The sequence below is a fragment of the Shewanella sp. SM69 genome, assembly GCF_025653985.1.
Lineage (GTDB): Bacteria > Pseudomonadota > Gammaproteobacteria > Enterobacterales > Shewanellaceae > Shewanella > Shewanella oncorhynchi.
Genome location: NZ_JAKKRV010000020.1, coordinates 1 through 57,671, shown reverse-complemented (window position 1 = coordinate 57,671; position 57,671 = coordinate 1). Strand labels below are relative to the sequence as shown.

Below are 57,671 nucleotides of genomic sequence, written 5' to 3'. Positions count from 1 at the left end.
TGGGCCGATTAAAGCTAGTGAATCCTGACTTTGCCTTAATGCAAAAGGGGCAAGATGGGTTGCTCTATCGTCGTGATGGCCAAGCAGTGCCACAAGATGAAGGTGTGTTAGTGGATAGTGGCTTCCTTGAGTCGAGTAACGTGCAGGCCGTGTCAGAGCTTATTGCATCTATGGATTTGAGTCGTCAATTTGAGATTCAAGTTAAGTTAATGAAAAGTGCAGAAAAGCTGGCCGAGGCTGGTAATCGTCTGCTGGGCAATATTTAAGGATTATTGGTATGCAATCAGCGTTATGGGTAAGTAAAACCGGCCTAACAGCACAAGATACGAAAATGACTGCGATTGCCAACAACTTGGCAAACGTGAATACCACTGGTTTTAAGCGTGACCGTGTTGCGTTTAATGATCTGTTTTATCAGGTTCAACGTCAGCCAGGTGGACAGGTTGATGCACTGAATAATCTGCCATCGGGTCTGCAATTAGGTGCAGGAACGAGAGTCGTTGGTACTCAAAAAATATTCACTACTGGGGATATGCAAAATACCAGTCAGCAGTTGGATTTAGCGATCGAAGGTCATGGTTTTTTCCAAGTAGAAGAGCCAAATGGCGATCTTGCTTATACCCGTGACGGTCAGTTTTATCGCAGCAGCGAAGGCATGATGGTCACGTCACAAGGTTTACCTTTAGTGCCCAATATCGTGATCCCTGAAGATGCGCTAACCGTTACCATTGCTAACGATGGTGTAGTCACAGCGAAAATGGCGGGTGAAGCTGAACCTCAAGATTTAGGTCAAATCACGCTTGTTAACTTTACTAATCCAGCAGGGTTAGAAGCTCGAGGTGACAACCTTTACCGTGAAACTGCTGCATCGGGTGTGGCGGTTGAAGGTGTGGCGGGTGATCAAGCTTTAGGTGCTTTAAGACAGGGGGCGCTAGAGGGCGCAAACGTCAACGTGGTGGAGGAAATGGTCGAAATGATTTCCACGCAGAGAGCATATGAGATGAATGCCAAAGTTGTGTCAGCCTCAGACGATATGCTCAAGTTCCTCAATCAATCGGTTTAGAGAGGCAATCATGCGTTGGTTATGGTTTTTATGGTTTGCACTGTTATCGGGTTGTATGTCGCATATTCCAGATAAGGAGACTAAACCTGGCACTAAAGAGTGGGCACCGCCTGAGATTGACTACAGCCTGCCAGATGCAAAGGATGGCAGTCTTTATCGTCCCGGTTTCATGTTGACACTTTTTAAGGATAAACGTGCTTTCCGTGAGGGCGATATTTTAACCGTCGCGTTAGATGAAAAAACCTATTCGAGTAAGAAAGCGGATACCAAGACCAACAAAGAACAAGATATGGGTATGGGACTTGCGGGCAATATTGGTGATAAAACGGCCAATGCTGACGGTAAGGCCTCTTTTTCGAGAGGGTTTAATGGTGCAGGCTCAAGTACACAGCAAAACCAGTTATCAGGTTCAATCACTGTGACTGTTTCTAAGGTTTTACCTAATGGTACCTTGTTGATCCGTGGTGAAAAATGACTGCGATTGAATCAGGGCGATGAGTATTTACGCTTACTTGGCATTATACGTGCTGATGATATAGGTAATGACAATACGATATCGTCGCAACGTATTGCCGATGCCCGAATTATCTATGGTGGTCAAGGCGCTATTGCTGACAGTAATGCTATGGGATGGGCTTCTCGCTATTTCAATAGTCCATGGTTCCCGCTCTAGCAAAGGATATTTTGATGCTACGTTGTTTATTATTGTTACTTTTGGCTACTGGTACACTGCAAGCGGAAGAGCAAAGCCGCTACTTGATGGATATTGTCGATGTGCAAGGTCTGCGTGATAACCAACTCGTGGGTTATGGCTTAGTCGTCGGGTTAAATGGGACGGGTGACCGCTCTCAAGTTAAATTTACCAGTCAATCTGTCGTCAATATGCTTAAGCAGTTTGGTGTACAGATTGATGATAAAACCGATCCTAAGTTAAAGAACGTCGCCGCCGTTGCTGTGCATGCGACTATTACTTCTCTGGCGAGCCCAGGACAATCCTTAGATGTGACGGTTTCATCCCTTGGTGATGCAAAAAGTCTTCAGGGCGGAACCTTATTAATGACGCCTCTTAGGGCTGTCGATGGTGAGGTTTACGCGGTAGCGCAGGGCAACTTAGTTGTTGGCGGTATTTCTGCCGCTGGTCGTAATGGATCATCTGTGACTGTGAATGTGCCAACTGTTGGCACTATCCCCAATGGTGCCTTACTTGAGGCGCCAATCAAAAGTAACTTTAGTGATAATGAAGACATTATATTAAACCTTAAGGATCCCAACTTTAAAACTGCCCGAAATATCGAACGGGCTGTTAACGAACTATTTGGACCCGATGTTGCACGTGCGCAAGATCATGCCAAGGTTCTGATACACGCGCCTAAGTCGAATCGAGAGCGTGTGACTTTTATGTCAATGCTTGAAGAACTCAAGATTGACCAAGGCAGACGTTCACCTCGAATCGTGTTTAATAGTCGTACTGGCACAGTGGTATTAGGGGGAGATGTTGTGGTTCGTAAAGCCGCTGTGAGCCATGGCAATCTGACAGTGACTATTGTTGAACGGGAAAACGTGAGCCAGCCTAATGGCGCTTATCTTGGTAATGCCGCAGGGGAAACCGTGGTGACGAATGATAGCCAAGTATTAGTCGAGCAAGGTAACAAACGTATGTTTGTTTGGCCCGAGGGCACGGCAATTGAAGAAATCGTGCGTGCCGTAAATAGCTTAGGTGCGACACCAATGGACTTGATGGCAATTCTAGAAGCTTTGGCGGAAGCGGGCTCTTTAGAAGCTGATTTGGTGGTGATTTAATGAAAGTTGAAAATACGGGCGGTTACTTAAATAAGCTGAATGCCGATGATTTGATTAAGGCGAATGGCGAGCAAGGTGCACTTAAATTAGTCAGTCAACAATTTGAGGCGCAGTTCCTGCAAACGGTACTTAAGCAAATGCGCTCAGCCACCGATGCTATGGCCGATGAAGATAATCCTTTAACCTCCAAAAGCAATAATGGCCTTTATCAAGATTTACATGATGCGGAATTGGCCAGTCGTTTAAGCCAAGTCAATGGTATGGGCTTGGCTGACGTGATGACTAAGCAGCTATCACGTTCATTTCAGTCTGAGAAAGATCCGGTCGCCTTTGATCCTCAACAGATGACAACAACAGCGATGCAGCCTGCACTTATTATGCGGCCCGTTGTGAAGGATTTTAAATGAGCATGTTGAACATTGGTAAGTCTGGCTTATTGGCAAGCATGGCCGCATTGAATGCAACCTCAAATAACGTTGCTAATGCTATGGTTGCAGGCTATTCACGTCAGCAGGTGATGTTAAGTTCGGTTGGTGGCGGTGCTTATGGCTCCGGCGCGGGCGTGTTTGTTGATGGTGTTAGACGGATCTCTGATCAATACGAAGTCGCGCAGTTATGGCAAACCACGAGTGCTGTTGGTTTTTCTAAAGTGCAAAGTAGTTATTTGCGTCAGGCTGAACAAGTATTTGGTGCCGAAGGGAATAATATCTCCAAAGGCCTAGATCAATTATTCGCAGCCCTCAATTCATCTATGGAACAACCTAATCTCATTGCCTACCGACAAGGTGTACTTAATGAGGCTAAAGCCGTTGCCCAAAGAGTGAATGCAATCAACGACAATATTGATTCGCAACGTAATCAGATCAATGGACAGCTTGGTTCATCCGTAAAAGAGATCAACTCACAACTAAATATTATTGCCAGTTTCAACCGCGACATTCAGGCGGCGAGTGTGACAGGAACTATTCCCCCTGCACTGCAAGATAGTCGAGATGCTGCAATTGATGACTTAGCTGCGATTTTAGATATTCGGGTTGTTGAAGATAGCCAAGGCATGGTCAATATCTCGCTGGCCCGAGGTGAGCCGCTATTGACGGGAAATACTGCTGCTAAGTTAACGAGTAATCCCGATCCTACCAATCCTAAGAACGATTTGGTGACTATCCAATTTGGTGCTAGCCAGTTTAATGTTGATGAAACCGCTGGTGGCAGTTTAGGTGCCTTGCTTACGTACCGTGATGTGCAGCTTGCGGATTCGCAACAGTACATAGATGAATTAGCGGTCATGTTAGCGACTGAGTTTAATTCTATTCTTGCTTCAGGCACTGACTTAAATGGTGCGACACCGTCACAGGATTTATTTACTTATCAAGCTAATAACCCAGGAGGAAGCTTATCTCTAACGGCAGGTTTTACGCCTGATAAACTTGCCTTTGGTAAAGATGGCACCCAAGGCGATAACGCAAATTTAAAAGCTTTAGTACAGCTTGCGAATAAAGAACTGAGTTTTACTAGCCTTGGCAGTAATACAAGCTTAGCTGAATCCTTCTCCAGCAAGGTTGGCCAGTTAGGTTCTGCTTCTCGCCAAGCGATTTCATTTGCTAAAACCAGTGTAGATTTGCAAAAAGATGCGCAGTCCCAATGGGCGAGTACCAGTGGTGTAAATCCCGATGAAGAAGGGATTAATTTGATCATCTATCAGCAGTCATATATGGCGAATGCGAAGGTGATTTCCACCGCAGATCAACTGTTTCAAACTATGCTTAGTAGCTTTTAAGGACTTTATTCATGCGTGTAACAATGCAAAATTTATACACTAACAATTTAAACAGTTTGCAGAACACGACCTATGATGTGGCACGTTTGAATCAAATGCTCTCTAAAGGTGTTTCAATACTATCGCCTTCGGATGATCCTATTGGTGTTGTTCGGGTGATGGATAATCAGCGCGATTTAGCACTAGTACAGCAATATGTTAAAAATATCGATTCCTTAAGTACCAATATGAGCCGTGCTGAAACCTATTTATCCAGCATGGTTGAGACGCTGCAGCGGATGAAAGAAATCAGTATTGCGACTAATAGCTCGAATCTCTCGAAAGAGGACAGAGCATCCTATGCTTCTGAAATGGAAGAACTCTTAAAGGGGTTAGTGGACAATATTAACGCTACCGATGAGTCGGGTAATTATCTCTTTTCCGGTAATGCGATTGAGAAAGCTGCGGTAGTTAAGGATGCGGCTGGGCGATACGTCTACCAAGGTGATGCTAGCGAGAGAACGGTACAAACGTCTAGCTCTTCATGGACTACGGCTAATGTCACCGCCGAAAAAGTCTTGTTCTCCAATGCTGGTCAAGATATTTTGAATCAAGCAATGGACTACATTAACGTATTAAATGATCCAAGCTTATCACCAAGCGATCCTGCTTTTAGTGCGGCCGCGAGTGGAATACAAACAGCGTTAAGTGAAACCTTAGATAGCATAGGTGCAGCTATTACCGATTTCGGTGGCAAGCAAAATAATCTCGCGTTAGTTAAAAGCTCCCATGAAGAAATGGTGTTGTTTAGTAAACAAGTGATAGGTGAAACGCAGGAGCTCGATTATGCCGCTGCCACTGCCGAGTTCAATGTCAAATTAACCGCATTAAAAATTACCCAGCAAACTTTTGTACAGATAAGCCAGCTGTCCCTTTTCAATCATATGTAGGTAATGAGTTAAATGATCAAAGGGATAGGTGAGTCACTTAGTCAGTTACGTCAAAGTCAGACGGTAACGTCTCATTATGTTGCTCCGATATCAGGTGTGCCCCGCAGTGCACCGAAAGCGAGGCCCATACCTAAGCATAGATTGGAAGCCTATGGACGTTGGGCCAAGGTGACTCAAGAGCAACATAATATTAGTGCATCGCAAGTGGTGTTACAGAGCTTGATTTCTGCCAAGAGTATCCTAGGTCAACTGAACAAACAGCTACAAACCTGCTTGTTCAGTAAAAACACCGTTGTTGAAGATGCATTACATAAAGCGGAGGAGTGTCGAAGACAATTAATCGAGATTAGGCCTTATTACCAAGGAAAGCGTTTACTCGATCATCACTTGAATTTGATTTCAGCATCCCAGCCTGCGGCATTACATTTTTTTAGGTTCCGACGAGTTGATCTCACATCACCTAAGAACCGTGATGAGCGGATTACGCTTTTTACTGAGAAGCAAACATTACATTTGCTTTTACCTGCCAATAAAAATCGCTTAGAGCTACAAGATATCATAGAGCCTGTTTTAGCTTCGATTGGGATAAGTATCGACCGCTTATCGACCAATGACACAGTGTTTACAGCACCGCATGAGACTTGGATGAAGCTCAATGGGGGGATTTTAATGGTCGGCGAAGGGCAAAGGTTGCCTGCGGGTGAGCCGAGGAATATACCATTAGAAGAGAAATTTAGTTGGCAGGATCCCCGTGAATGGAATTTTACGGATACTGAAAAGTTAAAAGTGACATTGGCTAAAGTGTCAAAGGTAGATAAAAAAGTCACAGTGCAAATTGATGATATTAAAGCATCCCACCGTTTACTACTGGTGAAGGTTAAGCAATTGACCGCATCTAGTCAGCCCAAATTTGAACTCCAGCATTTGCATAAATTTATGCAACCCTATCCTTTTGCCTATCAAGTAACATCTTTGATGGCGCAGGGAAATACGAACCGCGAACAGGTTAGCGCTCTGCTGCTCTAATTTTTGAAGCGAATCCTAAGTGTGATTATTTAATTTTTGAAAATAAGCTATTTGGCTTCAGTGAAGAGCTTTTCATGTCGCCTTAATTAGTTATGCCTGGATTCAGGCCTAACCAAAACAATCGTTATTTTCTGGAGAACTACTATGTTAGGTGTTCATACTAATTACGCTTCAATCGTTGCGCAGGGTGCTGTAAATAAAAGCAATAACCTTTTAACTAATGCTATGGAGCGTTTGTCGACTGGTTTACGTATTAATAGTGCATCTGATGATGCTGCTGGTCTGCAAATTGCTAACCGCATGAGTGCTAACGTAAAAGGTATGGAAACGGCTTCACGCAATATTTCTGATGCGACCTCTATGCTGCAAACCGCTGATGGTGCGTTAGAAGAATTAACGACCATTGCTAATCGCCAGAAAGAATTGGCTACTCAAGCCTCTAACGGCGTTAACTCTGCGGCTGATTTAACGGCATTAAATGATGAGTTCACGCAATTGAACGCCGAAATAACGCGTATTGTAGAAAATACCACTTATGCTGGTAATAAATTATTCGATACTGGTGTATTGACCTCTGGTACGGGCGTGAAATTTCAAATTGGCGCCGGAACAACGGAGACAATGGATGTTAAATTAGGCGCAATTCCTAAAACTGTCGCAGGTACTTTAACAGGTGGTACCGCCAATGCTGCGATTGCCCTTGTGGATACCTTCTTAGCCGCTGTGGGTACTGAGCGTTCTACCTTAGGTGCCAACATTAACCGTCTTGGCCATACTGCCGCTAACTTAGCGAGCGTTACCGAAAACACTAAAGCCGCTGCAGGGCGTATTATGGATGCCGACTTTGCGGTTGAATCTGCCAATATGACCCGCAATCAATTATTAGTTCAAGCAGGTACAACGGTACTGTCTTCAGCTAACCAAAATACGGGTTTAGTGATGGGGTTACTGCGCTAATGTTATTCAATTAGTCAGTGTTAGTTTTAATGCCAGTAAGCTTAGCTTGCTGGCATTTTTTTATGGTGTGCATGCCATTTCAGTCTAGTTTTTACAGTGCTATACACTCTATTTTTTAAATATCGATTTTAGTTGTGGGCTTGTGTAGTCGCTTTAGTTAGTTATGCCTGAACTCAGGTCTAACCCAAATGCTCGTTATTTAATGGAGAACTACATATGTTAGGTGTTCACACTAATTACGCTTCAATTGTTGCTCAAGGTGCTGTTAACAAAAGCAATAACCTATTGACTAATGCAATGGAGCGTTTATCGACAGGTTTACGTATCAATAGCGCATCTGATGATGCTGCTGGTTTGCAAATTGCTAACCGCATGAGCGCTAACGTTAAAGGTATGGAAACCGCTTCACGTAATATTTCTGATGCGACCTCTATGCTACAAACCGCTGATGGTGCGTTAGAAGAATTAACTACCATTGCTAATCGCCAGAAAGAACTCGCCACTCAAGCGGCAAACGGTGTGAACTCTGCTGATGATTTAACGGCTCTGAATGATGAGTTTACTCAATTAAACACCGAAATTACCCGTATTCTCGATAATACAACTTATGCCGGTAATAACTTATTCACCAAGTTGGAGGCTGGTGTTACCTTCCAAATTGGTGCCGGAACGGGTGAAAAATTGGTTGTTACAACAACATCCATAGATGATGCAGCGCTGGCTGCTGGTGATTTAACTACTGGCGCGAATGCGGCAATTGCCCTTGTTGATACTTTTATCGCAGCAGTCGGTACAGAACGTTCTACACTAGGCGCCAACATTAACCGTCTTGGACATACTGCAGCTAACCTTGCCAGTGTGACTGAAAATACCAAAGCTGCCGCTGGACGTATTATGGATGCCGATTTCGCGGTTGAATCTGCCAATATGACCCGCAATCAATTATTAGTTCAAGCGGGTACAACGGTACTGTCTTCTGCTAACCAAAATACAGGTTTAGTGATGGGGCTACTGCGTTAATTACGCCGAATTGAGTTAGTTTTAAGTGCCAGTAAGCTTAGCTTGCTGGCATTTTTTATGGCGTTTTGTGGATGCCATTTAAGTCTGTTTTTATAGAGGTGATCCCATCTATTTTTAAATAAGTTTTAGTTTTGCGCTGTTGCTGTCGCCTTACTTAGTTATGGAGCTATACCGAGATTCAGGCATAGCCAAGATAACTGTTTTTTCTAGGAGAGCTGATATGTTAGGTGTTCACACTAATTACGCGTCAATTGTTGCACAAGGTGCTGTTAATAAAAGTAATAATCTATTAACTAATGCTATGGAGCGTTTGTCGACGGGTTTACGTATCAATAGCGCATCTGATGATGCAGCGGGTTTGCAAATTGCTAACCGCATGAGCGCTAACGTAAAGGGCATGGAAACGGCTTCACGCAATATTTCTGATGCGACCTCTATGCTGCAAACTGCTGATGGTGCGTTAGAAGAATTAACGACCATTGCTAACCGCCAGAAAGAATTGGCGACTCAAGCATCAAACGGCGTTAACTCTACAGCAGATTTAAAAGCGTTGGATGATGAGTTTAAGCAATTAAATGCAGAAATTACCCGTATTGTAGAAAATACAACCTATGCGGGTAATAACTTATTTAAAGATGCTACTGATGGTGTACTCGTCAAAGGTGTGACCTTTCAGATTGGCTCGGATGGAGCTGAGCAAATGTCTGTTACCTTAGGTGCTATTGATAAGACAGTTACTGGTGATTTGTTGACTTCTGCAGCCGCCAATACGGCTATCGGGGCTGTTGATACCTTCTTGGCTAAAGTGGGGACAGAACGTTCAACCTTAGGTGCCAACATTAACCGTCTTGGCCATACTGCGGCTAACCTTGCCAGCGTAACTGAAAATACTAAAGCCGCTGCCGGCCGTATTATGGATGCCGATTTCGCGGTTGAATCTGCCAATATGACACGTAATCAATTATTAGTTCAGGCGGGTACAACGGTACTGTCTTCAGCTAACCAGAACACGGGTTTAGTCATGGGTCTATTGCGTTAATGCTATTGGGCAAGTGATGTCATTGGTCACGGCTAAAATGCCAGTTAGTTGCGCTGACTGGCATTTTTATTTTAGCCACGGTTTATGTATTGGTCGGTAGTCGCTAAACCCGAGATTGAAACCTATAAGGTTCATGTTTTAGTGGGTAATTTTCGATAACACAAAGTGGAAGATGGTTTTCCTGTTTAAGTGTTCATGCGGAAGTATTTAGCTGTGTTTGGGCCAGTTAATTATTTAATTTTATTTAAAAACAGTAACTTGTTTTTTGGCATGCGTTTTGCTCTAGAACGAGTGGAGGTAGTCATGATTTCAGGTATGAATGCAGCACAATTTGCTCAGCAACTGATTGGCGCAGATCGCGCAGGTAAAGATACGCTTTACAAAGGCAAGCTAACTGCCAGCAAAACACAGTTAGATGCCTATACATTGCTCGAAAATAATATGAAGAAGATGGCCACTAAGCTGAGTGAAATGGGTGGCGATGCAGCTAAAGGCAAAATTGCTACGGTTACGGGCGAGAATGCGACCGCGACAGTTAAATCTGATGCGCCTAAGGGCAACTATGATTTGAGCGTGCATAAACTTGCGCAAGCGCATCAACTGACTAAAGCCTATTCCTCTGAAAGTGAATTGTTGCCAACGTCGGGCATTATCAGTATTCAAGTCGGTAGTGATCCGACTAAGCGCATGGAAATTGATTTGGCAACGGTTAATGGCGGTGCGGCTATTTCTGTGTCTCAGTTACGCGATGTGATCAATAAACAAGTGGGTAATCCTGGTGTACAAGCGTCATTAGTGCGCACAGGTAACCAAATCGAATTTATGCTGTCTTCAAAGGAATCGGGTGTCGCGAATCAAGTGAAGGTAGAGTTTAACGGTGCCGATTGGGGTATGACAGAACGTCGTGCAGCACAAGATGCGGAACTCACATTAAACGGTATCAGTATTACCAGCAGTAGTAACTATCTAGAAAATGTTGTTGATGGTGTCAGCCTCGAATTAGTCAAGGTGCATGCGGCTGGTGAAAGCAGCATGATTAAAGTCACAGACGATTTTGAAGCGAATAAGAAAGCGGTTAAGGATTTTGTCGATTCATTTAATTCTTTAATGACGCAAATTAATCAATTAACTCGTTCTATGGGCGTTAAAACCTCTGACTCTGGCTCTTCCGATAAAGATAAGGAAGACAAAAGCACTGCAGTGAGTGAAGCGCAAATTGGTGTGTTGAAGGGGGATACCTCTATTCGCCTTCTCCAGTCTAAATTACGTGATTCTGTATTTGCAACGGCTGCTAATGGCATGCGTTTGTCTGATATCGGGATTGAGATTGGACGAGACGGAAAACTAAAAATTGATGATGCTAAGCTGACCGATAGCTTTAAAAGTGATCCAGAAAAAGTACAAGCTATGTTTACTGGTCCTGACAGTTATATCAAAAGCATAGAAAAGACCCTAAAACCTTTTACACAGTTCAATGGCTATATCGATCAAAAGCAGGAAGCGCTAAATAAGCAGATTAAAAGTGTGAATGACAGTATGGCGCGCCATGATTATCAGATGAATCAAAAGTATCAGATTTATTTAACCCAGTTTACGGCAATGGAATCCACCATTAATCAGTTTAATTCCGCAAGTCAGTTGTTTTCATAGGAAGCAGTAAAAAATGTTAAATGAGTACGATCCATTTAATGCCTACAAGCAAACCGCTTTAGATGCACAAGTAGCGGCAGCAACAACCCATGACATGGTGCGTATGTTACTTGATGGTTTATTGGAAGAACTAGAGCGGACCGCTGGCCATATGGAATACCAAAGGTTTGAGGCGAAAGGAATGAGTATCCATAAGTGCCTTAATATCGTGCATGGCTTGGACTCTATGCTTGACCTTGAAAATGGTGGTGAGGTTGCCGTGAGTTTACATCGTCTCTATGACTTTTGTAGCCGTCAGCTTGTCAGCGCCAGTGTCGAAAACAGTGCTGAAGCGCTAGTTCCAGTGACTCAGGTGATTACGAATGTCAGAGAAGGATGGACAAATCTCAATTAAGCAGTGGGCGCGTTTTGCGAATGCTTTACGCCAATATGCAGATGCTCAGGATTGGGAAAGCGTCCGAAAAGTGAACATCGCTTTGATCAAAGCACTGCAACAGGCTGGTGAGGCTCATGATATTGAGCAGAAATTAGCACGTGCAGAATTAAAGCGGGTTCATTCCCAAGTGCTACAAGAGTTGATCTTGGCTCGTGATGAATTAGCTGCTGAAATGGGCCGCTTTAAGGCGCAACAACCAGGTTTAGCCGCCTATCAATTAACACAAGTAAGTGGAGCTTTGGATGATCTCTGATCTTCTTTCAACTCGTCCTGTTGGCACAAATACCAGCTTGACGACTAAAGTGGCAAGTGCAGTTGATCAAGATAAATCAGAGTCATTTACCTTGTTGGGGTTGCCAGTCGGATTGTCTGCAGCACCTCTCCCGTTAGAGGGAGCTCTGTGGACTCAGAATGCCGAACATACTTTAGAAAGAGATGTTGATACTCTTTCAAATCAATATTTTAATAGCAATTTATCTGACTCAGTATCTTTTGTTCCTGTTGTACCAGTATTGTCTCAGCCACTGTTAAATACTGAGATCAACTCAGCGCCTATTATTCAAGATGGCTTAGCCGCCACGCCTCAGGCTAGTCTCGTTTCACCGACTGCTGTCGCGCCGTTTGTTCCTGTGATTTTTCCTGCGGAAACTATTAAAGCGGATCCGATAGGTCGAACTCCTGCGTCTTTAATTGGGCTCTCAGCCACAGATCAAAGAGGAATCCTATTTAGCTCAGGGATGACCTCATCTATGGCTCTTGCAGGAAGTCGTACTCAGCCTGCGGGTATGAGTGGCGAATCCTTGAAAATGAGCGGCGTATTTACGCAGGATTCAACGCTGGCAACTTTCTCTGGGGATTTTGAGTATTTGAAATCTGACTCGTCAGTGTTTCAGCGTGTGTTGGCAGAACTGAGGGGGCATGAAGTTAAAGATATTAATGCGATAGGATCTCAGCAGGTTGCGGGTACGCAGGCTGCAAGTGCTACTCAATGGGGCCCTGTATCTCTCACTCCCATGGCTTCTTTAGCGCAGCACTCTCAGGAGATCCTTACTCCCTTAAGAGAGCATCTTCGTTTCCAAGTCGATCAACATATTAAGAAAGCCGAATTAAGGTTAGATCCGCCAGAACTCGGCAAGATTGAGCTCAATATTCGTTTAGAGGGCGATCGTTTACAGGTGCAAATGCATGCAGTAAATCCGGCAATTCGAGATGCATTGCTCAATGGTTTAGATCGTTTGAGGGTGGATTTAGCAATGGATCATGGCGGTCAAATTGATGTCGATATTGGCCAAGGAGAATCGCAACAGCATCAACAGGAAACTGCATTATTCTCCTCGTCGATAGCGGCTGAAACTACAACGGATAATGTAGTCGATGTGATGGCGAGAGAGAAATCCCAATTAGATTTATTGGCTTAAGTGCCGGAGTCGTTTAATGGCAATTTTAAAATCTCGTTTAGTAAAGATCATTTTAGCGTTACTTGTGCTCATTAGTTCGACCGCAGGTGCATTTTGGATTGGGACAAGTAGTGGAGATTGGAAGCTAGCAGAGCTTTTTGCATCGGAACCTGAAGTTGAACCTGTACCAGTTGCAAAGTTTTACCCGTTAGAAAAGTTTGTGATATCGATTCCCGGGGATAAGTATCCCCATTACATGCTGCTTGAAATGTCATTAAAAAGCCGTAATCCCAATATGAAAACGGTGTTGCTGGAGTCAGATCCACTTATACGAAACGCTATGATGAAGATGTTCTCACGTAAAACATTTGAGCAGTTGAACCACTTAGATCAGCTTGACAGTTTACAATCAGAGGCGTTGATATTGATGGTTAAAGTGCTGTCAGATAACCAATTACCTTCAGATATTGATGAAGTACTCTTTACTCGCATGGTGATCCAGTAAGAGGCCTTATCATGACAGCAGCGGGCCAACTCGCATATCAACAAACCTGTGATTATCCAGTCGAAGAGCGTCAATCTGAACAACAGATTATTCGACAATACTTGCCATTAATCAAACGTATAGTCTCGCAGATGCGCAGTCACTGCGGCGTGATGTTATCACTCGAGGATATGGAGCAAATTGGCATGATGGCCTTGCTTGAGTCATCACGTCGGTATCCTGGCGAGCTGGATAATGGATTTATTTCCTTCGCTGGGCAACGGATTCGCGGTGCCATACTCGACGAGTTGAGGCGGCAGGATTGGCGTCCTAGACCTGTTAGACAGCAGGCCCATGAGCTTAATGATGTTGTTAGACGTTTGAGTCGAGAGATGGGACGTGAACCAAGCGATCTTGAAGTGGCCAGTGCGCTTGGGCTGAGCGCGGAGGATTATCGGGAACGTTTATACTCGACGCAAGCTGAGTCGATGAAAAGCTTAGATGAGTTGCTATTGGGCGGTGATCATCCAGTAGACAGAAGTAATGATGTTGAGCGGTTAATACTGAAGCAAACTTTGATCAAAGTTATTTCAAAATTAAATGAAAGAGAACAGCTAATTCTGTCGCTTTACTATCATCATGAGCTGAATTTAAAAGAGATAGCTATGGCATTGGGATTGACTGAAACGCGTATTTGCCAGCTGCATAAATCAGCTATTTCACAGTTAAAAACAATATTGCAGCGCTAAAGTTTAAAAGTGAGAAGATCGTAATGAGTAAACTAGTTGGGCTGTTAATCATTTTAGCTTCTGTGTTTGGTGGATATGTTTGGGCGGGTGGAGCTTTGTCTGCATTGTGGCAGCCTGCTGAAATTTTAATCATTATGGGGGCCGGAGTTGGAGCGCTCATTATTGCTAACCCACAATCAGTATTAAAAGAAATGCTTGAGCAGTTAAAAGAATTATTTAATAAGGGAAAGGAAGATCCTGAATTATATCCGCAGCTATTTCCTTTGATGGGCACTTTAATGGCTCAGATCCAATCTCAAGGCTTAAAAGTGCTCGATGAACATTTAGAAAATCCTCATCAGAGCTCTATTTTTCTAATGTACCCAGCCGTGCTCAATCACCCAAATGTTTTACAGTTTTTAATTGATAACTTACGAGTGCAGTCTATTGGGAAAATATCTCCCCATGACTTAGAGCATATCCTAGAAGAAGAGATTCATCGAATAGAAGAGGACAGATTACGACCATCGGAAGCTTTTAGTAAGGTGGGGGAGGCTATGCCTGGCTTTGGTATTTTAGCTGCTGTTCTCGGTATTATCATTACTATGTCTAATATTGATGGCCCAATTACTATGATTGGTGTCAAAGTTGCCGCGGCATTAGTCGGTACATTTATCGGTATTTTCGCGTGTTATTGTTTCTTCGATCCAATGTCAAAGGCATTAGAACATCTGGTTGATCGCAAATCGGCACAGCTTCGGTGCATCGCCGCTATTTTAGTGACCTTTTCAAAAGGTAAACCACCAATGATGGCTATTGATGCGGGACGGAAACAAATACAAAGTGAAAATCGTCCTTCATTTATAGAGTTAGAACGTTGGATGGAAGGGCAGAGAAGCTAATGCTCCATAAAAATGAGCCGATTATTATCAAGCGGCGAAAGCGAGGAAAGCGTAATCATGGGCATGGTGGTGCGTGGAAAGTCGCTTTTGCCGATTTCACGCTTGCTATGATGGCGCTCTTTATGGTGCTGTGGATCATGCAAATCGCTGATCAAAAAGAGCGAACCATGATAGTGCAGTATTTACGTGGTGATATGAATCCCACTGGTCCAATGAATCCATTTGAGCTAAGTCAGTCATCTTCGATTATTGATTTAGAAGGAAATATGTCTATTGCTCCTCCAATCATACCTTCCAATTCTATGCCTAGAGGTTCGGAGTCAGAAGGATTAGAGGAAGGTGCGCTCATCCCTGGGCAATTTGATACTCAGGCGCAATTAACTGTGCTCGCCAGAGAATTGAATCGAGTCGTGCAAAGCTCGAGCATGGCTGAAAACATTGCCGTGACGATTGTGCCTCAAGGCATACGCATCTTAATTCACGATAATGTGAATCAATTTATGTTCACGCGGGGCAGTGCACAGATGCAGCCCTATTTTGAAGAATTACTTTTATCTTTAGGGCCTATTTTAAAAAATATAACTAATAGCATGGTTATTTCTGGTCATACGGATTCAACGCCTTATGCGGGCAGTTTATTTACTAATTGGGAATTATCGAGTGAAAGAGCACTATTAGCACGAAGAGTGCTTGAGCGTGGCGGTGTTAAACGCGATCAGGTTATTCAGGTGACGGGTATGGCTGATCAGGTTCCTTACATCACTTCGGATACTGCTGCGGCGGCTAATCGTCGGATTGAGGCGCTTATTTTAACCTCCTCTGCTGAACAGTTATTAAGAGGCATGATTGGCGCTCCGAACGATACAGTCCCAAGTGGCGTTACAATCAACGAAATTAAGCGCCAAGCAAACACTCGCTAGTGTTAATACCTGCTCTCATTTGTTAGGGATGACTATGAATCTGTATGAAGAGTTTGTACATTCTGAGGATGAAGTTGAAGCGACCCCTGAGTATCAGATTATTGAATTTGATAATCGTCGAACTCATCAAAGATTTAGCCTGAGACGAAATAAAAGAGCGCCACTCGCATTTGCATGCGATGGCCTGACAGTAAATTTATCAACAACTCGCTGGTTTGTTATTACGCCGATTGGAACTGCAAATATAAAAGATATTAGCATTGGCGGTGTTGGGATTTTGTGCAATGAACCACTATCAGTAGGGAGGAGATTCTATATTGAACTTGAGCAAACACGAGTCTTATGTGAGGTAACTCGAGAACACACGATTAAAGGTCGATTGAAGTTCTTAGGCGCTCGCTGGATTTATCGTGATAAAGCTGAAGTCCAGAACTTGATTGATGCAATTAGACTAAGGGCGAAAATATAGGATATGCAATGGCTGCATCTTTTCATCGAAACGGCTCGGATAAATTACAGAAGGTCTTTCTGTATCTTATTCTGCTGAATTGGCTATTGCTTATTATTGTTGCACTCAATATGAATACATTACGCTTTAGCCATGGTGTGATGATTTCAATTATGATTTTTATCTATAATTATTTTCTGGCTCATTTATGTTTTATTCGTGCTGCCAGAGCGCAAGATGCTTATCTTATTTACCCAGTGGTTATTGGCGCACTCAGCTCCTTTTTCCTCGTTGTTTATTTCTTCTTTTTACTCTAAATCCCCTGCCTATAAAAATGAGTTGCGACTCATTGTTATAGGCTTTTGTTGAGCATTTTTGCATCTAGCTCACATGCTTTTTGGGTCGCTCGCTTGGGAGCGATAACTTGGCCTTGTTTAGAATATTCATGCAGCTGGGTAGGTTTTGCCCGCGGTAATTGCGACAAGCCCAAAAGGGGCCGAATCGACCATCTTTTAATAGCATATCGCCACCACAGAGGCTACAAAGTGGTGCTATATGACCACAGTTCTCATTCAAACATACCTTAAAGCCAGCAAAGCGTGTGCGGGTCATTGGGCTAGCACAGAGTTCGCAGCCTTGCTCCTTGTGATCGCACAAGGGAAAGTGTGAGCAAGAATAAAACGATTTAAAATTTCCCGTTCTAGGCTTAAGCGTTCCCGTGCTGCAACGCACGCATTTTACTTCTTTAAATAACCTTTGTACTAAAGAGGTGCTGAACTCATCTTGTTCAATTGCGTAGCCTTTTGTAAGCAGTTCGGTGACGAATGGGCTCACGTCTGTCATATCGGCAATCACATAGGCGCGGTGTTTTGCCCGCGTTAACGCGACATAAAACAGTCGACGTTCTTCTGCAAATTCAAACGCTTCCGTTTTTGGTAAAAATGCATCTAGTATCGGAGGAGTGATTTTCATTGAAGGGAAGCCATGCATTCCCGTCTTCATCCCCATGATCACCACATAATCGGCTTCTTTCCCTTTCGAAGCATGAAAAGATTGGCACTCAATCTTCACGTTGGGGTACTTAGCCTTGAGTTGGTTTACCTGGGTTTTATCGGGTAACTGAAACCAAAAACGTGCCAGTAAATAGACGCTTGCCACGCTGTTAAGTTTGTCATTTCCAGCGTTTATCCTTGCACTAATGGCCGTTAATGCTTGTTCCAGTGCATTTGGGCTTGGTTCATCTTTACTGGGCGGTTCGTTTTCTTCGCGGCGTAATATTGAAACAGCGGGGTAGGCGACCTGCATGAGGGAGCGAATGTCCTTCCTCAATTGCGTGGGATTCTGGGTGACAAACTGAGTGGCGACTTGCCCAATACTGCTGTTAAACCTAAAAGTCAGATCTAAGTCGCTTTGGGCGGTTGGGCCAAAATATTGGCTAAATTGCGTGGTTAAACTCACATCTGCACCGCTAAAGCGATAAATTGCCTGCCAGTCATCTCCGACACAAAATAAAGACGCCTGTGTTTTAGAATGGGGCGCACAGGAATCCCTCAAGGCACGCACTAAGCGGGCACGTGGTTCTGAAATATCTTGGAACTCATCCACCATAATGAAACGCCACGGGCTAATAAATTGCCCGCGTTGTAGATACGTCAGCGCTTTGCCAATCATGTCCTCAAAATCAATGTCGCCATTTATTGCTAAATGTTGCTCATAGCGCGTGATTATGGGCTCAAGCAGTTCGAATGCCTTACGGGTCTGCAGAGCATCGGCGGCGCGGGCAAATACCCCCTCAAGGCCATGTTCATCAAGGCAAGCTGCTTTATACAGCCCAATCAGCTGACTAAACATTTTTGCCAATTCAGTCACGCGGCCTAGTTCATGCAGGGTGGCGAGTATGGCTTCATCGGGTAAGGGCGCGTATTGCACTTTAAAGACCTGTAAAGCTTGCTCAAGCTTACCGATTAACGACCCGTTTTTATGTTGGTAATAAAATAGCTCAATACACTTAGTACCATGTTGTTTATGTAGTTGGCGTTTCCATGCCATCGATTCCAAGTACTTTTGGTTGTCGATATAAGGGGCGGTATGCTGGTGTTCATCAATACCATAGTATTCAAGATAAACTTGGTATTCAGGCAGATAGAAATCGGGTTGATACTGACGAAAATCAATACTGCGCACATCATGCTCATACTTAGCTTCATAAACATATTCGATGCCATTGCTAAATAGCCAGTTGGCAATGTAGAGCTCACCAAAGCTTTTGACTCGCTCACCTTTAAGGCTGCGAATATCGTTGTCATTCAAGTATTGAAAATACTCGCCTTCCACATCGAACTCGAACGGGCTTTTTTCAACATAATAGAAACGGCTGAAGTACTCGAAAAGTTGCTTACGGTAAGCCGCATTTTCAATCAAAGTCTCAAGGGTATTGTGCACCCACAGCTCTTTGGCTTTGTCATCCTCTGCCCAAGGGGACAAACTGGGTTTAGCGCGCTCAACGTCAGCGATAATTTTTAAGCCTAAACTGTGGAAGGTGCTCGCCTTGATATCATCCGTGCCAAGCTTGTTTTTAATTCGCTCATCCATCTCGTCAGCCGCTTTACGACCATAGGCTAACAGCAGTATTTCATCGGCTTTTACTTGACCACTCTTAAGCAAATATCCGGCTCGCCCGACCATCACACTGGTCTTGCCCGTGCCTGCACCTGCCAATAACAAGTTATTGTTATCATCGATAATACAAGCTCGGCGCTGTTTTTCGGTTAAGGGATTAGATTCTACATGCTCAAAATAGTCTGCAAATTTAACGAGCTGTGACTGAATGTAATCTTCACGCAGCTGCTTTACATCGGCGCGGGTCCAGCGGTGGATTTGCTTAAGCCTCGCTAACACTGTGTGTAAATGTGCCGCTAATGGCAGGTTTTCACACCAAGGGAACCAACGCGGATATTCGCGCGCGACTCTGGCTTGTATCATTTCCACCCGTGATTCACGTAAATAATTGTGTGTCAGTGTCTTATCCACTTTCGCCATTAACTCAGCAACGCGCGGCCCATTGGCATTCGCCCAATACTGTGCGATTTGATTGCTAAATTGATGCTGTGCAAAATAGCTGAGAAACGGCAGTTGATAGGCTTTGCCTAATGCCGTGAAACCGAGTAGATAACCTAGTGGACTTAAGGTAAAAAATGGTGGGGAATCGAGCTGTTGCCAGGTAAAACATTCGTCAGCTTCTACTTTGTTAGCGCTGCGAGAGTGAGCAAAAAAGCCGCCTTTAGTGCGATTAATGCTAATACCACTCGTGGTGAGTTTTACCGCATCAGCTTTGCCAATAAAGAAACGGCCAAACCAACTGTGTTTGATATCTTGTTCAGAGTGATTCAATGACAATGTAAAACCTACGGCTAAAAAGTTTTAGAATTAACAGACTGATTTTTAAATGCATTATAACTTAAAAAACGATGGCTCGTGTCAAGGTTGTGCTATGGGCTGTATGGATTATTTATTAATTTTGGTCGCTAGAGCAGCTAAGTGCATTGTATTGGTGAATGATGTCTTAGTTGGCGTGAGAGGCGTGGCAAACCAAGCATGATGGTAACTGTGTAACTATGTGCATAAGAAGGGCGCGCATTAGAAAGGTTTACATTAGAAAATGGTGTATCAGAAAGCAAAAAAGCCTGAATCTCTTCAGGCCTTTTCTTTTTCAATACAATCACTTAATCCTTGCGGATTAATTCATGCCGTATTTTTTCAATTTTTTACGCAGAGTACCACGGTTGATACCTAGCATGTTTGCTGCGCGGGTTTGGTTGCCACGAGTGTGTTGCATGATGATGTCAAGCAGAGGCGCTTCAACTTCGCTTAGCACCATTTCATAAACTTCTTGTGCTTCCTGACCGTCCAACTGTGCGAAGAAGTTAGTTACGGCACGCTTGACGGCGTCACGTAATAACTGGGGCTTGATAGTGCCGTTTGCGGTTTCGATTTTGCCAACGGTAAGCTGGTGAACTTCTGTGTTAGTTGTCTGATCAAACATTCTATTCTGCTCTTTATTAATTCTGTACTAATTCATCAAAATAACATTCCACGAGGGAATACTGTTCTGCAGCGGTTTCCAGCCGATTAAAGTCAGCCCTAAATTGGCGCTGAGCTTCTTGGTCTAGGTACCATCCCATATGTTTTCTGGCGAAGCGGATACCCTTGTATTCACCATATAAGTCATACAGTTTGGTGAGGTGTTCCAGCATCACTTGACGCTGTTCGGCAACCTCAATGGGCGCTAGCTTATTACCCGTTTCCAAGTAGTGCTGGATTTCTCTGAAAATCCAAGGCCGTCCTTGAGCACCCCGTCCTATCATCAAGGCATCGGCACCGGTGTATTCCAGCACAAAGCGGGCTTTCTCCGGACTGTCGATGTCCCCATTGGCGACGACAGGAATCGAGACATTCTGTTTGATTGCTTTGATCGTGTCGTACTCGGCGTTGCCTCTGTACATACATTGTCTCGTGCGGCCGTGAACGGCGAGCGAGGCTATGCCACAATCCTCTGCAATCTGGGCGATTTGAACACCATTCTTGTGTTCTGGCTCCCAGCCGGTGCGAATCTTTAACGTGACAGGCACATTCACTGCGGCGACCACGGCTTGTAAAATCTCTTTTACCAGCGGTGGATTTTGCATCAGCGCCGAGCCAGCCAGCTTTTTATTCACTTTTTTCGCGGGGCAACCCATATTGATATCAATGATGTGAGCACCTTGTTCGACATTGAACAAGGCGGCTTGCGCCATTAAATCAGGATCAGCCCCTGCAATTTGCACTGAGCGGATGCCTTCCTCGCCAGAATGCGTCATGCGCTGGCGGCTTTTATCTGTATCCCAAACTTCAGGATTGGATGAAAGCATCTCGGAAACCGCTAAGGCTGCGCCATAACGAAGACAAAGATTGCGGAAGGCTTGATCGGTGACACCTGCCATTGGTGCCACGATCAGCTGATTGTTCAGTTGATAGGGTCCAATCTGCATTTTATGTTTCACCTTAGCTCTTCAAAGGGGCGCTATAGTAGCCCTTTTTGTTGGCCGTGAAAAGGTCAATAAATGACCTAGAGGTAATTTTTTTTCTTGACTTTTAATTGACGAGAAGTCAGAGGCCAAATTGTTGGAAGCCAGCGGTGGCGCATGTTGCGCCACCCTTTAGCGCTATTTACGCTTACCTGTCAAGCGACTCCAATCTTCTTTGTGAGCCGCTGCGTCCATATCGAACCATTGGCTATAAAAGTCAGAGATTTCTTGGGCTTGTTCTTTGAGGAGACCGGAAAGGGCAAGTTTGCCACCGGTTTTTACGCGTTCTGCGATCAAAGGCGCTAATTCTCGCAGAGGGCCTGCAAGAATGTTAGCGACCAGTACGTCGGCTTTGAGCTCGGCGGGTTGGTCTTCTGGTAAGTACAACGCCAGCTTGTCAGCGACATCATTGCGCTCGGCGTTGGCACGCGAGGCGTCGATGGCTTGATAGTCGATATCGATACCTGTGACTTTTTTCGCGCCCAGTTTCAGTGCTGCTACGGCTAAGATGCCTGAACCACAGCCAAAATCGATCACTTCTTCATCGCTTAAATCTAAGCTGTCTAGCCACTCTAAACACAGTGCTGTCGTGGGATGAGTGCCAGTACCGAAGGCAAGACCCGGATCTAAGATCACATTGACTGCGGTTGGATCAGGGATTTCGCGCCAGCTTGGGCAGATCCATAAACGTGTGCCAAATTGGATGGGGTGGAAGTTATCCATCCATTCGCGTACCCAGTCTTTATCTTCAATTTGTTCGACTTTATGGCTGAAGTTCTCACCGAGGAAAGGCAAGGTTTTCAGCATGGCGATGGTCGGTGTCAGATCGGTTTCTGCATCGAATAAGGCCACTACCACGGTATCGCGCCACAGTGGGGTTTCGCCTAATTTAGGTTCAAAAATAGGGGTATCTTTACCGTCTTCGAAGGTGATAGAGACTGAACCTTCTTCCATGAGCAAGTCGCTGATGGTTTCAGCGTCATCGCTATTGGTGTTTATACGGAGTTGGATCCAAGGCATGGGGGCATCCTGTGACTGAGTGTTCATAAACTAAGGGTTCAAAATATCGCAGTATTGTATACCCAAACTATCCCAAAATGCAGGATGTAGCGGGAATTTAAAGCGCTTTAGGTAAGGTCGTTTGGTTATCACTAGGGTTTAGGTTCGACGACTGGCTATCCTGGTACTGCGCTTTTGTCTATACAGACAAGGGGTTAGCTGGCGGGTATGGATTAGTGTTAAAAAACGAATTGTCAGTTTTATTATTTGATATAACACTATGAAATATATTGGTTAATTGGTTTTACCTTTGTTTGGTTTTGATACGTTTTTTGTGATCATCTTCTAAGAGTTTAACTCCGTCAGGTGAGTTGGCTCACGCTTTAAATCTGTGACACTGAAGCCTGATTTGAGTTGCTGCTATGGTGTAGTTTGCCAAGAGGTGCCAACGATAAACGACATAGGTTAATTCAAGATGACAAGCATAACTCGAGTTCACAATAGGGTGAGTACACCGCTAGGTCATCCTTGGTCGGCTAAGGCTGATAGGCTGCAGAGTGCGACAGGGATTATGCTTGGCAGCTTTTTACTATTACACATGCATTTTGAATCGAGTATTTTGCTGGGTAAAGAGGCTTTTTATCGGGTCGTTCAGTTGCTTGAAGGTGGAATGTTTAGCAGCACAGGACATGGTTTTCCTATAGTCACTAAAGTGTTTTCAGTGTTTATGTTATTGGTGGTGATAGTACATGCTGCGGTGGCGCTGCGGCGTTTTCCGGCGCAGCTAGGGCAATGGCGAGCCCTGCGTTCGCACATGGGGAATATCAAGCATAAGGATACCCATGCGTGGTTTTGGCAACTGATCACTGGCTTTATCTTATTTTTCCTCGTTCCAGTTCATCTCTTCACTATGATTTTGAATCCCGAAATTGGCCCGCATTTATCGGCTGAGCGGGTTTATCACGATAATGCTTGGTTGCTGTATGCGCTGTTACTTCCCGCTGTAGTGGTACACGCCATGATTGGTCTCTATCGCGTGGCGGTAAAGTGGGGCATAACCACTCAGCGTTCAGGTCTACGAAAAGTCGCTAAGGTGTTGATTATATATCTGCTATGCCTTGGGACTGCGAGCCTTGTTTCATATCTATTTATCGGTAGCGAGCTCGGTATTCCTGTGCAGCCCTTCGTACCTGAGTAGGTTTTAAGCCAGCAGCAGGATTTTGTTTCACTGCTATTATTAAGCATTAGGTTAATTATTCAGCACTCAATTGATCTGGCTCACGTTTTCGTGTGGATGTGTGAGCGATATTAGTTTGCGATAAGACTTAATGAGATTGGCTCGATAAGGTCAACGGCGTGAGGCGATAGGATGGCGATCAAATTAAATATTAAAAAATGGAGTGCTTGGCTGGATTTAAGCCAGAGTTTGTCAGGGGTAATACTCGCAGTCTTTTTGTGGACCCACTTAGTGTTAGTGTCATCGATTTTATTGGGTGCGGATGCCATGAGTTGGGTGGCACGCACCATGGAGCTGAGTTTTCTGTCCGCTGATGGACACGGTTATCCTTGGGTCGTGACTTGTATTGCCATTGGTATTGCCATTTTGGCGTTAGTGCACGTGTTAGTGGCATTGCAAAAATTACCCATGAGTCTGTGTCAGCAAAGGGCTCTGCGCCAACAAATGCAAGTGATCAACCACAGCGATACTCGCTTGTGGCGCTGGCAAGCCATTACTGGTGTAGTGATTTTACTGCTGTTGCCTGTGCATTTGTGGCTTATTGGCTCGGCTCCCGAAACCATTGGCCCTCAGGGAAGCGCCGATCGTATTTGGAATCAAGGTGTCTGGATGGTGTATCTGCCTTTACTGTTCACTGTGGAGTTACATGCAGCAATTGGCATTTACCGTGTGGCTTTGAAATGGGGCGTGGCGCGGGATCTCAACAACCGTAATCGATTACGTAAGATCAAGACCATAGTGAGCGTGCTATTTGTCACTGTTGGCGTCGCCTCACTCCTGGCATTTTTACCCTACGCGAGTTAATTCCGCTTTTAATCAATGATTAAGCTAATCAGTGAATAGAATGTCGAACATAAAAAAACAGCACAAAACAATAGACCTCATTAAGGAGCAGGCGTGAAACTGATTTATACCGATTCATTGGTGGTAGGAGCTGGGCTCGCGGGCTTAAGGGTCGCTATCGCTTCGAAAGAGCGTGGGCTTGATACTTTAGTTCTGTCACTCATTCCTGCAAAACGTTCCCACTCTGCTGCCGCTCAAGGGGGGATGCAGGCGAGTTTAGGCAATGCCGTTAAGGGAATGGGCGATGATGAGGATGTGCATTTTCAAGATACGGTAAAAGGTTCCGACTGGGGCTGTGATCAAGATGTCGCACGGATGTTTGCCCATTGTGCACCTAAGGCAGTACGTGAGCTGGCCAATTGGGGTGTGCCTTGGTCTCGGGTGACTGCTGGCCCGAGGGAAGTGATAGTCAATGCGCAAAAAGTCACGCTACATGAGGCGCAGGAAGCTCATGGATTGATTAATGCGCGGGACTTTGGCGGGACTAAAAAATGGCGCACTTGTTATACCGCCGATGGTACAGGTCATTCGCTGTTATACGCTATGGATAACAAAGCGATTTCCATGGATATTCCCGTCCATGAACGTATCGAAGCCTTGGCACTTATTCACGATGGTAAGCGTTGCCATGGCGTGATTGCTCGTTGTTTGATTACGGGTGAACTTAGAGCCTATGTGGCTAAGTCCACCACCATCGCCACTGGTGGTTATGGCCGAATTTATGAAGTGTCGACCAATGCGATCATCTGCGAAGGTATTGGCCAAGCGTTGGCATTGGAAACGGGCGTGGCAAGGCTTGGCAATATGGAGGCGGTACAATTCCATCCCACTGCCATTGTTCCCGTGGGTATTTTAACAACGGAAGGGTGCCGTGGTGATGGCGGCTTATTGCGCGATAAAGACGGTTATCGCTTTATGCCTGACTATGAGCCCGATAAAAAGGAGTTGGCATCGCGGGATGTCGTATCGCGTCGCATGACTGAACATATACGTAAAGGTAAGGGCGTCGATAGCCCTTATGGCCCCCACCTGTGGCTAGATATTACCCTTTTAGGTCGCAAGCATATTGAAACGAATCTTAGGGAAGTGCAGGAAATTTGTGAGAATTTCCTTGGCATCGATCCCGCTAAGGATTGGATCCCTGTTCGCCCAACTCAGCATTATTCTATGGGCGGTATTCGGACTAATGCCACAGGTGAAAGTCCGCAGCTTAAAGGCTTATTTAGCGTAGGAGAGGCGGCCTGTTGGGACATGCACGGCTTTAACCGTTTAGGCGGTAATTCGTTGGCCGAAACCGTGGTTGGCGGCATGATTATTGGTAAATATGTCGCCGATTTTTGTGAGAACAATAGCCTTGAGATCGACACTCAGCTTGCTGAACGGTTTATGCAGCAGGTGCAGAGTGAAATCGATGTGCTGGTCGAGGGTGATGGTCACGAGAGCGCCTTTGAGCTCAAGCGCGAAATGCAGCGCATAATGATGGATTATGTGGGGATTTTCCGTAATGGCCCCGAGCTTGAAAAAGCGGTTGCCGAGCTAAAAGTGTTGCTCGAGCGTTCGCGTAAACTCGGACTTAAGTGTAAAAAGCGTCACGCCAATCCTGAGTTAGTTGAAGCCCTACGGGTCAAGCGTATGCTAAAAGTGGCGCTAACCGTAGCCTGCGGCGGCGCCGCGCGAACAGAGAGTCGTGGTGCCCATGCTCGTGAGGATTATCCGCAGCGAAATGATCGAGACTGGCTGAATCGCACCTTGGCCAGCTGGCCCGATCCCGATGCACTCGAACCTGTGCTTAACTACGAAGCACTCGATGTGATGAAGATGGAACTCCCGCCGGGTTATCGTGGTTATGGCATCAACAACGCCATAGTGCATCCTGATACCGAAAAGCGTGAACAGCAAATTGCCGAGATTTTAGCTGAGCTAGGTGATAATGCTGACCGTTATCAAAGGCAGCGGGCTCTTATGCCCTTTGAATTACCCGAGAGCTTGCAACCTAATAACGAACGTTTAAGTGATACTTTAAAAAGCCCATCTGCCAATGCGTTAGGAGAAAAATCATAATGAGCCAAGGTCGCCAGTTAACCTTTAATATCTTTCGTTATGATCCGCAGGAGCCAAACGATAAGCCGAAAATGGTGCGTTATCAGCTTACCGAAACGCCGGGGATGACGGTATTTATCGCCCTTAATAAACTCAGGGAAGAACAAGACACTTCATTGCAGTTCGACTTTGTCTGTCGTGCTGGCATCTGTGGTAGCTGCGCTATGGTGATCAACGGTTTCCCGACGCTAGCTTGCCGCACCTTAACAGCCAAATACCCTAAGGGCGAAATCACCTTAATGCCGCTGCCAGGTTTTGAGTTGATTGGTGATCTCTCGGTTAACACTGGTAAGTTTATGCGGGAACTGGCCGAACGCTTAAAGCTGTGGTTACACCCTAAGGCCAATGATATAAGCGTGCATCGGCTTGAAGATCCTATGGATCCAGATGAAGCTGCGCGTTTGTATGAGCTAGAGCGCTGCGTTGAATGTGGCGTGTGTGTTTCTGCCTGTGCGACTAAACAAATGCGTGAAACTTTTGTCGGCGCTGTGGGCATGATGAAAATAGCTCGTTTTGAGATGGACAGCCGTGACGCTCGTACTGCCGAGGATTTTTACCATGTGATTGGCAATCAGGATGGCGTGTTTGGCTGCATGACTTTACTCGGCTGCCAAGACAACTGTCCTAAGGATTTGCCACACATGCAGCAAATCGCGTATTTACGCCGCAAGATGGCCATGACTTTGATTCGATAAGTGATAAATGATGAAAAGCGCCAACGTGTTTGGCGCTTTTTTGTTGATTAGCAGGCGTAGCTTTTGTGAATGTCAGCTCGATTGATTATGTCTGCGGTTTGAGCGACGAATGCTTGAAAGTGCGTACTCGCCATATGTTCATCCAGTGCGGCTTGGGATTGCCAAATTTCGTACATCCAGAAGATATTTTCATCATCTAATGAGTGATGCAGTTTGTATTCGATGCAGCCAGCCTCAGTATGAGTGTCTGTCACGAGTTGCTTGAGTATCTTAAATAGCGTATCGCTTTGGCCTTGATTCGCTATGATTTGGGCAAATACTGTTATTTTCATTGGTTAAAACCTTCTAAAACAATTTTACCGATCGCTTTGCCAGACTCTATCTGAGCGTGAGCTTTGATTAAATTTTGGGCATTAATGGTGCCGTAGTGTTCACCGAACGTACTCTGTAACTCGCCTGTATCGATAAGGGCGCTTAAGCGGTTGAGTAAGTGATGTTGCGCAATCATATCCTCGGTCTGATATAGGCTGCGGGTAAACATCAGTTCCCAGTGTAAGGATAAGCTTTTACGCTTAAGTTTCATCACATCTAATGGCCCCTTAGGATCATCGATTAATGCTAGTTTTCCTTGTGGCTTAAGCACTTGTACTATTTCATCAAAATGTTGATCGGTTTGGGTTAAGCTAATCACATGGGTCACATCAGTAATGCCAATATTGGCAAGTTCCTGTGAAAGTGGCTTGGTGTGGTCGATAACAGCATCGGCACCAAGTTTGTGCACCCAAGCGGCGGATTCTGGACGAGATGCAGTGCCTATTACTTCTGCACCTGTGAGTTTTACTGCAAGCTGAGTGATGATTGAACCCACACCGCCGGCCGCACCGATAATTAAAATACGGGCGTCAGTTGCCGAACCATCTTGGGGTAAAGCTAAACGGTCGAATAAAATCTCCCATGCCGTAATCCCCGTTAAAGGTAATGCCGCGGCTTGGGTATAGGTTAAACTTTTAGGTTTATGGCCGACAATTCGCTCATCAACCAATTGATATTCTGCGTAACTTCCGCTGCGACTGATATCGCCTGCATACCACACTTCATCGCCAACGTTGAAAAGACTGGCTTTCTCACCAATGGCTTTGACGACACCGACCGCATCCCAGCCGATAATTTTGTATTCGCCTGCAGGTGCAGAGCTAGATGCACGGATTTTTGTATCAACCGGATTGACAGAAATGGCTTTGATTTCCACTAAAAGGTCAAAACCTGTCGCAGTTGGCTCGGCTAGCGTGATGTTTTCTAATGCATTGGGCGCTGTGATTGCACCTGCTGTCTGGTAACCAATGGCTTTCATGTTTATTCCTCTGGGTGTACTTGCTGGAGTTTACTTGTTTGAGTGTACTTGTATCGTGTAGCCATTGTGTGGAATATTAGCTAAGAGATAAACAGGATAAAGTTTGTAATTTTTTCAAAGGATTTTTGATAATCATGCTAATTAATGATTTAGCTTTGTTCGTGCGAGTCGCTGATTGCGGCAATATATCTGCCGCAGCAGCCGAGATGGATATCTCGGCTGCTTCTGCCAGCGCTGCAATAAAACGGCTTGAGAAACAGCTTGATACTAGTTTATTTATCCGCACGACACGCAGCTTACGTTTGACTGTGCAAGGTGAACGTTATCTTATTCATTGCCGACGTGCGCTAAGCGATTTAGCGCTTGGCGAACAGGCTATCGCCAGTGATAAAGGTAAAATATCTGGCACCTTAAGCCTGTCGGTTTCTTCAGACTTTGGTCGTAATTTGTTTGTGCCTTGGCTCGACGAGTTTTTGCTCGATTTTCCTCAACTGCAAGTGCGCTTGCACCTTGGCGACAATATCAGCAGCTTTTATCACGATAAAATTGATGTCGCCGTGCGCTATGGAAAACCGCAGGATTCTAACCAAGTGGCTTTTCCTATCTGCAGTGTTGATCGTGTTTTGTGCGCCTCACCTGAATATCTCGCCAAGTTTGGTGCGCTTGATTCATTAGAACAATTAGTTGAGCATAATTGCTTGTTTTATAAGTTAGATGATCGCACCCACGATCAATGGCTATTTAGGCGTGATGGTCAAGAATTCAAAGTGCGTGTCACGGGCAATCGTAGTGCTAATGATGCCGAGATTGCCCGCCGTTGGGCTGTGGCTGGCAAAGGGTTGGTCTTTAAGTCGAGTCTAGATCTGGCCGATGACTTAATCTCAGGGCGATTAGTACGTTTGTTGCCTGAGTATCAGGGGGAGCCCGTCGATTTGTATTTAGTGTGCCCAGGACGTGAACATGTCACGCCTGTCGTGCTCTTACTGCGGGAAATGCTCCGGCAGCGAACACAGGCTTTGAGTAAAAACTTGAGTAAAATATTAGCAGTGAAAAAATCTTAGATAACAAAAAAGCCGCATAATGCGGCTTTTAGTTTAGAGACTGAGTGAGATTTAAGACTTAGTGCGTTTCATGGCGGTAAAGAACTCTTCGTTAGTCTTGGTCATCGCCAATTTATCGATTAAGAATTCCATTGCGCTGACTTCATCCATAGGATTGAGGATCTTACGCAGGATCCACATTTTTTGCAGTTCTTCTTGAGTCGTGAGTTTTTCTTCACGACGGGTACCGCTGCGGTTGAAGTCAATGGCTGGGAACACACGCTTTTCTGCCGCTTTACGTGACAAATGTAGCTCTTGGTTACCTGTACCTTTAAATTCTTCGTAGATCACTTCGTCCATCTTAGAACCCGTATCAACCAAAGCCGTGGCGATAATGGTCAAGCTGCCGCCGTGTTCGATGTTACGTGCCGCACCGAAGAAGCGTTTTGGACGGTGCAGGGCGTTAGCATCCACACCACCAGTTAACACTTTGCCCGATGACGGGATAACAGTGTTATAGGCACGGGCTAAACGGGTAATCGAATCGAGTAAGATAACGACGTCTTTCTTGTGCTCAACCAAACGTTTGGCTTTTTCAATCACCATTTCGGCAACTTGAACGTGGCGGCTGGCTGGCTCATCGAAGGTTGATGCGATAACTTCGCCTTTAACGAGGCGCTGCATCTCTGTTACTTCTTCTGGGCGTTCGTCGATCAGCAATACCATCAACACCACTTCTGGGTTGTTGTAGCTGATGCTTTGAGCAATACCTTGAAGTAATAGCGTTTTACCGGCTTTTGGTGGTGCAACGATCAAACCACGTTGACCTTTACCAATCGGTGAGCATAAATCCAGAATACGTGCGGTAATATCTTCAGTTGAGCCGTTGCCGCGCTCCATACGCATACGTTCTTCTGCGTGGAGTGGGGTCAAGTTTTCAAAGAGGATTTTATTACGGGAGTTTTCTGGTTTATCGAAGTTAACTTCGTTGACTTTCAATAGGGCAAAATAACGCTCGCCTTCTTTTGGTGGGCGAATTTTACCAAAAATGGTATCACCCGTTCGCATGTTGAAGCGGCGAATTTGGCTTGGTGAGACATAGATGTCATCTGGACCAGCTAAATAAGAACCGTCTGAGCTGCGTAAGAAGCCGAAACCGTCTTGGAGTATTTCTAATACCCCACCACCGAAAATGTCTTCTCCACTTTTTGCGTGGGCTTTAAGGATTGAGAAAATAATGTCCTGCTTGCGAGCGCGGGCCATATTTTCGAGCTTCATATTTTCAGCTAGCGAGACTAGGTCAGAAATCGGCGTGTCTTTTAATTCAGTTAAGTTCATTTTGGGGGTCTTGTGTTACGCGACAAAGCTTACCGCGATCAATCAGTAAGGATGTAATTCAGGATAGTGATTGACGAGCGAGAAGAGGTTATTAGAAAGAATCTGGTTATTAAAGTAGCACTAACAAAGCGGGGCGTCCAGAAATTTAGGGAAATTCCGGCACAATTAATTTATAGCTTGTGCCGGAGGTCACTCATTACGACGTCAAATTAGATTTGAGCGTCGATAAACTCTTTCAATTGCGTTTTTGAGAGTGCGCCAACTTTAGTCGCGGCTAATTCGCCGTTCTTGAATAGCAGTAAAGTTGGGATGCCACGAACGCCATATTTCGCTGGAGAAACATTGTTTTGGTCAACGTTTAATTTAGCGATAGTCAAGCGACCGGCATATTCTTCAGACACATCGTCTAAAATTGGAGCGATCATTTTACAAGGACCACACCACTCGGCCCAGAAGTCTACCAATACTGGCAAATCAGACTTTAATACGTCGTTTTCGAAGCTGTCGTCACTCAGGTATATAATTTTATCGCTCATGATGTTCTCCAGTTTGGGTGCCATTGCTGGTTTGTTAATGGCTTACCATGTATATTGGGGCTGAAAAATAGCTTTTCAAGTTACCTTTTTACAATGTGGCTATTTCAAACGATCGAGTATCTTATTGCAACCTCAACAGGTAAGCTTGCGCTATGAGCGAAACACATCTATCTACCCAAAGGTTTGCCGACCTACCTCTACATCCTGAGGTTAAACAGGCCCTTGCCGAGAACGGCTTCGAATTTTGTACGCCGATCCAGGCGTTATCACTGCCTGTATTACTCCAATCAAAAGATATCGCAGGCCAAGCACAAACGGGCACTGGTAAGACAATGGCCTTTTTGGTCGCCACGTTTAATCATTTATTATCGACTCCCATACCTGAAGGTCGACTGATTAATCAGCCCCGCGCCATCATTATGGCCCCTACTCGCGAACTGGCGATTCAGATTGCCAAAGATGCGATTTTACTCGCTAAGCACACACACTTAAAGGTGGGTATTGTTTATGGCGGTGAAAGTTATGATGTGCAGCGTAAAGTATTAGATCAAGGTGTTGATATCTTGATTGGTACAACAGGTCGAATTATCGACTACGTTCGCCAAGGTATTATTGGCTTGAATTCAATTCAGGCTGTGGTACTTGATGAAGCCGATCGTATGTTTGATCTTGGTTTTATTAAAGATATCCGCTTCTTATTTAGACGCATGCCTGAGGCAAATCAACGTCTTAATATGTTATTTTCGGCAACCTTGTCCATGAAAGTACAAGAGCTGGCTTATGATCATATGAATGAGCCCGTTAAAGTTGAAATCGCCCCCGAAGAAAAAACCTCCAAAAACATCAAAGAAGAAATCTTCTATCCTTCCCAAGAAGAGAAGATGCGTTTGCTGTTGACCTTGATTGAAGAAGATTGGCCAGAAAAAGCCATCGTTTTCTCCAACACTAAGCACAGTTGCGAAACGCTTTGGTCTTGGCTTGAAGGTGACGGACATCGTGTGGGTTTATTAACGGGTGATGTGCCACAGAAAAAGCGTATTCGTATCCTTGAGCAATTTACCAGTGGTCAACTAGATATATTGGTTGCTACCGATGTAGCGGCTCGTGGTTTACATATTTCTGACGTTTCACACGTGTATAACTATGATTTACCTGATGATTGCGAAGACTATGTTCACCGAATCGGTCGTACGGGTCGTGCGGGTAACAAAGGCATGTCGATAAGCTTTGCCTGTGAAGAGTACGCATTGAACTTGCCTGCAATCGAAAGCTACATCAATCATTCGATTCCAGTAAGTAACTACGATAGTGAAGCTTTACTGGCCGATATTCCTACGCCAGCGAAGATTCACCGTAAACACCCTAGCGGCACTCGAAACTTGCGTGATCGTTCAGGGGCAAGCCGCCCAGGTGCTCAACGTAGTGGTGCTCGCCCTCCTCGTCATGATAGGACACGTAGACATTCGTAAATGCCAACACCCGCTTATGCCGCTATAACATTAGGCTCAAATAGTTTTAATATGCTGATCGCCAAAACGCGTGGTGGTCAGCCGCATATTATTGCGAAATATAAACGCAAGGTGAGGCTCGCCGAAGGCATAGGCAACGATGGCAAATTAAGCCCCGATGTCATGCAGCGCGGCCTCGACTGTTTGAGTATGTTTGCCCAGATGTTGGTGCAACATAAGATTGAAGCAAACCATGTTGCTGTGATTGCAACTGCAACTCTTCGCAGTATTAGCAATGCTGATGAGTTTAATCAGCGTGCATTGCCACTCTTAGGTCATCCGATCGAAATTATCTCTGGTATGCGTGAAGCAGAGCTCATCTATCAAGGTATGGTGGCGACCACTTGTGGTCAAGGCCGTCGCTTGGTTATTGATATCGGTGGGGCGAGTACAGAGTTTATCATTGGCGATGGGCATCAAGTGCTGTTCAAAACCAGTTTGCCCTTTGGTAGCGTGACTTATAATCGCCAATTTTTCAGCAGTTTGCCGCTGCAGCAGTTAGATTTCGATGATGCTAAGCAGCAAGTGCTAACCGCATTAGCTGAGCATAGACAAACCCTACGTGATCTTGGTTGGCATTGTGTCGTTGGTGCCTCCGGGGCTGTACAGTCCGTGGTTGAAGTGTTACTACACCGAGGGTTATCTGAAACTATCACACTCGATGTGCTTACTCAGTTGAAGGCTGAGATCCTCGCTCAAGAAGATATTAGCTTAATGGGGATTGTTGGGCTTTGCAGTGAGCGAGCACCGACTTTTGCTGCGGGTGTCGCTATTCTATTGGCTTTGTTTGAGTTGCTGGGGATCGAGCATTTAGCCTTATCTGGCGGCGCATTACGTGAAGGTGTTTTAGTGATGTTAGCTCAGCGGATTATTGACGAAGTCAGCTAATATTTTATTAAAACATGATAAAAACTAAAGGCCGCGATGCGGCCTTTATTGTTTGTATATTCTTTGTACTGTGTCGATTATTTCAATAAATCGGCGAGATCTTTTTCTAAGGAAACTGTTGGGCGCTCTACGATGCGGCCAACTTCTTTACCTTGCTGCAGTACAATAAAGGTTGGAATGCGGGTAAAGTCGTATTTTGCGGCTAAGCCTTCGGGATCTTTTTTCGTTCGGTCGACACCAATATAGGTCACTTTAATATTGGGATTAGTGACTTCTTCCATAATACGGATAAAGCGCGGCGTTTCCCGGTGACAATCTGGGCACCAAGTACCAATGATCACTACAATTTCTGTAGGTTCAGTGATGCTTTTAAGCGGGGTGATTGCAGTGGTATCGACTTGATAGGTTTTATACCCTTCAGCAAACTCATTGAGATCTGTGACTAAATGTTGTGCTTCTACTATGCCAGTTAAAATCACTTCTTGTTTCTCCTCACTGCAGGTCGCAATTAAACCCTGTTGTTGTTCTTCAAATCCACAGCCACCATTGGCTAGTACCTGACAACTAAAAAATAAGGCGGTAGTGGCTAGAAATGCCTTAACGTTATTGTGCATGATGCGCCCTCGAAATCGAAGAGAAAGAATGAAATTCGATTCAAACATTATTCTGGATACGATTAAAGCGATTAATTGATTTGCTGCAAGCAAGATCACGCATTGCTAATATCTATACCCAAGCTACCTAAAGATACGAGTTTCAGAGCGCCTAGGGTGCTTCAATTCAAGGCGCATCAATGACAGAATGTCGGCCACCTTTTGAATTGATGCAACACGGAAGTGGAGTGCCCTAGGCGCTCCGTCCCGGCGGGTTTTAACGCACTTTATGCGGTGTTGGTTATTTTTAACTTAGCCCGCTAGGTCTGCAAATAGCCGCCTTGCCTAAAGTGCGTTAAATTCCCGCTGAATCCTGCATCTTCAGGTGGTTTGGGTATGTAAGCTTAACGATCACAGAATTGCTTAGTTTGTGGAGTTAAGGCATTGAAAAAGTTCATCCCCGAATCGCGATTCGGGGATAGAACACATTGAGAGGATAAGGTAAATTGCTGGATTACTGAGCCAGAATTTTTTCAAGAATAGGCTTATTAGCTTCTGGGAAGTCGTAATTGGTTAAGTCGGTTTTAGTGACCCAAGCTATAAGCTGACCTTCAAGGCCTTGAGCTGTGCCGTTAAATTCTGTGACTGAATGGATATCGAGTAGCACTTGTTTATCGGGATAGTCGAAACTCAACGCCATAAATGGCTGACTATCAGTGACATTGAGCGCGACTTCCTCTTTGAGTTCACGGATCAATGCCTGAGTGACAGTTTCGCCTGTCTCAACTTTACCACCAGGAAATTCCCATTTCCCACCTTGATGTAAATGATCTGGGCGTTTTGCCAACAGAATTTCACCGGCCGAGTTAGTAATAATGCCGACGGCAACATGGATGCGTTTAGTCATAATATTTATCGATTAATGAGTGGGTAAAAGTAAGTGCATTAAAGGCTTGAGCTGAGTTATTCGTGTGCAACCCCAAAATTACTCTTTAAAAAAATCGCCTTCATCGAGATCAAATTCATCAAATGCTTCTGGATCAAACTCGGCTTTGACTGGGATGACGTGTTTTTCTGACGCCCAATCACCGAGGTCGATCAACTTACAGCGCTCGCTGCAAAAAGGTTTAAATGCAGATTGTGGCACCCACTCGACAGGGGCTTTGCAGATAGGGCAGTTAACGGTCAATGGCATAATTGTTCTCTTGGTTAACGGCGATAAAGCGGCCGCCAATACTAATGTATTTCAGGCCATTAGTGTAAAGGCTTCATGCACAGGTAGCCAGTAAGAAATCAATTGAACGGTCGGAGTGGCGTTGTTGTTCAAACTGTACAAAATGGATAGCGAAACGGTTTTTATGGCCGCTAATCGTAGGATAACACCCGTGGGAAGCATCGACTTTAACCCTTACCAAAGCAAGTGCTTGGGCACTGTCACCTTGATAAAAGCCTGCGTGGGCAACGGCATTGTCGTAATTGGACGTGCAACGAGTCAGTTGAAGTAGTAACGTGATCGGGGTAAGCAAAGGTTCGAAATGCGCTATCCAAGAGCGATAATCGTGCTGTTTTTCTTCCCAAGGTTTAGATAGCCAATAATGCAGTTGTGGTAGGTCGAAGTTACAGCAAGCGCCTGGCATGCCGAAGCGTTGTCGTAGTGCGGAAATAAATTTGTCTTGTTTTAATTGGCTGCCGAAGCGTTCAGGCTTTTGTAACGGTTCGCGGGCTTGGGTGAGGGCATTGATATAGATATTGATTTGCTGGTGGTCGACGTGATCTAATTCTTGCCATTTGTTCAGTTGCAGCAAGTGCCGCTCAATATCTTTTAATACTTCATTGCGATAATCGCAGCGTTCAGATAATTCACAGAGGGAAAACAGCGGATAAAAACATCTATGTTGGTGGTCATTGCTTAGGTTACTTTGCAGCTGTTTATCGAGGTATTCGAGCCGCAAGTAGCTGCGAATTTTCTCGTTTAGGGGCTGTTCGTAAACTAATTCAGTCATGGGCGTTATGAGTACCAGATAGTTGTAAATAGCGTTGGTGCAATGCTAGCACCTCTCGTTTTAAGGTTGATATCTCTCCCTGATTATCAATAATGTCGTCGGCTCGGGCGAGTTTTTCGCTGCGGCTCAATTGGCTGTTAATGATGTTATTTACTTGAGATGCATCAACATTGTCCCTTTTTATGGTGCGGCTGATTTGCAACTCAGGCGAAATATCCACCACTAAAGTCCGATTGACTAACCTATCTAACCCGTTCTCAAATAGCAAGGGCACGACCATAATTACATAGGCCGAGGTTGCTTTTTCTACCTGTGCTAGCATTTCTTGGCGGATCATCGGGTGCAATAGCTGGTTTAACCATTCACGTTCTTCAGGGTGGCTAAATATCCGTTGCCGCAGTTTGGCGCGATCGAGTTCACCTTCTGGCGTTAACATCTCAATGCCAAAATGGCTAACGATGGCCTCAAGCCCTTTTGAACCCTGAGCGACAACGTCGCGGGCAACGATATCGGCGTCGACTAAGGTAATGCCTTCTGCGGCGAATAAATTGGCAACAGTCGTTTTACCGCTACCAATCCCACCCGTTAAACCAACAATAAATTTAGACATAAAACTCTCTTAAAAGCTATGAAGGACGCTATGCTGCTAGGACGGACTTCGTCCTTACAGTCTACGGAACGGGCTTCGCCCTTACGGTAAGCGAAGCGTTCAGTGAGTGAGCTTGCGAACGTTCCGTTATCCTTAAGTGAAGCCTGTTCTATAACGTACTTAAGTACCAATCCACTATAGGTTGACCCCATATTAGGGCTATCCAGCCTGCGGCAGCAATATAAGGCCCAAATGGGATGGGATTACCTTGTTTGAGGCGTTTACTGACAATCATGGCGATGCCAACCACTGCGCCAACGAGGGACGAAAGTAAAATCACCAGCGGCAGCATTTGCCAGCCGAGCCAAGCACCGAAAACGGCGAGCAGTTTAAAGTCCCCATAGCCCATGCCTTCCTTGCCTGTGAGGATCTTAAATAGCCAAAAAATGGACCACAAGCTTAAATAGCCAGCTGCCGCACCGATAATGGCATCGGTTGGACTCGCAAAGGTATGATTTAGATTGATGATCAAGCCGAGCCAAAGTAACGGTAACGTCATTTGGTCGGGGAGCAGCATCTCATCAAGATCGATGCCAGTAAGTGCGACAAGTACAAATGTCAGTATGCTCGCAAAGACAAATTGCCAGCTTGGACCAAAGTGCCACGCTAAAGTCGCAACAAGTAGCCCTGTGATGAATTCAATTATTGGGTAGCGGGCGGAAATCGGTGCGTGACAGGCGGCGCATTTTCCTTTGAGCATTAACCAGCCGAATACAGGTAAATTATGCCAAGGTTTAATCGCCGTTTTGCACTTAGGGCAAGCAGAGCCCGGCACCACAAGATTATATCTTTCGGGGAAGCTATCTATAGGTTTATTGAGTTTATCAATACCGATTTGTGTGACTATCTCTGAGTGGTATTCCTGCAAATACTGATTACATTCTTGCTGCCATTCCCGTTTCATCATCACAGGAAATCTGTGGATCACCACATTTAAAAAACTGCCTATGGTGGCGGCAAAAATAAAGCTTAGCGTAATAAAGAGCCAAGGACTCTGATCAAAAGAGTGGCCCAAAAGAGAGATAAATTCAGTCATTCAATTTCTTATATATTATTTGTGGAAGTGAGGCGTAATAACTAGCCGCCAACAATATTACCCATCTGGAAGATAGGTAAATACATGGCAACAATCAAACCACCCACAACAGTACCGATAACCACCATCATAATCGGTTCTATCAGACTTGATAAGCCATCGACGGCATCATCGACTTGCATTTCGTAGATGGTTGATACTTTATTGAGCATGTTATCTAGTGAGCCGGATTCTTCGCCTATCATCACCATCTGCACTAACATATCGGGGAAAAGACCAGTGGTTTGCATCGCGACATTCATCTGCATCCCCGCCATGACCTCTTGGCGAATATTCAATATGGCTTTGCGATAAACTGCATTACCCGATGCGCCAGCGGCGGACTCTAAGCCATCAATTAATGGCACACCTGCGGCAAAGGTGGTGGCTAAGGTGCGGGCGAAACGTGCCATGGCACCTTTGTGTAAAATCGGTCCAATGGCTGGGATTTTAAGCACGGCTTCATCGACTCTATCCCGTAAAATTTGCGAGTTTCGATGTGCGCGTACAAATAAAAATACACCGCCGACAATGGCAGCTAAAAAGATATACCAAGAAGATTGTAAGCCGCGGGAAATATGCAGTACCAGTTGCGTAAAAGCGGGCAGTTCTGCACCAAAGCCTTTAAAAATATCTTCAAACTGTGGCACCACAAAAAGAAGTAACAAAACCGTAACTAAAATAGCGACAATTACAACTGCAGCAGGATAAAACATAGCCTTCTTAATTTTTGATTTGAGCGCTTCCGTTTTTTCTCTGTAGGTTGCGACTCGATCGAAAACCAAATCGAGTGAACCTGAATGCTCACCCGCGGCGACTAAGTCAACATATAGTTCGTCGAAGTAACGCCTATGGGGGCGCATAGCATCGGATAAGGGAATACCCGATTGAATTTCGGTTAAAATAGTACCCAGTAATTCCCGCATTTTAGCTTTTTCATGGCCACGGCCGAGTAGTTCAAATGTCGTTACCAAAGGAACGCCTGCCGCCAACATAGTCGCGACTTGACGGGTCATCATGGCTATATCCATAGGGGTGATATTGGCTTCACCTAACTTAAATAGCGGAGAGGACTGCTTACGAACGCTCTTAGGGTTTACTCCTTGTGATTTAAGCTGGCTACGGATTTCGGCTGCGGTAGCACCTCTAAGCTCTCCTGCCGTTTTTTTGCCATCGCGGTTAACGCCTTTCCATTCGAAGGTATAGATTTTGGGCTGGCTTTTTTGCTCGGCTTTCTTAGTTCGAGACTTTCTTGTTGTCGTTGCCGTAGCCATAAATTATCCCTGTAAATAAATCGTTCTAGATTTCTAGTTAACTGAACGCTGTGCTTGCGAAATAGTTTGGACTCTAAGATTCAAATATACGAGTAGTAATACGGTATTGCCTAAATTTTAGATATAAAAGATTAGATTTAGCCAAAACTGGTTACGCGATTGACTTCTGCAATACTAGTTACGCCATGAATTACTTTCAATAATCCTGACTGACGCAAATCCCGCATCCCTTGCGCTTTAGCTTGGGAGGCGATTTGTAAGGAGTTACCGCCTTCCATGATAGTACGCGCTATCTCATCGGACATCTTCATCACTTCGTAAATACCAACCCGGCCTTTGTAGCCAGCAGAGCAATGTTCACAGCCTACAGGTTTAAAGGTGGTAAAACCTTGTGTAATTTGTGTTTGAGAAAAACCTAAACGTAATAGTTCATGCTCAGGGATGATTTCAGCTTGCTTACATTCGGGGCAAAGTCGACGCGCCAAACGCTGGGCAATAATCAGGTTAACTGAGCTGGCGATATTATAACCGGGCACGCCCATATTGATTAAACGGGTCAAGGTTTCGGCGGCCGAGTTTGTGTGTAGGGTCGATAACACTAAGTGACCCGTTTGTGCCGCTTTAATGGCAATTTCGGCGGTTTCAAGATCACGGATTTCACCCACCATCACTACATCGGGGTCTTGGCGCAGGAATGAGCGTAAAGCAGAGGCGAAAGTGAGACCGGCTTTTAAGTTAATGTGAACTTGGTTTACACCCTCAAGGTTTATTTCTACCGGATCTTCGGCGGTAGAAATATTACGCTCTTCAGTATTGAGAATATTTAACCCAGTATAGAGTGAGACGGTTTTACCTGAGCCTGTTGGGCCGGTCACTAAAATCATCCCTTGGGGTTTTGCTAACATCTCAAGGTAAAGTTTTTCTTGGTCGGGCTCGTAGCCGAGCTTTTCAATGCCCAATTGTGCGGAGGAAGAATCCAAGATCCGCATTACAATTTTTTCGCCCCATAAGGTCGGTAGAGTGCTGACCCGAAAGTCGATGGACTTAGTGCGGGAAAGTTTCATCTTGATTCGGCCGTCTTGTGGCACGCGGCGTTCGGCGATATCAAGTTTTGACATTACTTTTAGGCGCGCTGATAAGCGACCTGCAAGGCTTATAGGCGGTTCGGATACTTCGTGGAGGATACCGTCGATGCGAAAACGAATGCGGTAGCGCTTTTCATAGGGTTCAAAGTGTAAATCCGATGCTCCTTTACGAATGGCATCGGTTAGAATTTTATTGATATAGATAACAATAGGTGCATCATCGCTGGCCTCGCCTGCGGACTCTTCATTACGTCTGTCAGTGTCGGTAATTTCAATGCTCGCCAGTGCCGCTTCATCCATGCCGCCTAAATCTAGGCCGCTAATATCTACTTCGAGAATTTTCTCCAGTGCTTTGGCGAGTTTATCTTCTTCAACTAGAATCGCTTCGGCGTGCAGGCCTGCACTAAATTGGAAATCTTCGAGGGCGGCAATATTGGTCGGGTCGGATGTGCCTATATAGAGGCGATTTCCCCGTTTAAACAGCGGTAAGCAGCGGTGTTTTTCAATGAGTTTTTTGTTGAGGAAGTCCTCAGGAATGGAAGCAAGATCAAACTCATTGAGATCGAGTAGTGGCGTGCCATATTCCTCATAGCACATCTCAGCAATGGCACGTGCTGAAACCAGTTTACTTTGAACTAAAGTGCTGACTAACGCTTGCTTATTTTGACGGGATTTTGTGATGGCGTTCGCCATCTGCTCTTCATTTAGCAGACCTTTACGGATAAACAGGGTCGATAAACCCAAATGCAGGCCTGTAGATGGCATAGAGACTCCAGTTGTAAACAAGTGTTGAAATAATAACGTCTTTATAGCATTTTGTCATATTTAGTCTAATGAAAAAGCTATCCTTGGAACAAACAAATTTATGTGTGCGGAAGTTCATTGATATAATGATGTTGAAATTTTATTTACTTAATTTTCAATTGCTTGCTGTTGAATTTAATCATTGTGACCATCGTGAGTCTAGGAGCGTACGTATAGCAAGGAACTTCCGAGATGTACCGTATGAAATAAATTTCTGTTTTTAGCAAAAAAATATTAAAAATTTTGGATGTTTAAAGTTTTAATAAAAAGAAGAAGTTGCAAACTATTGTAGTCTTGGGTGAGTATTGTGGAGGTGATTTAACATAAATTGTATGATAATTAGTAAATTATAACGTTATAGCCATTAATTTTTGAGGCAGTCAGTATATGCAATTGGGAGCTTATTCTTGGGGACTATTAATTACATTTGCATGTATTTTCCTGCTCGGGACTGTATTTTCTTTTAATTTTTCTTATCTTGTTGGTATTGACAGTGAGTATGATCTAAAGCGTTTTCTTGTTATTGGCTTTATTTGGCTTGCTTCGTTGGGGTTATGTTTTGTTAAGGATGTTGAGTTCATAAGGCTTTCAAGGTTGACCAAGGTGTCTTTAACGATTTTTTTTGTATTGGCTATTGTATCTGCTTTTTTCAGTAAACATCCCTTTTGGGGAGTGGTTGAAATAACTAATATCGGAATACTCATAATAGCATTTTACTTGTTTGCTTTGAGTATTAATTCGATGAAGCGCAGCATCTTGTATTTTGCCGTTTATGCGGGAGTTTTATTCTTTTCTGTATTGACGTTTGCTAAATATATTTTATTTTTATTCTTTTCTTATGCGGATGCACAAAGCTTCGATATTCATGGCTTGCTTACGGGTTATGTGAATGTCCGCTTTTTTAACCAACTGCAAGTAATGGTGACACCTCTGCTTTTTTTGCCTTTTTTTGTTCAAAGTTTAGCTAAGTTCAAACGAGTCTCCATAGTTTTTGTTGCACTACATTGGGCTGTGTTGTTACAGACTGAAGCCCGGGGAGCTATGCTCTCGCTCATTTTAGCGTCAGTCGTGCTGTTTTTTTTTGTAGATGCAAATACCCGCAAACAATTTATTTCGACCATGTTGCAAACCATGTTATTTGGTATCTGCCTGTGGCTAGTATTTATCATCATAATTCCGTACTGGCTGATGGACAGTTCAAGTTTTCAGATTAGAACGGGGAGTTCTGGAAGGTTAGATTTATGGCTGTATGTTCTTAAATCTATTCCAGAACGTTTGTGGTTGGGTTTTGGGCCGATGAGCTTTACTTGGGCTGAAGGTAAACCATTACCACATGCTCATCCACATAATTCAGTGATGCAATTACTTTATGAGTACGGTGTTATCTGCAGTATCGTTTGCATAGCTTGGGTATTGAGTCGAATTTATAAGAGATTACGATATTTATATCTAGCAAACGACGTCGAGGTCATTCCTATTATTTATGCTCTGCTATCTGGGCTTTGTTATTCTTTGTTTAGCGGTGTTGTTGTCATGCCATTGGCACAGTTGATGCTGGTTTTTGTGGTCGCCATGCAAGTGCAATATGGTACATGTCGTGGCTATAAAGCAAGTGTCGTAGTCAGGATGTTATTGTTTTTAGTCGTGAGTGTTATGGCGTTTGTGTTATTGAACACTTACAAGAATGAAGAGTTGCTCCCTGCCTTATTTCCTAGAATGTGGGTGAATGGACTCATTAGCTACTGAGTGATGATAGTTAATAGCTAAAATGAGTCGCTCAAGTCGGTGGTTACAGCAAGAAATAAAGTAAGCAGTTAAGCTAAGCTGTAGTCGGAAAACACCCCATAAAAAAAGCCGCGAGTTAGCAGCTTTTTCAATCGTCTGACGGCGATATTATTACTTAAGATTGAGCTTCACAGGTAGCAGTGGTCCAAGTACAAGTAATTGTCTTAGCATCCTCGTCCTTGGCTGTGTACACTGCAGTTCCTGTTAGTGTTGCTAAACTCGTAGGCGTTGTTCCAGTAGGTGCACCTACACATGCGGAAGGCACATAAGTAGGATTTGTTGCTAACTCGCCGATTATAGAAGCTGATAACGCTTTAGTGAATGTACTTGCTTCGCTTAAACAGGAGTTGATTTTTCCTTTGTTTATATAATCTTTATAAGCAGGCAAAGCAATTGCTGCCAAAATACCGATAATGGCGACAACGATCATCAGTTCGATCAGAGTAAAACCCTGAGCTTTTTTATTTAATGCTTTGTTTAATCTTTTGTTTAAATGCATGGCCTTCATTTTTCTCTCCAGCTAACTATTTAGTGACTTACTGTGGTTGAATAGAGTGTTTAACCTAACCGCTGTTTTACTCTATAAATTGTTTTATCTCATCAAACTTTATTACTCATTTATGTCAATAAAATCATTTATATGATCTATGTAACATTAACAGTACACCGATGATCTTGAATGACCCATGTGTAATGACTCATGCTGATTTATCCAAGCTAGCTTTGCTAAATTAGCACTAAGTTAATGCTGGGTTAGCGCTTGTTTGAATAAATTGTTTCGGCAACCGCACCTTAGGCTAACGTTTTCAAAAATATGCCTCTCAAAAAACGTGAACTAGGCAATTTTAAAAAGAATCCCAGTGCTGACCTTAGGTGAGGTTGACCAAACGGCCATCTCGCCTTGGTAAAAGTTAGTACAAAGTTAGGTAAAAGGAAACAAAAATTAAGTATAAAGTACTAATAAAGTGTTGTTTTTGTATAAAAGGCTAACTTATCGACATGTTAGGTTATAACAACTTTTTGACAATATCAGTTTAGCTGGCGTGTCTCTCTATGTCGTCAAATTGGTGACATGAAATGGTGGCGGGTTGGGTGCTTCGTGAGGGTGAATGCTGAGTATGATAGTGCAGGCGTGATTTTGCATTTGGTTTGCAGGAGCCCTACAAAACAAATGCACTTCGCCTTAATATTTTATGAGTGGAATGTGCTTACGGTACTTTGCGAGAACATTCCACTGCCATTTAACATCTAGCGGTTTTAAGCTTTTAATCTGAGTGATAAATCTAAGGCGCGAACATGCTTAGTGAGTGCGCCAACTGAGATATAGTCCACCCCTGTTTTGGCAAATTCGGCTAAGGTATCTAAGGTTACATTGCCAGAGACTTCAAGCTTAGCGCCGGCGCCTTTAGCTAGGTACTGGTTATTCATCTCTACGGCTTCGACCATCTTAGTGATGTCGAAGTTATCTAACATTATGATATCTGTGCCAGAGTCGAGTGCTAAGGCGAGCTCTTCGAGTGACTCCACTTCGACTTCAACGGGTTTATTCGGGTACAAGCTGCGGGCGGTATCTACGGCTTGGCGAATACCGCCACAGGCCATAATGTGGTTTTCTTTAATCAAAAAAGCATCATATAAACCAATACGATGGTTTTTTCCGCCACCGCAGGTGACGGCATACTTTTGTGCCGTGCGTAGGCCTGGAATTGTCTTGCGAGTATCTAACAAGCGAGTGTGAGTCCCCGCCAGTTTATCGACATAATGTTTGGTTAAGGTAGCTACGCCAGAAAGTGTTTGGATAAAGTTCATTGCCGTGCGTTCGCCTGTGAGAATAGCGCGCGCAGGACCTGATAATTCACATAATAGCTGGTTGGGTAATACTAGATCGCCATCATCCACATGCCAATGCAGTGCGACTTCACCACCGAGTTGGTTAAAAACCTGCTCTGCCCATGCTTTACCACAAAAAACGCCTTCTTCACGGGTGATTAAAGTGGCTTCAGCGTACTTATCGGCGGGGATCAACATTGCTGTGATATCACCATAAGCGATGGCTTTGGTTTGATCGTTGATTTCGGTGCCACCTAAGTCTTCACTGAGGGCAGATTTTACTGATTGGCGGATATCGTTTTCTAACATAAGCGGAGTCCTTGCATTACGGCCTACTTGCATTTTAGGTTAAGATTACCACGGCCTTAGGTCTCACGGAACAGGTTGGAAGATTGAGCAAAAGGAGTAAGCTGCAGCCTTATTTAAATTGAGAGTGGATGGTTTGTTCCATGATCTCAATATTAAAAGATAGCTCAGTCAGTAAGTTCCGTGCGCAGGGTTTCTTCTTTGCTTGGAGGAATACTGTTAGAGTAAGGCGGTATATGTGGCTATAGAGGATAAGCTCATAATGCGGTTTGATTCGGGTTGGTGTGATAGTGCGAGGCGTTGTGAGTCGCCACATTTTAATCAACGTCCCTTGAATGAAGTGAGTTTGTTAGTGATCCACAATATTAGTCTGCCCGCAGGCTGCTTTGGATTACCTTACATTGATCAATTATTTCAAGGGTGTTTAGATACTAATGCCGATTTCAGCTTTGCACCGTTGCTGGGCTTGCAAGTGTCGGCGCACTTTTTGATCCGCCGCAATGGCGAGCGTGTCCAATATGTAAGCTGTAATGACAGGGCTTGGCATGCAGGGGTGTCTCGTTATGGCGAGAGAGAGAATTGTAATGATTTTTCCATTGGTATTGAACTGGAAGGCACAGATACTGAGCCTTACACTTCTGAGCAATATCAGTCACTCATCGAGTTAACACAAGCCCTACTGGTAGAATATCCATTGCTGAGTATTGAACGGATTGTGGGTCATTGTGATATTGCGCCAATGCGGAAAACGGACCCAGGGCAAAGTTTTGATTGGGAAGGATATTTAGGCAAGTTAAAGGAATATACTCAGGCGTTGCGTTCTTAGTTAATCACTTAACTTTTTGGATTTTAGACGTATTCCATATAAACCTAGACTATTTATGGACAAATTATAGAGGTACAGCCCATGGCATTATTTTCACTCTTGGTCGCCATTTTAGTGGAGCGACTTAAATTTCTTCCTTCATCATGGCAATTTGATCGTTTACTGCAATCCTATCAGACAACATTTTTTGGTGATAAAGCGTCACTGACAAGCGTGATGATGGCGTTGGCGTTAGTGCTGCCAGCCTTGTTGGTATATGTTTTATCTTGGTTAGTGGCGGGAATGTTTTGGGGCTTATTAAGTTTAGCCCTATGGATTGTTGTGGCAGTGGTTTGTTTTAACCATCAGAAACAGCGTGATATTTTCAAAAAGTATATGCAAGCGGCTTGTCGCTCTGATGTCCAAGCTTGTTACCATTATGCCGCTGAACTCGATTGTAGCGAGTGTTTAGATGCTGTATCCGAGAAAGACCTAGGTGCCAAAGTGGGTCAAAGTGTTGCTTGGATTAACTATCGTTATTACGGTGCCGTGGCGCTGTTTTTCATTTTTTTAGGTCCAGTCGGTGCGGTACTGTATTGCACGGTACGTTTTTATGCCGAAGAGAATGCCCGTAAATCCCTAGAGCTACCCTTAGTCAACGAAGTGATTACGCTACTGGATTGGTTACCGAGCCGGATTTTCGCCTTTGGTTATGCCTTAAGTGGTCAATTTAGTGAAGGTTTAGCGGCGTGGCGCCGTAATGGGTTGACCTTAAATGTGAGCGCTCACACTGTGGTGGCTGAAACGGCATTAGCGGCACAACCTTTACCTGAGGTCGCAAGTGCACCTATATGTGTACAATCAACCTTAGCATTATTAGTACTCAGTAAACGTAACTTTACACTTATTGTTGCAATACTTTCATTACTGACCATTTTCGGATTGGTGAGTTAAAAGAAGGATGCTTTGCAGCGAGAATCGAGAACGCTTCGCTGCTAGGGCGTCGCTGTGCTCCTACCTAGAATCTATCCGCTGCGCTTTTGGCAGCGCCTAGTGGGGCGAAGTCCGTGCTTTTGTCAAATGGTCTGACCCCATAAACATTTTTTTCCGCTATGCTCTCTTCGTGAGTGCTTTTGATCGAGATCGCTTTTAAGGAGTGATCTTCAATCTGGACATCAAAACGCTGATTTGATAAAGTGCGCTCACTCAAAAAAATTGGTAAGACCAATTTACAACGGAGCTGAGCGCCTGATGGCCTATAGTAAAATTAATCAGCCAAAAATTTCTGACGTGATCATGGCGCAATTAGAGCAAATGATCTTAGAGGGGAGTTTACAGCCCGGTCAGAAGTTACCGCCTGAACGCGAACTGGCGATCCAGTTTGAAGTGTCTCGACCTTCTTTGCGTGAAGCTATTCAAAAGCTTGAGGCAAAAGGACTGTTAATGCGCCGCCAAGGCGGTGGTACTTATGTCAAAGAACAACTCTGGCAGACCCTTGCCGATCCTATTGTTGAACTGATGAATTCAGATCCAGAGAGTCAGTACGACTTACTGGAGTTCCGCCATGCCACCGAAGGCATGATGGCCTATTTTGCGGCCCTGCGTGGTACCGACGCCGATATGCAAAATATCAAGCGTATGATTCTCGAGGTGGAAGCCGCCACCGATATCGAACAAAAAGCTGCTGCGATTGTGCGTTTTTATCGTGCTGTGGCGGAAGCGTCACATAACGTGGCTATGTTACACCTCGTTCTTAGTTTAACCCCTGTGCTGCATCAAAATGTGGCGCAAAACCTGGAGCTTTTAAGCCGCCGCGAAGAAGCTTCTACTATGGCTAACGATCACAGACGGGCCTTGCTCGCTGCCATCGTTCGTCGTGATCCCGACGCCGCCAGAGAAGCCTCAAATGAACACTTAAGTTACATCGAAGAGGTGATGTTATCTGTGCGGGAAGAAGATAGCCGGTTGCAGCGAAGCTTGCGCCGTTTAAAGAGTGGCGCTTAAGTTCTGTGATTTAGCTGCCAGCTAAATCGGAATATGCCGCAAACACCATTCATTATCATGTATATAGAGAAGGACAGTGTCATGTCTGAAGATATGCTACAAGACGTAGATCCGTTAGAGACTCAGGAATGGGTTGATGCCCTGCAAGCCGTGTTGGAACAGGAAGGCCCAGAGCGCGCACATTTTTTACTAGAAAAGCTGATCGATAAAGCGCGTCGTAATGGCACTCACTTGCCTTATAACGCCACAACGGCTTACCTGAACACTATTCCTGCGGGTCAAGAGCCGCACATGCCTGGCAACCAAGAGATGGAACGTCGCATTCGCGCCATCATCCGTTGGAACGCTTTAGCTATGGTGCTTCGTGGTTCTAAGAAAGATTTAGAATTAGGCGGCCATATTTCAAGCTTCGCCTCAAGCGCGACTATTTATGACGTATGTTTTAACCACTTCTTCCGCGCACCCAATGAAAAAGACGGTGGCGATTTAGTGTATTTCCAAGGCCATATTGCCCCTGGTATTTATGCGCGTTCATTCTTAGAAGGTCGTTTAAGCGAAGACCAACTGGCTAACTTCCGTCAAGAAGTGGATGGCAAGGGTCTGTCTTCATACCCACATCCAAAACTGATGCCGGATTACTGGCAATTTCCAACCGTTTCTATGGGCTTAGGTCCTATCCAAGCGATTTATCAGGCGCGTTTCCTGAAATATCTGACTGACCGTGGTCTGAAAGATTGTTCAGCACAAACCGTTTACTGTTTCTTAGGTGACGGTGAGTGTGACGAGCCAGAAGCCTTAGGTGCGATTGGTTTAGCGGCCCGTGAAGAATTAGATAACTTAGTCTTCATCGTTAACTGTAACTTACAGCGTCTTGATGGCCCTGTACGTGGTAACGGTAAGATAATCCAAGAACTTGAAGGCGAATTCCGCGGCGCAGGCTGGGAAGTCGTTAAAGTGATTTGGGGTCGTTACTGGGATCCATTATTGGCCCGTGACACTAGCGGTAAGTTACTGCAGTTAATGGAAGAAACCGTTGACGGTGAATACCAAAACTGTAAAGCCAAAGGTGGCGCTTATACACGCGAACACTTCTTTGGTAAGTATCCTGAAACGGCCGAAATGGTGGCTAACATGTCAGATGATGACATTTGGCGCTTAAACCGTGGCGGTCATGATCCGGTGAAAGTGTACGCTGCCTTAGATCACGCACAAAAAACCAAAGGTCGCCCAACGGTGATTTTAGCTAAAACCGTAAAAGGTTATGGCTTAGGTGATGCGGGTGAAGGTAAAAACATCGCTCACAACGTGAAGAAAATGGGTATCGAGTCTATCCGTTACTTCCGCGATCGTTTCAATATCCCGATCCCAGATGACCAGTTAGAAGATCTGCCTTTCTATCACCCAGGTCCAGATTCTGAAGAAGTGAAGTACATGATGAGCCGTCGTGAAGCGCTGCATGGTAGCGTGCCACAACGTCGTCAAAAGTTCACCGAAGAGATGGAAGTGCCGTCACTGAAGATTTTCGATTCGATTTTACAGGGCTCTAACGGCCGTGAAATTTCATCGACTATGGCATTCGTTCGTGTTCTGACAGCTCTGCTGAAAGACAAGAAAATTGGCAAAAATATTGTGCCAATTATTCCTGACGAAGCCCGTACTTTCGGTATGGAAGGTTTGTTCCGTCAAGTGGGTATTTATGCTCACGAAGGCCAAAAATATATTCCGCAGGATTCTGACCAAGTTGCTTACTACCGTGAAGATAAAACCGGCCAAGTATTGCAAGAAGGGATTAACGAACTCGGCGCTATGTCTTCATGGGTATCAGCAGCGACGAGCTACTCAGTCAATGATACACCTATGATCCCGTTCTACATCTACTACTCAATGTTCGGTTTCCAACGTATTGGCGACATGGCTTGGGCTGCGGGTGACATGCGTGCTCGTGGTTTCTTAGTCGGTGGCACTTCAGGTCGTACAACGCTTAACGGCGAAGGTTTACAGCATCAAGATGGTCACAGCCACGTATTGGCGAACACTATCCCTAACTGTATTACTTACGATCCAACCTACGGTTACGAAATCGCCGTTGTGGTACAAGATGGTATCCGTCGTATGTACGGCGAAAATCAAGAAGATATCTTCTACTACTTGACCACAATGAACGAAAACTATGAGCAACCAGCCATGCCAGAAGGCGCGGAAGTGGGCATAGTGAAAGGTATCTATAAGTTAGAAACGGTTGCGGGCTCAGGTAAAGGCAAAGTTCAGTTAATGAGCTGTGGCACTGTCCTTGAACAAACCCGTAAAGCGGCGCAAGCACTGGCGAAAGACTTCGGCATTACTGCCGACGTATTTAGCGTAACTAGCTTCAACGAATTGACTCGCGATGGTCAAGCCGCTGAACGTTGGAACATGCTGCACCCAACCGAAACGCCAAAACAAGCCTATATAAGCCAAGTGATTTCAAGTGATGCACCTGCAATCGTCGCGACTGACTATATGAAGATTTACGGCGAACAGTTACGTGCTTATATTCCTACCGATTACAAAGTGTTAGGTACTGACGGTTTCGGTCGTTCAGACAGCCGCGAGAATCTGCGTCACCACTTCGAAGTGGACGCTAAGTTCATCGTTATTGCGGCACTGAAATCACTGGTTGATCGCAAAGAGCTGCCTGTCGATGTGTTAGCAAAAGCCATTAAAGAATATGGTATCGACGCTGACAAGATCAATCCACAGTACGCGTAAGAGGCAATGAAAATGGCTGAATTAAAAGAAGTTTTTGTTCCTGACATCGGCGGCGATGAAGTGCAAGTGATCGAAATTTGTGTAGCTGTGGGTGATACCCTAGCGGCAGAAGAATCGATTCTTACCGTCGAAAGCGACAAGGCGACTATGGATATTCCAGCGCCTTTCGCCGGTGTTTTAGCCGAATTGAAAGTGGCTGTGGGCGATAAAGTATCTGAAGGTACTTTGATTGCTATGATGCAAGCGGCGGGCGCGGCAGCTGCCGCTCCGGCTCCAGTTGCAGCACCCGCTCAGGCGGCACCAGCATCTGCACCGGTTCAAGCGGCTCCAGCCCCTGTGGCTGCTGCTCCTGCGACTGGCGCAACCAAAGTGGTTGAAGTCACTGTGCCAGATATCGGTGGCGACACTGATGTATCGGTTATCGAAGTCTTGGTTGCTGTCGGTGACAAGATTGATGTTGATAGCGGTTTAATTACCCTAGAAACAGACAAAGCGACGATGGACGTGCCATCACCTTTCGCGGGTGTGGTTAAAGACGTTAAAGTTGCGGTTGGCGATAAAGTGTCGCAAGGCTCTTTAGTCATCATGCTTGAAGTGGGCGGCGCTGCACCTGCTGTGGCTCCAAGCGTTAGCGCGCCAGCTGCAACTGTGGCTCAGGCGGCTCCTGCCGCTACGGTAGCGCCAGTGGCCGCAGCACCTGCTGCACCAGCGGCAAGTGTGGTTGCGGTAAAAGAAATTCAAGTGCCGGATATTGGCGATGCCAGCAATGTCGATGTGATCGAAGTGCTCGTGTCTGTCGGTGATGAAATCACTGCCGACCAAGGTTTGATTACGCTTGAAACTGACAAAGCCACCATGGAAGTGCCTGCGCCATTCGCCGGTAAACTGCTGTCTTTGACTGTTAAAGTGGGTGACAAGGTTTCTCAAGGTAGCGTTATTGCGACGATTGAAACTGTCACAGTGGGGGCAGCTCCAGCAGCGGTTGCTCAAGCGGCAGCTCCTGCTCCAGTGAGCGCGGCGCCCGTTGCAGCCCCAACACCTGCAAGCCGTCCTCCAGTACCACACCACCCAAGTGCAGGTACACCTGTGTCTACCGGTGCGGTACATGCGTCTCCTGCGGTACGTCGTTTAGCCCGTGAATTTGGTGTCGACTTGACCCAAGTGACAGGTTCTGGCCGTAAAGGTCGCATCATGAAAGAAGACGTTCAGGCGTATGTGAAATACGAACTGTCGCGTCCTAAAGCGACTGCTGCAACTTCTGTTGGTTCAGGTAACGGCGGTGGTCTGCAAGTGATTGCAGCACCTAAAGTTGATTTCAGTAAGTTTGGTGAAGTGGAAGAAATTCCATTAAGCCGTATCCAGAAGATTTCTGGCCCTAACTTACACCGCAACTGGGTAACTATCCCTCACGTGACTCAGTTCGATGAAGCTGATATCACTGAAATGGAAGAGTTCCGCAAGCAGCAAAATGATGTAGCGGCGAAGAAAAAAGCCGATTACAAGATCACGCCTTTAGTGTTTATGCTGAAAGCTGTGGCTAAAACGTTGCAACAGTTCCCTGTGTTCAACTCTAGCTTAAGCTCTGATGGCGAATCACTGATCCAGAAGAAGTATTTCCACATCGGTGTGGCGGTTGATACGCCAAACGGTTTGGTTGTGCCAGTCGTGCGTGACGTGGATAAGAAAGGCATTATCGAGTTATCTCGTGAACTGGCTGATATCTCTATCCGTGCCCGTGATGGCAAGCTGAAATCTGCTGATATGCAAGGTAGCTGTTTCACCATTTCAAGTTTAGGTGGTATTGGCGGTACGGCGTTTACGCCTATCGTGAACTACCCAGATGTGGCAATTTTAGGTGTGTCTAAATCTGAAATTAAGCCTAAGTGGAATGGTAAAGAGTTCGAACCTAAATTGATGTTGCCGCTGTCACTGTCATACGATCACCGCGTGATCGATGGTGCCATGGCTGCACGTTTTAGTGTGACGCTGTCAGGAATTCTGTCCGATATTCGTACTTTGGTTCTGTAAGCATATAAGGCTGCTCATCTTGAGCAGCCTTTTGTTTATTGTGATCAGTATCAAACACAGGTTAAAATGCGCCCACCTTACGCGCTGGCGCATTTTCGGTTGGCAGGATAGCTCCTCCAACGGATTGAATGAGAATTAGAGGAAAACATGAGTAACGAAATCAAAACTCAGGTAGTGGTATTAGGTGCAGGTCCTGCAGGTTATTCTGCGGCTTTCCGTGCTGCTGACTTAGGTCTGGAAACCATCATAGTTGAACGTTTTAGCACTTTAGGTGGCGTGTGTCTTAACGTGGGTTGTATCCCATCTAAAGCCTTACTGCACGTTGCTAAAGTTATCGAAGAAGCCAAAGCGGTTGCCGCTCACGGTGTGGTCTTCGGCGAGCCAACTATCGATTTAGATAAGTTACGTGGCTTTAAAGAAAAAGTCATTGGCCAATTAACAGGCGGATTGGGCGGCATGTCCAAAATGCGTAAAGTTAACGTGGTTAACGGTTTTGGTAAATTCACTGGCCCTAACACGCTAGAAGTGACTGCTGAAGATGGCACTGTGACTAAAGTGACTTTCGAGCAAGCGATCATTGCTGCGGGTTCTCGCCCAATCAAACTGCCATTTATTCCGCATGAAGATCCACGTATTTGGGATTCGACTGACGCATTAGAACTGAAAGAAGTTCCAGGCAAGTTGTTAGTGATGGGCGGCGGTATTATCGGTCTAGAAATGGGTACTGTGTACGCTTCTTTAGGCAGCCAAATCGACGTGGTTGAGATGTTCGACCAAGTGATCCCTGCGGCTGATAAAGATGTGGTTCGCGTATTTACTAAGCAAATCAAGAAGAAATTCAACCTGATCCTTGAAACTAAAGTCACAGCGGTCGAAGCCCGTGAAGACGGTATTTATGTTTCTATGGAAGGTAAGAGCGCACCAACTGAAGCCGTTCGTTACGATGCCGTATTAGTGGCTATTGGCCGTGCACCTAATGGTAAGTCGTTAGATGCTGAAAAAGCAGGTGTTAACGTTGATGAGCGTGGCTTTATCAAGGTTGATAAGCAACTGCGTACTAACGTACCGCACATCTATGCTATCGGCGACATCGTTGGTCAACCTATGTTGGCTCACAAAGGCGTGCACGAAGGCCATGTAGCGGCTGAAGTTATCGCTGGCATGAAGCACTACTTCGATCCAAAAGTCATCCCATCAATTGCTTATACTGACCCTGAAGTCGCTTGGGTTGGTCTGACTGAGAAAGAAGCGAAAGAGCAAGGTATTGCTTACGAAACCGCAACTTTCCCATGGGCTGCAAGTGGTCGTGCGATTGCGTCAGATTGTTCTGAAGGTATGACTAAGCTGATTTTCGACAAAGACACTCACCGCGTGATCGGTGGTGCTATTGTGGGTGTTAACGGCGGCGAGCTGTTAGGTGAAATCGGTCTAGCGATTGAAATGGGTTGTGATGCTGAAGATTTAGCATTAACCATTCACGCTCACCCAACACTGCACGAATCAGTAGGCTTAGCGGCTGAAATGTACGAAGGTTCTATTACTGATTTGCCAAACCCAAAGGCAAAGAAAAAGTAATTTAGCTGTCGATTAAAAAAGCGCTCACTTGAGCGCTTTTTTATTGCCTGTATTTTTTTGTAACTTTTATGTAAACAAGCGGATGAATTGAAGGGATTGAGCTGCTACAGTACAGTTATACCCAAGCGACTTCAAAATACGAGTTTCAGAGCGCCCAGGGTGCTTCAATTCAAGGCGCATCAATGAAAAAATGTGGCCACCTTTTGAATTGATGCAACACGGAAGTGGAGTGCCCTGGGTGCTCCGTCCCGGCGGGTTTTAACGCACTTTATGCGGTGTTGGCTATTTTTGACTTAGCCCACTAGGCCTGCAAATAGCCGTCTTGCCTAAAGTGCGTTAAATTCCCGCTGAATGCTGCATTTTGAGGTGGTTTGGGTATATGTATGAAGTAAGTTGTCACATGCAAACAAAAATAATTAGAACAATTCTGACATGTTTCATCCTTTCACTGATTAGCGTCCATTCGGCTTGGGCGGGCGGCTTTGTGCAGCGTGTTTTTACCGATAGAGACGGTTTAGCTGTCACCAGCATCCGAGGTTTAGCCTTAGATGACTACGGTTTTGTATGGGCAGCGACTGAGCAGGGCTTGTATCGGGTCAGTAATTCTAAGGTGCGGCGCATTGATAAAATTGGCACGGAATCACGGCTTGCGGATGACTTTTTAACGACAGTGGTGAACATCGACCGAGACAAGTTATTGGTCAGCACTAATGCCGCGATTTACCTTTACGATATAGTACAAAATCAATTTACCGCGTTTGGTTCTCCCTATTTATTCCCGCAGTTTCCAGGTGGTGCGCTGATATCGGCAGCCCGCAAGAATAGTCAAACATGGCGATTATTAATTGATAATGGTCAGATCTATGAGTTTTCCCCTTCAAAGTCAGAACTTCGCCTTATCACCCAATTAGCTGTTAATCGCGACCTTCCTTGGCGCAAGTTATTACTTATGCCCAATGGACACATGTTGGTTGCGGGGCAGTTACAACTAGAGCTCCTCGATAACAAGGGCGAACGGCTGTTCCAATACCCTTGGACCGAATCTATGGGCAGTATTCTTGATATGTTGGAGGATACTCAACATAGGATCTGGATTGCGACAGGGCGTGGCGTTTATCAATTAGATCAAATCGCTCATCAAATTACACCTGTGCCAGAATTACCCGATTGGAGCACAGCGATCATTGAAGATGCTAAAGGGTATTTGTGGTTTGCCAGCCGTATTGGCTTGTTAAAATGGTCGCCTGAGACGCGGTTGATTGAGAATTATCAGCAAGAGTTGAAGGCTGAGGCCAACATGGAAACGCTGAAAGCCATGTTGTTTGATGATGCAGGCTTGATGTGGGTTGGAGGCTCTGGTGATGGATTGGCATTGTTAGCGTCACAGCCTGATTTCATTCTTGATACTTATGCGGCAGATGAACCCTATCAGCTGAGCGATGCCATGACTTGGTCTGTACATGCCAGTGATGAAGGGGTTTGGCTCGGTTCTTCCAGTTTAGATTTTGTTGCTAAGGGCAGTAAAAAAGCGGTTAACATTCCGATTGAGGGGTTTAATCCCCACGAAAGTATTTATGATATTAGTGAGTTTGAGGACCATTATTTACTTATCTCAACAACCAGTGGTCTTTTTGTTATTGATAAAGAGACCTTGCAAGGAAGTAGTTTTTCTAAATGGACTCACGGTCAGGATGACTTTAAAAATAAGCTCATATATAAAACTTATCGGGATCCCAAACTGAAAGGACGCGTCTGGATTGCGACTACCACGGGACTCTATTTTTGGGAAATGGGACTTTATGAGCCCCAGCCATTTGATATTGATAAGTCATCGAACGAATTTGATGGCCCCAAGCGGCCAGTGATCCGCACGATTTATCGTACCTCAGACGGTCGTCTTTGGGTTGGCGGTAAAAAAGTCTTTGGTTACATAGACAGTCAAAACGAGTTTCATGATCAACGGCACTTATTTAATGCTTTTGCGGCACAACCAACGATTAGCCATATTGAAGAAATGTCCCCGGGAATTATCTGGTTTGGTTCCTATGAAAAAGGTTTGTTTGAATATCAGCAGCAGACGGAATCGTTAGTTTCACTGACTTCCGAATGGCAATTAAATTGTAGTTCAGTGTTTTTTATTCAAAAGACCCCTAAGTCAAATCTTGTGGGTTGTGCTGATTCTTTGATTCGTCAGGATATTCAAACGGGCAATATCGCCATGTTTAATCAACTCGATGGTTTGATTTCCGATGAAATGAACGAGGGCGCTTATTTTTATTCGCCAAAAACAGGCTTTTACTTAGGAACACCTGAAGGTGTGATGCGACTCGATGTCAATAGGCTGGTCAATCGTATAACCGATGACCATGTGATGCTTGAATCTGTCTCTGTGTACTATAACAACACGACAGAAGTATCCTTGTTGCCGCGTAACCTGATGACCATCAAACCCGATGCGAATATGGTGAGTTTTCAAATCACTAACTTAGATTACCTCGATGATTCGCCAATCCAATTTAAATACCGATTACGCTATCAGGATGAAGATAGCCATTATGTCTTGTTGCAGGGGGAATCTCAGATCAACCTCGCAGGATTAGCTGCGGGGGGTTATGTTTTAGATATTTTGAGTCAAGTTAATGGGATATGGTCAGATAAGCCGTTCTCTTATCCTTTTTATGTTGAGCACTGAAGGATCCCCTCATAAATCAGCCATAGCATAGCCATATTTGAGCAACTGATTGGCGAATAATACCCAGGCCGCCAGCAATTCTTTCTCCGTGATTTGATAATCAGGCCGCCTGAGTACCTCCAATCCCAAGCGAATCGTTGAGAGTACCGTTCGATGCCCAATGGTATTGGCCTGAAAATGCTTATCCCAGCCCTGTTGCTGTGCGTGTAAACCAACTAGCCACAACAGGCATTGAACCATC

At 44.9% G+C, this 57,671-nt stretch carries 52 protein-coding genes and 3 pseudogenes (1 of these 55 running past the window's edge); 36 read left to right on the top strand and 19 right to left on the bottom strand.

All coding sequences use genetic code 11. The annotated features are described in order from the left end of the window. The 21 genes and pseudogenes from L5M37_RS20740 to L5M37_RS20640 form a co-directional block, all read left to right on the top strand. Positions 1-266 carry the 3' end of a flagellar basal body rod protein FlgF gene (locus tag L5M37_RS20740; RefSeq protein WP_263201740.1) on the top strand. 469 nt of this gene lie to the left of the window's left edge, so the window shows 266 of its 735 coding nt (coding positions 470-735); the start codon falls outside the window, past its left edge; it ends in the stop codon at positions 264-266. An 11-nt stretch (positions 267-277) separates the two neighbouring features. Further along, entirely contained in the window at positions 278-1,063 is a 786-nt protein-coding gene (flgG, locus tag L5M37_RS20735; protein ID WP_006083393.1) for a flagellar basal-body rod protein FlgG, read from the top strand. Positions 1,064-1,073: 10 nt separating this feature from the next. Continuing rightward, positions 1,074-1,736 (top strand): annotated as a pseudogene (gene flgH, locus L5M37_RS20730) (flagellar basal body L-ring protein FlgH). Positions 1,737-1,750: 14 nt separating this feature from the next. Continuing rightward, the gene (locus tag L5M37_RS20725) at positions 1,751-2,863 is read left to right on the top strand and encodes a flagellar basal body P-ring protein FlgI (protein WP_113940820.1); all 1,113 of its coding nucleotides are present in this window, start codon (positions 1,751-1,753) and stop codon (positions 2,861-2,863) included. Further along, positions 2,863-3,270: a rod-binding protein gene (locus L5M37_RS20720; protein ID WP_113940819.1), complete on the top strand. Its 408-nt coding sequence runs from the start codon at positions 2,863-2,865 to the stop codon at positions 3,268-3,270. Before L5M37_RS20725 ends, L5M37_RS20720 begins: the two co-directional genes overlap by 1 nt. Next, the gene (gene flgK, locus L5M37_RS20715) at positions 3,267-4,640 is read left to right on the top strand and encodes a flagellar hook-associated protein FlgK (protein ID WP_113940818.1); all 1,374 of its coding nucleotides are present in this window, start codon (positions 3,267-3,269) and stop codon (positions 4,638-4,640) included. The genes L5M37_RS20720 and flgK overlap by 4 nt, the downstream gene beginning before the upstream one ends. An 11-nt stretch (positions 4,641-4,651) precedes the next feature. After that, the gene (flgL, locus tag L5M37_RS20710) at positions 4,652-5,569 is read left to right on the top strand and encodes a flagellar hook-associated protein FlgL (protein WP_263201739.1); all 918 of its coding nucleotides are present in this window, start codon (positions 4,652-4,654) and stop codon (positions 5,567-5,569) included. A gap of 12 nt (positions 5,570-5,581) precedes the next feature. Then, on the top strand, positions 5,582-6,595 hold the full coding sequence (locus tag L5M37_RS20705; protein ID WP_263201738.1) for a hypothetical protein: 1,014 nt from the start codon (positions 5,582-5,584) through the stop codon (positions 6,593-6,595). A gap of 144 nt (positions 6,596-6,739) precedes the next feature. Beyond that, on the top strand, positions 6,740-7,552 hold the full coding sequence (locus L5M37_RS20700) for a flagellin (RefSeq protein WP_006083386.1): 813 nt from the start codon (positions 6,740-6,742) through the stop codon (positions 7,550-7,552). A 216-nt stretch (positions 7,553-7,768) separates the two neighbouring features. Further along, on the top strand, positions 7,769-8,572 hold the full coding sequence (locus L5M37_RS20695; RefSeq protein ID WP_263201737.1) for a flagellin: 804 nt from the start codon (positions 7,769-7,771) through the stop codon (positions 8,570-8,572). A 220-nt stretch (positions 8,573-8,792) separates the two neighbouring features. Continuing rightward, a complete protein-coding gene (locus tag L5M37_RS20690) occupies positions 8,793-9,611 on the top strand; it encodes a flagellin (RefSeq protein WP_113940814.1) in 819 nt (272 codons plus the stop codon). Between the two features lie 303 nt (positions 9,612-9,914). Then, positions 9,915-11,261: a flagellar filament capping protein FliD gene (gene fliD / locus L5M37_RS20685; protein ID WP_131523397.1), complete on the top strand. Its 1,347-nt coding sequence runs from the start codon at positions 9,915-9,917 to the stop codon at positions 11,259-11,261. Between the two features lie 13 nt (positions 11,262-11,274). Then, positions 11,275-11,655, top strand: coding sequence for a flagellar export chaperone FliS (gene fliS, locus L5M37_RS20680; RefSeq protein ID WP_113940812.1), 381 nt, complete (start codon positions 11,275-11,277; stop codon positions 11,653-11,655). Next, positions 11,624-11,950: a hypothetical protein gene (locus tag L5M37_RS20675; RefSeq protein WP_113940811.1), complete on the top strand. Its 327-nt coding sequence runs from the start codon at positions 11,624-11,626 to the stop codon at positions 11,948-11,950. Before fliS ends, L5M37_RS20675 begins: the two co-directional genes overlap by 32 nt. Next, a complete protein-coding gene (locus L5M37_RS20670) occupies positions 11,940-13,115 on the top strand; it encodes a flagellar hook-length control protein FliK (protein ID WP_263201736.1) in 1,176 nt (391 codons plus the stop codon). The genes L5M37_RS20675 and L5M37_RS20670 overlap by 11 nt, the downstream gene beginning before the upstream one ends. A 16-nt stretch (positions 13,116-13,131) precedes the next feature. After that, positions 13,132-13,599: a flagellar basal body-associated protein FliL gene (gene fliL / locus L5M37_RS20665; RefSeq protein ID WP_131523400.1), complete on the top strand. Its 468-nt coding sequence runs from the start codon at positions 13,132-13,134 to the stop codon at positions 13,597-13,599. Positions 13,600-13,610: 11 nt separating this feature from the next. After that, positions 13,611-14,327, top strand: a complete 717-nt coding sequence (locus L5M37_RS20660; protein WP_173496201.1) for an RNA polymerase sigma factor FliA — start codon at positions 13,611-13,613, stop codon at positions 14,325-14,327. 23 nt (positions 14,328-14,350) lie between these two features. After that, positions 14,351-15,208, top strand: a complete 858-nt coding sequence (motA, locus tag L5M37_RS20655; RefSeq protein ID WP_113940807.1) for a flagellar motor stator protein MotA — start codon at positions 14,351-14,353, stop codon at positions 15,206-15,208. Continuing rightward, positions 15,208-16,128 (top strand): flagellar motor protein MotB, encoded by a 921-nt coding sequence (locus L5M37_RS20650; RefSeq protein WP_263201735.1) that lies wholly within the window; start codon positions 15,208-15,210, stop codon positions 16,126-16,128. The genes motA and L5M37_RS20650 overlap by 1 nt, the downstream gene beginning before the upstream one ends. A gap of 34 nt (positions 16,129-16,162) precedes the next feature. Further along, positions 16,163-16,597, top strand: coding sequence for a pilus assembly protein PilZ (locus L5M37_RS20645; RefSeq protein ID WP_219251928.1), 435 nt, complete (start codon positions 16,163-16,165; stop codon positions 16,595-16,597). Between the two features lie 8 nt (positions 16,598-16,605). Next, positions 16,606-16,893, top strand: coding sequence for a hypothetical protein (locus L5M37_RS20640; protein WP_113940804.1), 288 nt, complete (start codon positions 16,606-16,608; stop codon positions 16,891-16,893). Between the two features lie 64 nt (positions 16,894-16,957). On the opposite strand, the gene L5M37_RS20635 is transcribed toward L5M37_RS20640, so the two are convergent. The 4 genes from L5M37_RS20635 to prmA all read right to left on the bottom strand — a co-directional run bounded on the left by L5M37_RS20635 (position 16,958) and on the right by prmA (position 22,659). After that, positions 16,958-19,972 carry a UvrD-helicase domain-containing protein gene (locus L5M37_RS20635; RefSeq protein WP_263201734.1) on the bottom strand — a complete coding sequence of 1,005 codons (3,015 nt, stop codon included), beginning with the start codon at positions 19,970-19,972 and terminating at the stop codon, positions 16,958-16,960. A 340-nt stretch (positions 19,973-20,312) separates the two neighbouring features. Then, positions 20,313-20,618 (bottom strand): DNA-binding transcriptional regulator Fis, encoded by a 306-nt coding sequence (fis, locus tag L5M37_RS20630; protein ID WP_006083371.1) that lies wholly within the window; start codon positions 20,616-20,618, stop codon positions 20,313-20,315. 16 nt (positions 20,619-20,634) lie between these two features. After that, entirely contained in the window at positions 20,635-21,603 is a 969-nt protein-coding gene (gene dusB / locus L5M37_RS20625) for a tRNA dihydrouridine synthase DusB (protein WP_105250428.1), read from the bottom strand. Between the two features lie 174 nt (positions 21,604-21,777). Beyond that, positions 21,778-22,659 (bottom strand): 50S ribosomal protein L11 methyltransferase, encoded by an 882-nt coding sequence (gene prmA / locus L5M37_RS20620; RefSeq protein ID WP_263201733.1) that lies wholly within the window; start codon positions 22,657-22,659, stop codon positions 21,778-21,780. Positions 22,660-23,113: 454 nt separating this feature from the next. Between prmA and L5M37_RS20615 the strand changes: the two genes are divergently transcribed. The 4 genes from L5M37_RS20615 (at position 23,114) to L5M37_RS20600 (ending at position 27,513) form a co-directional block, all read left to right on the top strand. Continuing rightward, positions 23,114-23,836 (top strand): fumarate reductase cytochrome b subunit, encoded by a 723-nt coding sequence (locus tag L5M37_RS20615; protein ID WP_263201732.1) that lies wholly within the window; start codon positions 23,114-23,116, stop codon positions 23,834-23,836. 171 nt (positions 23,837-24,007) lie between these two features. Further along, positions 24,008-24,679 (top strand): fumarate reductase cytochrome b subunit, encoded by a 672-nt coding sequence (locus L5M37_RS20610; protein ID WP_263201731.1) that lies wholly within the window; start codon positions 24,008-24,010, stop codon positions 24,677-24,679. Between the two features lie 93 nt (positions 24,680-24,772). After that, entirely contained in the window at positions 24,773-26,779 is a 2,007-nt protein-coding gene (locus tag L5M37_RS20605; RefSeq protein WP_263201730.1) for a fumarate reductase flavoprotein subunit, read from the top strand. Further along, positions 26,779-27,513, top strand: coding sequence for a fumarate reductase iron-sulfur subunit (locus L5M37_RS20600; RefSeq protein ID WP_105250423.1), 735 nt, complete (start codon positions 26,779-26,781; stop codon positions 27,511-27,513). Before L5M37_RS20605 ends, L5M37_RS20600 begins: the two co-directional genes overlap by 1 nt. Positions 27,514-27,560: 47 nt before the next feature. Here L5M37_RS20600 and L5M37_RS20595 read toward each other — a convergent pair whose 3' ends face one another. Beyond that, the gene (locus L5M37_RS20595) at positions 27,561-27,845 is read right to left on the bottom strand and encodes a putative quinol monooxygenase (RefSeq protein WP_168825853.1); all 285 of its coding nucleotides are present in this window, start codon (positions 27,843-27,845) and stop codon (positions 27,561-27,563) included. After that, complete coding sequence (locus L5M37_RS20590; RefSeq protein ID WP_219251923.1) at positions 27,842-28,864, bottom strand: zinc-binding alcohol dehydrogenase family protein; 1,023 nt, start codon at positions 28,862-28,864, stop codon at positions 27,842-27,844. The genes L5M37_RS20595 and L5M37_RS20590 overlap by 4 nt, the downstream gene beginning before the upstream one ends. Before the next feature lie 134 nt (positions 28,865-28,998). Between L5M37_RS20590 and L5M37_RS20585 the strand changes: the two genes are divergently transcribed. Continuing rightward, positions 28,999-29,925 carry a LysR family transcriptional regulator gene (locus tag L5M37_RS20585; protein WP_263201729.1) on the top strand — a complete coding sequence of 309 codons (927 nt, stop codon included), beginning with the start codon at positions 28,999-29,001 and terminating at the stop codon, positions 29,923-29,925. A gap of 51 nt (positions 29,926-29,976) precedes the next feature. On the opposite strand, the gene rho is transcribed toward L5M37_RS20585, so the two are convergent. Continuing rightward, complete coding sequence (gene rho / locus L5M37_RS20580; protein WP_011787892.1) at positions 29,977-31,242, bottom strand: transcription termination factor Rho; 1,266 nt, start codon at positions 31,240-31,242, stop codon at positions 29,977-29,979. Between the two features lie 209 nt (positions 31,243-31,451). Continuing rightward, entirely contained in the window at positions 31,452-31,778 is a 327-nt protein-coding gene (gene trxA / locus L5M37_RS20575) for a thioredoxin TrxA (RefSeq protein WP_105250415.1), read from the bottom strand. 152 nt (positions 31,779-31,930) lie between these two features. On the opposite strand from trxA, the gene rhlB reads away from it, so the two are divergent. Both rhlB and L5M37_RS20565 read left to right on the top strand, forming a co-directional pair. Then, positions 31,931-33,247: an ATP-dependent RNA helicase RhlB gene (gene rhlB / locus L5M37_RS20570; RefSeq protein WP_063884693.1), complete on the top strand. Its 1,317-nt coding sequence runs from the start codon at positions 31,931-31,933 to the stop codon at positions 33,245-33,247. Continuing rightward, the gene (locus tag L5M37_RS20565; protein WP_219255455.1) at positions 33,248-34,174 is read left to right on the top strand and encodes an exopolyphosphatase; all 927 of its coding nucleotides are present in this window, start codon (positions 33,248-33,250) and stop codon (positions 34,172-34,174) included. Positions 34,175-34,251: 77 nt separating this feature from the next. On the opposite strand, the gene L5M37_RS20560 is transcribed toward L5M37_RS20565, so the two are convergent. The 8 genes from L5M37_RS20560 to pilB all read right to left on the bottom strand — a co-directional run bounded on the left by L5M37_RS20560 (position 34,252) and on the right by pilB (position 41,618). Beyond that, positions 34,252-34,788: a thioredoxin family protein gene (locus tag L5M37_RS20560; RefSeq protein ID WP_106649212.1), complete on the bottom strand. Its 537-nt coding sequence runs from the start codon at positions 34,786-34,788 to the stop codon at positions 34,252-34,254. Between the two features lie 493 nt (positions 34,789-35,281). Continuing rightward, the gene (gene mutT, locus L5M37_RS20555; protein WP_131523409.1) at positions 35,282-35,674 is read right to left on the bottom strand and encodes an 8-oxo-dGTP diphosphatase MutT; all 393 of its coding nucleotides are present in this window, start codon (positions 35,672-35,674) and stop codon (positions 35,282-35,284) included. Between the two features lie 78 nt (positions 35,675-35,752). Then, a complete protein-coding gene (gene yacG / locus L5M37_RS20550; protein ID WP_006083355.1) occupies positions 35,753-35,962 on the bottom strand; it encodes a DNA gyrase inhibitor YacG in 210 nt (69 codons plus the stop codon). Between the two features lie 73 nt (positions 35,963-36,035). Further along, positions 36,036-36,770 (bottom strand): cell division protein ZapD, encoded by a 735-nt coding sequence (gene zapD, locus L5M37_RS20545; RefSeq protein WP_263201728.1) that lies wholly within the window; start codon positions 36,768-36,770, stop codon positions 36,036-36,038. Beyond that, the gene (gene coaE, locus L5M37_RS20540) at positions 36,763-37,380 is read right to left on the bottom strand and encodes a dephospho-CoA kinase (protein ID WP_212601341.1); all 618 of its coding nucleotides are present in this window, start codon (positions 37,378-37,380) and stop codon (positions 36,763-36,765) included. Before coaE ends, zapD begins: the two co-directional genes overlap by 8 nt. Positions 37,381-37,528: 148 nt before the next feature. Then, positions 37,529-38,455, bottom strand: a complete 927-nt coding sequence (locus tag L5M37_RS20535) for a prepilin peptidase (protein ID WP_263201727.1) — start codon at positions 38,453-38,455, stop codon at positions 37,529-37,531. Positions 38,456-38,496: 41 nt separating this feature from the next. Next, on the bottom strand, positions 38,497-39,768 hold the full coding sequence (locus L5M37_RS20530) for a type II secretion system F family protein (protein WP_105250408.1): 1,272 nt from the start codon (positions 39,766-39,768) through the stop codon (positions 38,497-38,499). Positions 39,769-39,905: 137 nt separating this feature from the next. Continuing rightward, positions 39,906-41,618, bottom strand: a complete 1,713-nt coding sequence (gene pilB / locus L5M37_RS20525; protein ID WP_263174150.1) for a type IV-A pilus assembly ATPase PilB — start codon at positions 41,616-41,618, stop codon at positions 39,906-39,908. Between the two features lie 426 nt (positions 41,619-42,044). Here pilB and L5M37_RS20520 point away from each other — a divergent pair, with 426 nt between their 5' ends. Further along, positions 42,045-43,403: an O-antigen ligase family protein gene (locus L5M37_RS20520; protein WP_263201726.1), complete on the top strand. Its 1,359-nt coding sequence runs from the start codon at positions 42,045-42,047 to the stop codon at positions 43,401-43,403. A gap of 154 nt (positions 43,404-43,557) precedes the next feature. On the opposite strand, the gene L5M37_RS20515 is transcribed toward L5M37_RS20520, so the two are convergent. Together L5M37_RS20515 and nadC are read right to left on the bottom strand one after the other, a co-directional pair. Continuing rightward, positions 43,558-43,950 carry a prepilin-type N-terminal cleavage/methylation domain-containing protein gene (locus L5M37_RS20515; protein WP_263201725.1) on the bottom strand — a complete coding sequence of 131 codons (393 nt, stop codon included), beginning with the start codon at positions 43,948-43,950 and terminating at the stop codon, positions 43,558-43,560. 749 nt (positions 43,951-44,699) lie between these two features. Further along, positions 44,700-45,581 (bottom strand): carboxylating nicotinate-nucleotide diphosphorylase, encoded by an 882-nt coding sequence (gene nadC, locus L5M37_RS20510; RefSeq protein ID WP_263164579.1) that lies wholly within the window; start codon positions 45,579-45,581, stop codon positions 44,700-44,702. A 259-nt stretch (positions 45,582-45,840) separates the two neighbouring features. Here nadC and ampD point away from each other — a divergent pair, with 259 nt between their 5' ends. The 7 genes and pseudogenes from ampD to L5M37_RS20475 form a co-directional block, all read left to right on the top strand. After that, entirely contained in the window at positions 45,841-46,404 is a 564-nt protein-coding gene (gene ampD / locus L5M37_RS20505; protein WP_263174148.1) for a 1,6-anhydro-N-acetylmuramyl-L-alanine amidase AmpD, read from the top strand. An 81-nt stretch (positions 46,405-46,485) separates the two neighbouring features. Then, positions 46,486-47,337 carry a beta-lactamase regulator AmpE gene (gene ampE / locus L5M37_RS20500; protein ID WP_263201724.1) on the top strand — a complete coding sequence of 284 codons (852 nt, stop codon included), beginning with the start codon at positions 46,486-46,488 and terminating at the stop codon, positions 47,335-47,337. A gap of 297 nt (positions 47,338-47,634) precedes the next feature. Then, the gene (gene pdhR, locus L5M37_RS20495; RefSeq protein WP_105250401.1) at positions 47,635-48,387 is read left to right on the top strand and encodes a pyruvate dehydrogenase complex transcriptional repressor PdhR; all 753 of its coding nucleotides are present in this window, start codon (positions 47,635-47,637) and stop codon (positions 48,385-48,387) included. An 81-nt stretch (positions 48,388-48,468) separates the two neighbouring features. Further along, positions 48,469-51,135 (top strand): pyruvate dehydrogenase (acetyl-transferring), homodimeric type, encoded by a 2,667-nt coding sequence (aceE, locus tag L5M37_RS20490; RefSeq protein ID WP_263201723.1) that lies wholly within the window; start codon positions 48,469-48,471, stop codon positions 51,133-51,135. A gap of 12 nt (positions 51,136-51,147) precedes the next feature. After that, positions 51,148-53,163 carry a dihydrolipoyllysine-residue acetyltransferase gene (aceF, locus tag L5M37_RS20485; protein ID WP_263201722.1) on the top strand — a complete coding sequence of 672 codons (2,016 nt, stop codon included), beginning with the start codon at positions 51,148-51,150 and terminating at the stop codon, positions 53,161-53,163. Between the two features lie 147 nt (positions 53,164-53,310). Beyond that, positions 53,311-54,738, top strand: coding sequence for a dihydrolipoyl dehydrogenase (gene lpdA / locus L5M37_RS20480; RefSeq protein ID WP_105250398.1), 1,428 nt, complete (start codon positions 53,311-53,313; stop codon positions 54,736-54,738). Positions 54,739-55,117: 379 nt separating this feature from the next. Then, positions 55,118-57,424, top strand: a pseudogene (locus L5M37_RS20475) (two-component regulator propeller domain-containing protein); the annotation flags it as partial. A 15-nt stretch (positions 57,425-57,439) separates the two neighbouring features. Here L5M37_RS20475 and L5M37_RS20470 read toward each other — a convergent pair. Continuing rightward, positions 57,440-57,671 (bottom strand): annotated as a pseudogene (locus L5M37_RS20470) (IS4 family transposase); the annotation flags it as partial.

What these genes read in the sequence shown, in the direction of transcription:
- flgG (WP_006083393.1), top strand. Translation starts at nt 278, where the DNA reads ATGCAATCAGCGTTATGGGTAAGTAAAACCGGCCTAACAGCACAAGAT.
- L5M37_RS20725 (WP_113940820.1), top strand. Translation starts at nt 1,751, where the DNA reads ATGCTACGTTGTTTATTATTGTTACTTTTGGCTACTGGTACACTGCAA.
- L5M37_RS20720 (WP_113940819.1), top strand. Translation starts at nt 2,863, where the DNA reads ATGAAAGTTGAAAATACGGGCGGTTACTTAAATAAGCTGAATGCCGAT.
- flgK (WP_113940818.1), top strand. Translation starts at nt 3,267, where the DNA reads ATGAGCATGTTGAACATTGGTAAGTCTGGCTTATTGGCAAGCATGGCC.
- flgL (WP_263201739.1), top strand. Translation starts at nt 4,652, where the DNA reads ATGCGTGTAACAATGCAAAATTTATACACTAACAATTTAAACAGTTTG.
- L5M37_RS20705 (WP_263201738.1), top strand. Translation starts at nt 5,582, where the DNA reads ATGATCAAAGGGATAGGTGAGTCACTTAGTCAGTTACGTCAAAGTCAG.
- L5M37_RS20700 (WP_006083386.1), top strand. Translation starts at nt 6,740, where the DNA reads ATGTTAGGTGTTCATACTAATTACGCTTCAATCGTTGCGCAGGGTGCT.
- L5M37_RS20695 (WP_263201737.1), top strand. Translation starts at nt 7,769, where the DNA reads ATGTTAGGTGTTCACACTAATTACGCTTCAATTGTTGCTCAAGGTGCT.
- L5M37_RS20690 (WP_113940814.1), top strand. Translation starts at nt 8,793, where the DNA reads ATGTTAGGTGTTCACACTAATTACGCGTCAATTGTTGCACAAGGTGCT.
- fliD (WP_131523397.1), top strand. Translation starts at nt 9,915, where the DNA reads ATGATTTCAGGTATGAATGCAGCACAATTTGCTCAGCAACTGATTGGC.
- fliS (WP_113940812.1), top strand. Translation starts at nt 11,275, where the DNA reads ATGTTAAATGAGTACGATCCATTTAATGCCTACAAGCAAACCGCTTTA.
- L5M37_RS20675 (WP_113940811.1), top strand. Translation starts at nt 11,624, where the DNA reads ATGTCAGAGAAGGATGGACAAATCTCAATTAAGCAGTGGGCGCGTTTT.
- L5M37_RS20670 (WP_263201736.1), top strand. Translation starts at nt 11,940, where the DNA reads ATGATCTCTGATCTTCTTTCAACTCGTCCTGTTGGCACAAATACCAGC.
- fliL (WP_131523400.1), top strand. Translation starts at nt 13,132, where the DNA reads ATGGCAATTTTAAAATCTCGTTTAGTAAAGATCATTTTAGCGTTACTT.
- L5M37_RS20660 (WP_173496201.1), top strand. Translation starts at nt 13,611, where the DNA reads ATGACAGCAGCGGGCCAACTCGCATATCAACAAACCTGTGATTATCCA.
- motA (WP_113940807.1), top strand. Translation starts at nt 14,351, where the DNA reads ATGAGTAAACTAGTTGGGCTGTTAATCATTTTAGCTTCTGTGTTTGGT.
- L5M37_RS20650 (WP_263201735.1), top strand. Translation starts at nt 15,208, where the DNA reads ATGCTCCATAAAAATGAGCCGATTATTATCAAGCGGCGAAAGCGAGGA.
- L5M37_RS20645 (WP_219251928.1), top strand. Translation starts at nt 16,163, where the DNA reads ATGAATCTGTATGAAGAGTTTGTACATTCTGAGGATGAAGTTGAAGCG.
- L5M37_RS20640 (WP_113940804.1), top strand. Translation starts at nt 16,606, where the DNA reads ATGGCTGCATCTTTTCATCGAAACGGCTCGGATAAATTACAGAAGGTC.
- fis (WP_006083371.1), bottom strand. Translation starts at nt 20,618, where the DNA reads ATGTTTGATCAGACAACTAACACAGAAGTTCACCAGCTTACCGTTGGC.
- dusB (WP_105250428.1), bottom strand. Translation starts at nt 21,603, where the DNA reads ATGCAGATTGGACCCTATCAACTGAACAATCAGCTGATCGTGGCACCA.
- prmA (WP_263201733.1), bottom strand. Translation starts at nt 22,659, where the DNA reads ATGCCTTGGATCCAACTCCGTATAAACACCAATAGCGATGACGCTGAA.
- L5M37_RS20615 (WP_263201732.1), top strand. Translation starts at nt 23,114, where the DNA reads ATGACAAGCATAACTCGAGTTCACAATAGGGTGAGTACACCGCTAGGT.
- L5M37_RS20610 (WP_263201731.1), top strand. Translation starts at nt 24,008, where the DNA reads ATGGCGATCAAATTAAATATTAAAAAATGGAGTGCTTGGCTGGATTTA.
- L5M37_RS20600 (WP_105250423.1), top strand. Translation starts at nt 26,779, where the DNA reads ATGAGCCAAGGTCGCCAGTTAACCTTTAATATCTTTCGTTATGATCCG.
- L5M37_RS20595 (WP_168825853.1), bottom strand. Translation starts at nt 27,845, where the DNA reads ATGAAAATAACAGTATTTGCCCAAATCATAGCGAATCAAGGCCAAAGC.
- L5M37_RS20590 (WP_219251923.1), bottom strand. Translation starts at nt 28,864, where the DNA reads ATGAAAGCCATTGGTTACCAGACAGCAGGTGCAATCACAGCGCCCAAT.
- L5M37_RS20585 (WP_263201729.1), top strand. Translation starts at nt 28,999, where the DNA reads ATGCTAATTAATGATTTAGCTTTGTTCGTGCGAGTCGCTGATTGCGGC.
- rho (WP_011787892.1), bottom strand. Translation starts at nt 31,242, where the DNA reads ATGAACTTAACTGAATTAAAAGACACGCCGATTTCTGACCTAGTCTCG.
- trxA (WP_105250415.1), bottom strand. Translation starts at nt 31,778, where the DNA reads ATGAGCGATAAAATTATATACCTGAGTGACGACAGCTTCGAAAACGAC.
- rhlB (WP_063884693.1), top strand. Translation starts at nt 31,931, where the DNA reads ATGAGCGAAACACATCTATCTACCCAAAGGTTTGCCGACCTACCTCTA.
- L5M37_RS20565 (WP_219255455.1), top strand. Translation starts at nt 33,248, where the DNA reads ATGCCAACACCCGCTTATGCCGCTATAACATTAGGCTCAAATAGTTTT.
- L5M37_RS20560 (WP_106649212.1), bottom strand. Translation starts at nt 34,788, where the DNA reads ATGCACAATAACGTTAAGGCATTTCTAGCCACTACCGCCTTATTTTTT.
- mutT (WP_131523409.1), bottom strand. Translation starts at nt 35,674, where the DNA reads ATGACTAAACGCATCCATGTTGCCGTCGGCATTATTACTAACTCGGCC.
- yacG (WP_006083355.1), bottom strand. Translation starts at nt 35,962, where the DNA reads ATGCCATTGACCGTTAACTGCCCTATCTGCAAAGCCCCTGTCGAGTGG.
- zapD (WP_263201728.1), bottom strand. Translation starts at nt 36,770, where the DNA reads ATGACTGAATTAGTTTACGAACAGCCCCTAAACGAGAAAATTCGCAGC.
- coaE (WP_212601341.1), bottom strand. Translation starts at nt 37,380, where the DNA reads ATGTCTAAATTTATTGTTGGTTTAACGGGTGGGATTGGTAGCGGTAAA.
- L5M37_RS20535 (WP_263201727.1), bottom strand. Translation starts at nt 38,455, where the DNA reads ATGACTGAATTTATCTCTCTTTTGGGCCACTCTTTTGATCAGAGTCCT.
- L5M37_RS20530 (WP_105250408.1), bottom strand. Translation starts at nt 39,768, where the DNA reads ATGGCTACGGCAACGACAACAAGAAAGTCTCGAACTAAGAAAGCCGAG.
- pilB (WP_263174150.1), bottom strand. Translation starts at nt 41,618, where the DNA reads ATGCCATCTACAGGCCTGCATTTGGGTTTATCGACCCTGTTTATCCGT.
- L5M37_RS20520 (WP_263201726.1), top strand. Translation starts at nt 42,045, where the DNA reads ATGCAATTGGGAGCTTATTCTTGGGGACTATTAATTACATTTGCATGT.
- L5M37_RS20515 (WP_263201725.1), bottom strand. Translation starts at nt 43,950, where the DNA reads ATGAAGGCCATGCATTTAAACAAAAGATTAAACAAAGCATTAAATAAA.
- nadC (WP_263164579.1), bottom strand. Translation starts at nt 45,581, where the DNA reads ATGTTAGAAAACGATATCCGCCAATCAGTAAAATCTGCCCTCAGTGAA.
- ampD (WP_263174148.1), top strand. Translation starts at nt 45,841, where the DNA reads ATGCGGTTTGATTCGGGTTGGTGTGATAGTGCGAGGCGTTGTGAGTCG.
- ampE (WP_263201724.1), top strand. Translation starts at nt 46,486, where the DNA reads ATGGCATTATTTTCACTCTTGGTCGCCATTTTAGTGGAGCGACTTAAA.
- pdhR (WP_105250401.1), top strand. Translation starts at nt 47,635, where the DNA reads ATGGCCTATAGTAAAATTAATCAGCCAAAAATTTCTGACGTGATCATG.
- aceE (WP_263201723.1), top strand. Translation starts at nt 48,469, where the DNA reads ATGTCTGAAGATATGCTACAAGACGTAGATCCGTTAGAGACTCAGGAA.
- aceF (WP_263201722.1), top strand. Translation starts at nt 51,148, where the DNA reads ATGGCTGAATTAAAAGAAGTTTTTGTTCCTGACATCGGCGGCGATGAA.
- lpdA (WP_105250398.1), top strand. Translation starts at nt 53,311, where the DNA reads ATGAGTAACGAAATCAAAACTCAGGTAGTGGTATTAGGTGCAGGTCCT.